The sequence below is a fragment of the Kitasatospora sp. NPDC048296 genome (assembly GCF_043201815.1).
Classification (GTDB): domain Bacteria; phylum Actinomycetota; class Actinomycetes; order Streptomycetales; family Streptomycetaceae; genus Kitasatospora.
In genome coordinates, this window is sequence record NZ_JBICZB010000068.1 from 1 (window position 1) to 45,154 (window position 45,154).

General features: G+C 72.1%; 57 protein-coding genes. 2 read left to right on the forward strand and 55 right to left on the reverse strand.

Annotated elements, in window-relative coordinates:
- Window positions 1-232 precede the first annotated feature (232 nt).
- The 22 genes from ACGF12_RS30265 to ACGF12_RS30370 all read right to left on the reverse strand — a co-directional run bounded on the left by ACGF12_RS30265 (window position 233) and on the right by ACGF12_RS30370 (window position 15,922).
- A complete protein-coding gene (locus ACGF12_RS30265) occupies window positions 233-688 on the reverse strand; it encodes a hypothetical protein (RefSeq protein ID WP_393036905.1) in 456 nt (151 codons plus the stop codon).
- Between the two features lie 148 nt (window positions 689-836).
- Complete coding sequence (locus ACGF12_RS30270; RefSeq protein ID WP_393036908.1) at window positions 837-1,364, reverse strand: hypothetical protein; 528 nt, start codon at window positions 1,362-1,364, stop codon at window positions 837-839.
- Between the two features lie 104 nt (window positions 1,365-1,468).
- Window positions 1,469-2,164: a DUF6197 family protein gene (locus tag ACGF12_RS30275; protein ID WP_393036910.1), complete on the reverse strand. Its 696-nt coding sequence runs from the start codon at window positions 2,162-2,164 to the stop codon at window positions 1,469-1,471.
- 293 nt (window positions 2,165-2,457) lie between these two features.
- Complete coding sequence (locus tag ACGF12_RS30280) at window positions 2,458-2,778, reverse strand: hypothetical protein (RefSeq protein WP_393036913.1); 321 nt, start codon at window positions 2,776-2,778, stop codon at window positions 2,458-2,460.
- A 156-nt stretch (window positions 2,779-2,934) separates the two neighbouring features.
- Window positions 2,935-3,351, reverse strand: coding sequence for a hypothetical protein (locus ACGF12_RS30285; RefSeq protein ID WP_393036916.1), 417 nt, complete (start codon window positions 3,349-3,351; stop codon window positions 2,935-2,937).
- Window positions 3,352-3,425: 74 nt separating this feature from the next.
- Entirely contained in the window at window positions 3,426-4,244 is an 819-nt protein-coding gene (locus ACGF12_RS30290; protein WP_393036919.1) for a hypothetical protein, read from the reverse strand.
- A gap of 104 nt (window positions 4,245-4,348) precedes the next feature.
- Entirely contained in the window at window positions 4,349-5,044 is a 696-nt protein-coding gene (locus tag ACGF12_RS30295; RefSeq protein WP_393036922.1) for a hypothetical protein, read from the reverse strand.
- Window positions 5,045-5,063: 19 nt separating this feature from the next.
- Window positions 5,064-5,525, reverse strand: a complete 462-nt coding sequence (locus tag ACGF12_RS30300; protein WP_393036925.1) for a DUF6197 family protein — start codon at window positions 5,523-5,525, stop codon at window positions 5,064-5,066.
- A gap of 75 nt (window positions 5,526-5,600) precedes the next feature.
- Entirely contained in the window at window positions 5,601-6,356 is a 756-nt protein-coding gene (locus ACGF12_RS30305) for a hypothetical protein (RefSeq protein ID WP_393036927.1), read from the reverse strand.
- Entirely contained in the window at window positions 6,353-6,598 is a 246-nt protein-coding gene (locus tag ACGF12_RS30310; protein WP_393036930.1) for a hypothetical protein, read from the reverse strand. The genes ACGF12_RS30305 and ACGF12_RS30310 overlap by 4 nt, the downstream gene beginning before the upstream one ends.
- A complete protein-coding gene (locus tag ACGF12_RS30315) occupies window positions 6,592-7,446 on the reverse strand; it encodes a hypothetical protein (protein WP_393036933.1) in 855 nt (284 codons plus the stop codon). Before ACGF12_RS30315 ends, ACGF12_RS30310 begins: the two co-directional genes overlap by 7 nt.
- A gap of 133 nt (window positions 7,447-7,579) precedes the next feature.
- On the reverse strand, window positions 7,580-7,939 hold the full coding sequence (locus ACGF12_RS30320; protein ID WP_393036936.1) for a GNAT family N-acetyltransferase: 360 nt from the start codon (window positions 7,937-7,939) through the stop codon (window positions 7,580-7,582).
- 115 nt (window positions 7,940-8,054) lie between these two features.
- Window positions 8,055-8,801, reverse strand: a complete 747-nt coding sequence (locus tag ACGF12_RS30325) for a hypothetical protein (RefSeq protein WP_393036939.1) — start codon at window positions 8,799-8,801, stop codon at window positions 8,055-8,057.
- Between the two features lie 87 nt (window positions 8,802-8,888).
- Entirely contained in the window at window positions 8,889-9,209 is a 321-nt protein-coding gene (locus ACGF12_RS30330) for a hypothetical protein (RefSeq protein WP_393036942.1), read from the reverse strand.
- 61 nt (window positions 9,210-9,270) lie between these two features.
- Window positions 9,271-11,016: a DNA cytosine methyltransferase gene (locus tag ACGF12_RS30335; protein WP_393036945.1), complete on the reverse strand. Its 1,746-nt coding sequence runs from the start codon at window positions 11,014-11,016 to the stop codon at window positions 9,271-9,273.
- 90 nt (window positions 11,017-11,106) lie between these two features.
- Entirely contained in the window at window positions 11,107-11,697 is a 591-nt protein-coding gene (locus tag ACGF12_RS30340) for a hypothetical protein (RefSeq protein ID WP_393036948.1), read from the reverse strand.
- A gap of 123 nt (window positions 11,698-11,820) precedes the next feature.
- Window positions 11,821-12,675 carry a methyltransferase domain-containing protein gene (locus ACGF12_RS30345; protein WP_393036951.1) on the reverse strand — a complete coding sequence of 285 codons (855 nt, stop codon included), beginning with the start codon at window positions 12,673-12,675 and terminating at the stop codon, window positions 11,821-11,823.
- Between the two features lie 160 nt (window positions 12,676-12,835).
- Window positions 12,836-13,270, reverse strand: a complete 435-nt coding sequence (locus ACGF12_RS30350) for a hypothetical protein (protein ID WP_393036954.1) — start codon at window positions 13,268-13,270, stop codon at window positions 12,836-12,838.
- Between the two features lie 106 nt (window positions 13,271-13,376).
- Window positions 13,377-14,024, reverse strand: a complete 648-nt coding sequence (locus ACGF12_RS30355; protein ID WP_393036956.1) for a hypothetical protein — start codon at window positions 14,022-14,024, stop codon at window positions 13,377-13,379.
- Between the two features lie 188 nt (window positions 14,025-14,212).
- Entirely contained in the window at window positions 14,213-14,770 is a 558-nt protein-coding gene (locus tag ACGF12_RS30360; protein WP_393036959.1) for a hypothetical protein, read from the reverse strand.
- Between the two features lie 133 nt (window positions 14,771-14,903).
- Entirely contained in the window at window positions 14,904-15,416 is a 513-nt protein-coding gene (locus ACGF12_RS30365; RefSeq protein WP_393036962.1) for a hypothetical protein, read from the reverse strand.
- A gap of 101 nt (window positions 15,417-15,517) precedes the next feature.
- Complete coding sequence (locus ACGF12_RS30370) at window positions 15,518-15,922, reverse strand: hypothetical protein (protein ID WP_393036965.1); 405 nt, start codon at window positions 15,920-15,922, stop codon at window positions 15,518-15,520.
- Window positions 15,923-16,106: 184 nt separating this feature from the next.
- Here ACGF12_RS30370 and ACGF12_RS30375 point away from each other — a divergent pair, with 184 nt between their 5' ends.
- The gene (locus ACGF12_RS30375) at window positions 16,107-16,493 is read left to right on the forward strand and encodes a hypothetical protein (protein WP_393036968.1); all 387 of its coding nucleotides are present in this window, start codon (window positions 16,107-16,109) and stop codon (window positions 16,491-16,493) included.
- A gap of 15 nt (window positions 16,494-16,508) precedes the next feature.
- Here ACGF12_RS30375 and ACGF12_RS30380 read toward each other — a convergent pair whose 3' ends face one another.
- The 22 genes from ACGF12_RS30380 to ACGF12_RS30485 all read right to left on the reverse strand — a co-directional run bounded on the left by ACGF12_RS30380 (window position 16,509) and on the right by ACGF12_RS30485 (window position 36,805).
- Window positions 16,509-17,072 carry a DUF6262 family protein gene (locus tag ACGF12_RS30380; RefSeq protein WP_393036971.1) on the reverse strand — a complete coding sequence of 188 codons (564 nt, stop codon included), beginning with the start codon at window positions 17,070-17,072 and terminating at the stop codon, window positions 16,509-16,511.
- Window positions 17,069-19,672: a tyrosine-type recombinase/integrase gene (locus tag ACGF12_RS30385; protein WP_393036974.1), complete on the reverse strand. Its 2,604-nt coding sequence runs from the start codon at window positions 19,670-19,672 to the stop codon at window positions 17,069-17,071. The genes ACGF12_RS30380 and ACGF12_RS30385 overlap by 4 nt, the downstream gene beginning before the upstream one ends.
- Entirely contained in the window at window positions 19,669-20,820 is a 1,152-nt protein-coding gene (locus ACGF12_RS30390; protein WP_393036977.1) for a tyrosine-type recombinase/integrase, read from the reverse strand. Before ACGF12_RS30390 ends, ACGF12_RS30385 begins: the two co-directional genes overlap by 4 nt.
- Before the next feature lie 111 nt (window positions 20,821-20,931).
- The gene (locus ACGF12_RS30395; protein ID WP_393036980.1) at window positions 20,932-21,402 is read right to left on the reverse strand and encodes a hypothetical protein; all 471 of its coding nucleotides are present in this window, start codon (window positions 21,400-21,402) and stop codon (window positions 20,932-20,934) included.
- A gap of 192 nt (window positions 21,403-21,594) precedes the next feature.
- The gene (locus ACGF12_RS30400) at window positions 21,595-22,197 is read right to left on the reverse strand and encodes a hypothetical protein (protein WP_393036983.1); all 603 of its coding nucleotides are present in this window, start codon (window positions 22,195-22,197) and stop codon (window positions 21,595-21,597) included.
- Between the two features lie 94 nt (window positions 22,198-22,291).
- Entirely contained in the window at window positions 22,292-23,428 is a 1,137-nt protein-coding gene (locus ACGF12_RS30405; RefSeq protein ID WP_393036986.1) for a hypothetical protein, read from the reverse strand.
- Window positions 23,425-23,592 (reverse strand): hypothetical protein, encoded by a 168-nt coding sequence (locus tag ACGF12_RS30410; protein ID WP_393036989.1) that lies wholly within the window; start codon window positions 23,590-23,592, stop codon window positions 23,425-23,427. Before ACGF12_RS30410 ends, ACGF12_RS30405 begins: the two co-directional genes overlap by 4 nt.
- A 115-nt stretch (window positions 23,593-23,707) precedes the next feature.
- Complete coding sequence (locus ACGF12_RS30415; RefSeq protein ID WP_393036991.1) at window positions 23,708-24,499, reverse strand: DUF4097 family beta strand repeat-containing protein; 792 nt, start codon at window positions 24,497-24,499, stop codon at window positions 23,708-23,710.
- Between the two features lie 204 nt (window positions 24,500-24,703).
- Window positions 24,704-24,979, reverse strand: coding sequence for a hypothetical protein (locus ACGF12_RS30420; RefSeq protein ID WP_393036994.1), 276 nt, complete (start codon window positions 24,977-24,979; stop codon window positions 24,704-24,706).
- A gap of 93 nt (window positions 24,980-25,072) precedes the next feature.
- Window positions 25,073-25,786 carry a hypothetical protein gene (locus ACGF12_RS30425; RefSeq protein ID WP_393036997.1) on the reverse strand — a complete coding sequence of 238 codons (714 nt, stop codon included), beginning with the start codon at window positions 25,784-25,786 and terminating at the stop codon, window positions 25,073-25,075.
- 55 nt (window positions 25,787-25,841) lie between these two features.
- Window positions 25,842-26,192, reverse strand: a complete 351-nt coding sequence (locus ACGF12_RS30430) for a hypothetical protein (RefSeq protein WP_393037000.1) — start codon at window positions 26,190-26,192, stop codon at window positions 25,842-25,844.
- A 73-nt stretch (window positions 26,193-26,265) separates the two neighbouring features.
- Window positions 26,266-26,655 carry a hypothetical protein gene (locus ACGF12_RS30435; protein ID WP_393037003.1) on the reverse strand — a complete coding sequence of 130 codons (390 nt, stop codon included), beginning with the start codon at window positions 26,653-26,655 and terminating at the stop codon, window positions 26,266-26,268.
- A gap of 221 nt (window positions 26,656-26,876) precedes the next feature.
- Complete coding sequence (locus ACGF12_RS30440) at window positions 26,877-27,233, reverse strand: hypothetical protein (protein ID WP_393037006.1); 357 nt, start codon at window positions 27,231-27,233, stop codon at window positions 26,877-26,879.
- 164 nt (window positions 27,234-27,397) lie between these two features.
- Complete coding sequence (locus ACGF12_RS30445; RefSeq protein ID WP_393037009.1) at window positions 27,398-29,632, reverse strand: hypothetical protein; 2,235 nt, start codon at window positions 29,630-29,632, stop codon at window positions 27,398-27,400.
- Window positions 29,633-29,953: 321 nt separating this feature from the next.
- On the reverse strand, window positions 29,954-30,355 hold the full coding sequence (locus tag ACGF12_RS30450; RefSeq protein WP_393037012.1) for a hypothetical protein: 402 nt from the start codon (window positions 30,353-30,355) through the stop codon (window positions 29,954-29,956).
- Between the two features lie 440 nt (window positions 30,356-30,795).
- Window positions 30,796-31,362 (reverse strand): hypothetical protein, encoded by a 567-nt coding sequence (locus tag ACGF12_RS30455; protein ID WP_393037015.1) that lies wholly within the window; start codon window positions 31,360-31,362, stop codon window positions 30,796-30,798.
- A gap of 82 nt (window positions 31,363-31,444) precedes the next feature.
- Window positions 31,445-32,116, reverse strand: a complete 672-nt coding sequence (locus tag ACGF12_RS30460) for a hypothetical protein (RefSeq protein ID WP_393037018.1) — start codon at window positions 32,114-32,116, stop codon at window positions 31,445-31,447.
- A gap of 88 nt (window positions 32,117-32,204) precedes the next feature.
- Complete coding sequence (locus ACGF12_RS30465) at window positions 32,205-33,113, reverse strand: PP2C family protein-serine/threonine phosphatase (protein ID WP_393037021.1); 909 nt, start codon at window positions 33,111-33,113, stop codon at window positions 32,205-32,207.
- A 176-nt stretch (window positions 33,114-33,289) separates the two neighbouring features.
- On the reverse strand, window positions 33,290-33,745 hold the full coding sequence (locus tag ACGF12_RS30470) for a hypothetical protein (RefSeq protein WP_393037024.1): 456 nt from the start codon (window positions 33,743-33,745) through the stop codon (window positions 33,290-33,292).
- A 325-nt stretch (window positions 33,746-34,070) separates the two neighbouring features.
- The gene (locus tag ACGF12_RS30475) at window positions 34,071-34,691 is read right to left on the reverse strand and encodes a hypothetical protein (protein ID WP_393037027.1); all 621 of its coding nucleotides are present in this window, start codon (window positions 34,689-34,691) and stop codon (window positions 34,071-34,073) included.
- Between the two features lie 112 nt (window positions 34,692-34,803).
- Window positions 34,804-35,844 (reverse strand): ArdC-like ssDNA-binding domain-containing protein, encoded by a 1,041-nt coding sequence (locus ACGF12_RS30480; RefSeq protein ID WP_393037030.1) that lies wholly within the window; start codon window positions 35,842-35,844, stop codon window positions 34,804-34,806.
- A gap of 262 nt (window positions 35,845-36,106) precedes the next feature.
- The gene (locus tag ACGF12_RS30485) at window positions 36,107-36,805 is read right to left on the reverse strand and encodes a hypothetical protein (RefSeq protein WP_393037033.1); all 699 of its coding nucleotides are present in this window, start codon (window positions 36,803-36,805) and stop codon (window positions 36,107-36,109) included.
- Window positions 36,806-37,051: 246 nt separating this feature from the next.
- Here ACGF12_RS30485 and ACGF12_RS30490 point away from each other — a divergent pair, with 246 nt between their 5' ends.
- On the forward strand, window positions 37,052-38,884 hold the full coding sequence (locus ACGF12_RS30490) for an IS1634 family transposase (RefSeq protein ID WP_393037036.1): 1,833 nt from the start codon (window positions 37,052-37,054) through the stop codon (window positions 38,882-38,884).
- On the opposite strand, the gene ACGF12_RS30495 is transcribed toward ACGF12_RS30490, so the two are convergent.
- The 11 genes from ACGF12_RS30495 to ACGF12_RS30545 form a co-directional block, all read right to left on the reverse strand.
- Window positions 38,881-39,108 (reverse strand): hypothetical protein, encoded by a 228-nt coding sequence (locus ACGF12_RS30495; RefSeq protein WP_393037039.1) that lies wholly within the window; start codon window positions 39,106-39,108, stop codon window positions 38,881-38,883. The two genes, ACGF12_RS30490 and ACGF12_RS30495, sit on opposite strands and share 4 nt — an antisense overlap.
- Before the next feature lie 192 nt (window positions 39,109-39,300).
- Window positions 39,301-39,687 carry a hypothetical protein gene (locus ACGF12_RS30500; protein WP_393037041.1) on the reverse strand — a complete coding sequence of 129 codons (387 nt, stop codon included), beginning with the start codon at window positions 39,685-39,687 and terminating at the stop codon, window positions 39,301-39,303.
- A gap of 114 nt (window positions 39,688-39,801) precedes the next feature.
- The gene (locus ACGF12_RS30505; RefSeq protein WP_393037044.1) at window positions 39,802-40,329 is read right to left on the reverse strand and encodes a hypothetical protein; all 528 of its coding nucleotides are present in this window, start codon (window positions 40,327-40,329) and stop codon (window positions 39,802-39,804) included.
- Window positions 40,330-40,454: 125 nt separating this feature from the next.
- A complete protein-coding gene (locus ACGF12_RS30510) occupies window positions 40,455-40,757 on the reverse strand; it encodes a hypothetical protein (protein ID WP_393037047.1) in 303 nt (100 codons plus the stop codon).
- A 236-nt stretch (window positions 40,758-40,993) separates the two neighbouring features.
- On the reverse strand, window positions 40,994-41,902 hold the full coding sequence (locus tag ACGF12_RS30515; RefSeq protein ID WP_393037050.1) for a hypothetical protein: 909 nt from the start codon (window positions 41,900-41,902) through the stop codon (window positions 40,994-40,996).
- A gap of 107 nt (window positions 41,903-42,009) precedes the next feature.
- Window positions 42,010-42,468, reverse strand: coding sequence for a hypothetical protein (locus ACGF12_RS30520; protein WP_393037053.1), 459 nt, complete (start codon window positions 42,466-42,468; stop codon window positions 42,010-42,012).
- 95 nt (window positions 42,469-42,563) lie between these two features.
- Entirely contained in the window at window positions 42,564-42,710 is a 147-nt protein-coding gene (locus ACGF12_RS30525; RefSeq protein ID WP_393037056.1) for a hypothetical protein, read from the reverse strand.
- 147 nt (window positions 42,711-42,857) lie between these two features.
- Window positions 42,858-43,316: a hypothetical protein gene (locus tag ACGF12_RS30530; protein ID WP_393037059.1), complete on the reverse strand. Its 459-nt coding sequence runs from the start codon at window positions 43,314-43,316 to the stop codon at window positions 42,858-42,860.
- Between the two features lie 201 nt (window positions 43,317-43,517).
- Window positions 43,518-43,766 carry a hypothetical protein gene (locus tag ACGF12_RS30535; protein ID WP_393037061.1) on the reverse strand — a complete coding sequence of 83 codons (249 nt, stop codon included), beginning with the start codon at window positions 43,764-43,766 and terminating at the stop codon, window positions 43,518-43,520.
- 129 nt (window positions 43,767-43,895) lie between these two features.
- A complete protein-coding gene (locus ACGF12_RS30540; protein WP_393037064.1) occupies window positions 43,896-44,258 on the reverse strand; it encodes a hypothetical protein in 363 nt (120 codons plus the stop codon).
- An 86-nt stretch (window positions 44,259-44,344) separates the two neighbouring features.
- On the reverse strand, window positions 44,345-44,704 hold the full coding sequence (locus ACGF12_RS30545) for a hypothetical protein (protein WP_393037067.1): 360 nt from the start codon (window positions 44,702-44,704) through the stop codon (window positions 44,345-44,347).
- Window positions 44,705-45,154: the final 450 nt, after the last annotated feature.

Consider the following 45,154-nt stretch of genomic DNA (forward strand, 5'->3'; position numbering starts at 1 on the left):
CGCCAGCAGCTGGCGCGACCACCCGCTCGTGACCAGCACAAACTGCCATGCTGACGTCGCGAGGAGTGTTGCATCTGATGCAATTCATCCTCTTTCCGGTACAACGCCGGATCGAACCCACCCTCGCTCGTCCGCCTCCAGGTCGCCCGACGATCGCTCCAGCGCTGACACCACTCCGGCCCGGACAGGTCCAGCCGCAGCTGCTCCCCGCCCTCGCCTTGAGTCCGGGCGATCACGCCAGGTCTCCCGACTCGGACCCGGGCTCAGCGGAAAGGGGGTAGTGCACGACGCACGAGGCTTTCCGGCAGGAACCGCCGAGGGCGGCGATGAACTGTCGGTGCGCCTCGAAAGCCTCGGTCGCCCAGTCGTCGCCCACGATGAACTCGGGGCGCTTCTCGGCCCAGTACGCGCGTGCCTCGGCAAGGTTGGGCAGGCTGTAGAACTCGTCGGCGCCGTGCTGGCGGATCAGGTCGATCCACGAGGCGCGGGCGCGACGGTACGCGCGGTGGGAGAGGTCGTAGCCGGAGGCTGGGTCGATGTCATCGATCGCAACCCCGGCAGCAAGGCAGATCGCGGTTCGTGCGTCGGCCATGGAGGTGTGGCGGTCGGCCTCGCAGACCGGGCAGTGGGAGTCCGGCCGGGCGATGGACATGAGCAAGAGGGTTGGGTTGAACCGGAAGCCGGTCACGTTCTCTCCTTGGCGCACCGGCCAGCATGCGCTGGCCGGTGCGTGGTTGTAGATCTCGGCGAGATGGGCGCGGGGCGAGGAACCCGTTCGTGGGAAGGGTGGTGAAGGTCGGTGGTGGAGGGGCGCCGACCGCCGGGCTGGTGCGCCGTTACCGGAGCTTCGTCCAGCCCATGCTGTAGGTGATGTGTCGCTCGACGGGCTGGGTGGTGCTCATCAGATGGAGCGGGTAGGTGGTGCCGCCGGTGAAGGGCTCGCCGTCCCACTGCACGGCCGCGTCGAAACGGTTGCGGATGACGATGGAGCCCTTGCGGCCGGAGGCGGGTCCGCCGGTGGCCCAGAACTCGACGCCGGTGTCAAAGGTCTCGTGCGGGGCCCGGCCCGTGTCGCGGACCTCCGCCCACAGGTCGCGGAAGGCGCGTCGCTTGTCGGGGCTGGCGAGGATGCGGTCCCGGATCTGCTCGGCGATCGAGCGCTCGGCGATGTTGTCGACACCCAGCTGCATGCTGCGGAACGTGCTCACGCCGCCGTACGCGACCCAGTACCTCGGGAACTTCACCTCCCAGGCGTCGGCGGTTGGGGCGGAGCAGGTGAGCCGGACGTACCCCAGTTCGGCGTCCGGCTCGTAGGTGTCGTCCCACCAGAACTCGGTGGCGGTCATGCGGTGGACGCGGGTCACAGCGGGTCCTCTCGGCGTCGTCGGCTTCCCAGCCGATCGGGGAGCTGGAACAGGGGGGGTGGGCGCGCCCGGGGCCGCCGGCCCGGGCGCTGTCGGACGGGCGGTCAGGCGGCGGCCAGGGCGGCGGCGCCGCGCAGGAACGCGGCGGCTCCGGCGGCGGTCCGGCGCGGGGCGATGCCCCAGTTCCAGACCGTGGCGCGGTAGTAGTCCCCGGTGGTGGCGTTCCACCACGTGGGGACCACGACCGGGCGGCCGTTGACGAAGTCGGCCAGACGCCCCAGGGCGGCGGTGCCGACCGCGTCCCGGTGGCCGTAGTCGAGTTGCCGGACGGCCAGGGTCAGGGCGTGGGGGATCGTGGCCGGCCCCCGCTGGGCGTCGCGCGCCCACTCCCAGGGGCCCGGGTGCAGCCCGACGTGCTCCAGGTGGCGGGCCGCGAACTCCAGCACCGACGAAGCGGTCGGGCGGACCTTCCGACGGGGGCGCGGGCCGGGCCCGGAAGCCTCCTCGGGTGTCGCCTGGATGCCGGCCGCCGCCACCAGCCGCCACATCGACCGCAGGTCCGCGTCCAGGTGCTCTGCCGTGGTGGTCATCTCGACGCTCTGGCCCTGGTGGTCGTTGACCCGCACGGTGAGGGCGCCGCTGGACTCATCGGCGTCGACGGCGACGCTGTGTCGGCCGGTGGTGACCCCGTAGACGATGCCGTTCGGCAGGGCCTCGGTGACGAAGCGCCGGGCGTTGTCGGCGAAGGCGTCTGCGGCAGTGAGCGGGCTGCCGGGGTCGGGCAGGGAGGACGTGGTCAAGGGGGTGCTCTCCGTGGGGGATGAGGTGTTCGGGCAACGGCGGGCCGTTCTGGCCCGGCCCCTGCTCTCACGTGCGGGTGAGGAACTGCGGGGGGCGTGAGGGCAGAAGGGCCCGGCCCCGGATCGGCGCCGGGAGCAGGGGTGGACGATGGCGGGGCGGGGGGGGGCGGCCCCGCCCGCGGAGGCGCAGGGCTCACTGCCGGGGTCGGCGGAGGCCGGGGGGGGGGGCGGGGGGGGGGGGGGGGCGCCCCCCCCCCCCCCCCCCCCCCCCCCCCCCCCCCGCTGTCCGGCGGTCAGTCGCGCGGGGGGCCGAAGACCTGGCCGGGCAGGACGTCGAGGTAGGGCGTGACGTCCCAGGTGAGGGTGGTTCCGTTCCAGAGGTCCGCGATCACCTGCACCGACACCAGGTGCTGACTGTCGGGGTGAGGGTCGTAGAGCTCCCACCGCGCCGAGACCCGGAACGGGACGGAGGTGTGGTCGCGCAGCTCGCCCCTCAGCATCTGGGCGATCTGGTCCTCGGACGCCTCCCGCAAGGGCACGTACTCGCCGACGATGCACTCCGTGCAGCCGCAGTCCGGCGGGTCGATCGCGATGGGGCGCTTCTTCTCGTCCATGGTGGGTCCTCCCGTGTTCAGTGCGGTTCGATTGCCTTCCGGGAGCCACCCGGCCTGACAAGAGAAAGACTACCATGAAAACAGCACTGATGCGAGGAGTTGTCGTCCCCGTTCGCGCCGGGACCTGGGCCCGACCGGATCGGGCGGCTGCCCGTCTCAGCGCGGCGGGACGACCAGGGTGTACACGTCCCCGGGCCCGTACGGCGGAGTGTTGCCCGCCAGGTCGCACAGGTGATCGTGGATCAGCGGCTCCAGGTCCTCAGTCAGCCGTGAGCCGTCACTGAAGACGATCACCGCCTCCACGGCGCCCCAGTGCCACCCGGCGTCCCACAGTACGGACGGCACCTCGATCGAGGTGATCCGCACCCCGGAGGCGTCCGCCTCCCCGTACAGCCAGCCGAACTCCTCACGGAGGGCTTCGTGCATGTACCGGACGGAGCGCCGGTCCTCCTCGGCAAGCAGCAGGGTCCGCAGCTGCCACAGGGTGCCGGCGCCGACTCCCTGGAGCGAGGTGGCGAACTCCTGCGAGGTCAGGAAGGCGTCGAAGTCGGAGCGGTCGGGGTCGATGGTCACGGAGCCTCCAGTGAGCGGCGTCTGAGGAAGGGGCGGGCCCGGTCCGGCAAGGCCTGCCGGACCGGGCCGTGCTGCTACAGCAGTCCGAGGACAAGGAGGACCAGGTCGAGATCCGCCTCGATGTCGAGCCCGGCCCGCGTGCCGTCGTCGTCCGGGGCTCCGTCGGCGAGATGGACGTTCACGACGGTGCGCCCCGTGCCGAGCCCGGCCAGCGTGTCGGTGCCCGGCACGTTCGGGTACGGGGTGAGTACGGGGAACGCGGCCGCCAGCCGCCTGTAAGCGCCTGGGCGGGAGTACGGCAGCTCTGCGTCGTGCGGAGGCAGGGCGCTGCGCAGCGCGCGCTCGACCGAGCCCAGCGGTGCCTGGGCCTCCAGCAGGATCCGGCCGGGCGCGTTGGAGCAGGCCGTGGCGGTGACGTCCGGCCCCTGCCGCCATTCCACGACGTCGACGCCGGCGAGCATGGTGCCCGTCGCCTGTGCCTCGCCGGGGAGACGGGCGATCAGCTCGGTCATCGTCAGCAGCCGGAGCAGCCTGCGTCGCTCGGGCGCGGCATCGGGTTCCTGGGGCGAGGCGAGGTGGCTGCGGGCGATGTCGGCCGCCAGGGTGGCCGGGGTGATGTGCCGCAGGGCGATCCGGGTCGTGGACACGGGAATCCGGTCGCCTCCCGGCTCGCCGGTGTAGGGCCGGGTGCGGACCGTGATGCCCTCGCCGACGCGGGTGATCAGGACGCGGCGCCTGCCGTCCTTGAGGACCGCCTGCGGGTTTCCGTCGCTGTCGTGGCTGGCCGGGTCGGCTCCCCAGCAGTCCCGGCGAACGGGGAGCAGATCGCCTGCGTCGGCGGCGAGCCAGGCCAGGTCCCAGGGGCGGTCAAAGGTCTTGGTGGTGGCGGTCATGGCGATCCCTTCGCAAGGGGTGCGGGGCGGTGGGCCCCGGTGGGCAAGGGGCGGGCCGATGGACCGGCCGACGGCCGCCGGAGCGGTCGTCGGCCGGGCGCGGGCTACCAGAACGAGGGCGTCAGCATCGTGGTCACGGCGGCGTCGCGGGCCTGGCGTCGGCGAAGGCGCGGCGACACGGCCAGCCCGAGCGCCTGGTACTCCTCGATCAGGAGCGCGTTGAACTGCGCGCCGTAGGCCTGGACCAGGCGCCGGACGGCGTCCAGCTCGGCCCGCTGGCGCAGTTCCGCCAGGCTCTGGCCCGCCTTCGCGTGCGCTGCGGCCTCGGCGGCCTCGGACATCCGGAGTTCGGCGGCGGCAGCGGTGCTCTCCTCCAGGCGCTGGAGCAGCGCGCTCCGGAAAGAGGCCGCCCCCCTTCGCCAGGCCTCGGCCTCGGGCGAGCGATCCTCCGCCTGCTCCTCGAACTGGGCCTCCACCAGGCTCTGGAGATGGGTCAGCACCCTGATCCAGCGCTCCACGTTGGCCGCGTCGCGCAGGGCACCCGCCTGCACCGGCGTCACCGTGGCCCGGACGTCCTGGACCACCAGGACGGCGAACTCCACGTCGCCGAGCGCCGCGACCTGCTCGGTCACCGGCAGCGACGTCGCGGGCACGATGGCCTTGCTGGTCAGGTGGTACCAGCCGCATTCGCACAGGTAGGGCGTCAGGCTGTGGACGTAGGTGGCGGCGGTCCGCGCGGCGGCGGTCGTTGTCGCGAACCGGGCCTTGGCGGGGGTCCTGCACTTCTTCGTGTGCGTCATCTCGTCTCCCGGACGGCGGTCATCGGCGGGCGGGCGCGGCGGCGCGGATGGTCCGGGCGGCCGCAACGGCCGTCAGGCCCTCGGACTCGCCCCACGACGACAGGACGGTGAGCCGGTAGTCGGTCTCCGTCAGGCCGAGGGGCCGGTACAGGTCCGGGGTGATCGCCACGTCCGACAGGTGGTCGGACAGGACCCGCAGCGCCTCGGAGAACTCCGCCGGGTGGAAGGCCCGGGGGCGCACGGTGACCTGCCCGTGGCGACGGGCACCGGCGCGGATGGTCCGACCGGCCGCCAGCCGCTGCGCACGCTCGAAGGCGTGGAGCACCGAGCAGGGCGCGTCCGGGGCGTAGGTGGCGGGCGGGTAGGACGCCCAGTCCTCGTCGTTGAGGGCCGCGCCCTGGTGGAGACCGGTGGTCTCGATGCGGCGGGCGGTCAGTTCCATGACCAGCTGGGTGCGGGACAGGCGGTGACGGGTGTTCACGGGTTCCTCCTGGTGTACGGGGTTCGATTGCCTTCCGGGAGCCACCCGGCCTGACAGTAAAAAGATTACCATGAATCAAGCATCAATAGGGGTTTTTGCTCGGCCCTGACCTCGGGCGCCCTCGGCAAGGGCGGCCAGCAGCCCCGCGAACCTCTCCGGGGTGCGGTCCGGCCATGGGGCGGCGCCGTCCAGGGCGGCGCGCACGCACGCCTCCCACTCGCGGTAGAACTCGATCAGCACGTCGCTGAGCGCCAGGGTGGCGGCCTCGTCGGCGAAGTCCACACCGGTGCCTTCCAGCCAGGCCGCCACCGTGCGGGCCCGCGCCTTGGTGCCGCACGCCGAGGCGAGCCTGACCCGCACCCGCCAGGGCACGCACACGCTCCACGGAGCCGGGGAGTGCCGCCCGGCTGGCCGGTGCAGCACCAGGACGGCCGGCTTCCCGGCTGCCGGGGCCGGCGCGGGGACGGGTGCCGGGTGACGCTTGAACAGCTTGTCGACGTCGCCAAGGGAGGCGAAGCGCCCGCCGACCCCGTTGGCGTGGGCGGCGGCAAGTACCGCCTGGGGGTCGTAGCGGCCCGGCGCCGCGAGCAGGGCGACGGTGGGGTGGGTGAGCTCGCCCACCGTGATGGTGCGGGCGTCGGGGAGGGTGAAGGCCGCGGGGGTGCCGTCCCTGCGGACCGCGGCCACGGTGACGGGCCGGTAGTCGACCCGGTCGCCTTGCGCGGCGCCGCCCGGCGCGGGGTACCGGGTCTCCAGGACGGCGAGTTGGCCGCGCACGGCCCGCCGTGACAGCGGGGCGTCGGCGCTGGAGCGGACGGTGGGGCTGGTCATGTCTCTCCTTGACGGTCGGGGTCGGCGGCGGGCCGGATCGGGGTCTGGGTGACCGAGGTGTGGCGGAGGTAGGCGAGAAGGGGGTCGGCCAGGTCCTCGTGCACCCCGGCGGCGTGCTGGTTGCACATCGCCCAGCGTTGGGTACGGCGTTCGGCGAACGTGATGACGAGCAGCGTGGTGGCAACCGAGCCGCAGCCCCCGGGTCGGTCGGTGTAGGCGGCGGAAGCGCAGGTGATCAGCATCGGGATCCTCGCGGGGGGCAGGTGTTCGCACCGATCCACGCCGCGACGGCGTCGGCGCAGGCCTCGGCGTCGCGGCGGGCGTCCAGCCCGTGGCCGGCGTAGACGTCGGTGCGCTCGCCCGGGTCGTGGTCGGGGTGGAAGGCGGCGAACCAGCCGTCGTGGTCGCCGACCTGATGGTCGGCCCGGGCGTCGTCGGTGATGTGGATCTCGCCGCCCGGGACGGTGAGCGCAACGGCGGTGCAACCGCCCCCGGTGGGGACGACGGCGGCGGCCAGGCCGCGCTCGGCCAGCGCCAGGACGAGAAGTTCGCCGGAGTTCACCTCGGGAGCGTCGGCCGCCGCAGCAGTGACGGGGGCCGGAGCGGTCGGCGTGCGCTGGAGCCAGAACCCCTCCCCGGCGTCGTCCAGGACGCGGCGGCCCACCTCCCAGTCCGTGAGGCGGGAGACCTGGTCCCACGTCCACGGCTCCCCCGCGTGCTGCGTGGCGTCGGGGCCGTCGGTCAGCCACAGCCGGTCCACGGGGGCGGCGGTGAACAACTCGCCGACGATGCGGCGCTCGATGCGGACGAAGACGCGGTTCCCGGACACCTCGACCGGCCGGCCCGGGTCGTTGCGCGCCGCGAAGACCGGGCACGCCGCGCAGTCCGGGTCCGGGCGGTCGGCGGCGCACGGGCCGTAGTTGCCCCAGGCGCACAAGCGGGTGTCGCGGCGGCTCTCGTGCAGCGTGGCCCATGTCCGGGCGCGGAGGGCGCACTGGGTGCCGTAGGTGCCCATGTGGGCGTTCAGGGACAGGCGGTTCCAGCCGCCCGGGTGACGCACCGGTGCGGGGGCGGGGAGGTACAGCGGCATGGCAGGGGGTATCCGATCGTGAGATGGGGCGGGGCTGGGTCCAGTCGCCGGACTGGTGCGCCGCTCGCCGGAGGCCGGGAGCGGCGGGCCGGGGGGCGGCTCGCGCAAGCACGAACCGCCCCCCGGGGGGTGCCTACAGGGAGTCGATCCAGGCACGTCCGTACGGGGTCAGGACGTCGCTGTGGACGGGGCGGGTCCACCCGAGGGTGTCGGCCTTGTCGACGGCCAGCCGCCACATGGCCGTGGCGATCCCGCTGCGGCGCCACTTCTCGCGGACGCCGACCCACCAGACCATGCCGTCCTCGCGGTCCCACAGCAGCGAACCCACCCTCACGCCGTCGGTGGTCACGGCACTGACGCCGTGGCAGCCCTCCGCCGCGAAGCCGTGGGTGAGCCGGTGGGGCGCGTACTCGAAGCTCTCGTAGACGATCTCCGCTGCCACGGACTCGGGCGCCTGGGCTTCGGGGTGACGTGCGGTCATGACGGTGCTCATGTGCTCTCTCCTGAGGTTCGATTGCCTTCCGGGAGCCACCCGGCCTGACAAGAGAAAGACTACCATGAATACTGCATCGATAGGGAGGTTTTCGCTCCTCACCGGCTGTGTCCGGCTACCCGGCCCGGTGGCCCCAGCGCTCGGCTGCGCTGTACAGCTTGTGCTGGATGCTGTTGGCCTTGTGGAGGTGCCGGGAAGCGGTGGCAGCGCTTTGCGCCACCTGTGCGGCCAGGCTGAGGGTGCGTTCGGTGGCCCAGCCCTCTCTGATCACGTCGAGACGGTTCGCCTCCCGGTATGCCTCGTCGGTTGCGTCGCAGGCCGCGATGAACTGGGCCTCTGTCGCCTCGGCCGCCTCCTTGGCCTGCTGGGCGTGCTTCTGGAGGGTCGCCAGCAGTTCGGCCGCCGTCTCCTCGCCCAGCGCCTTGCCCGCCCGCTCCAAGGGCCATCCGCCGCCGCGGCGGACGGCCAGATCGGCCGCCTCGCTGACCGGCCGGGTCGCTTCGTAGTCCTTCTTCGCCAGGATGAGCGCGTCGTAGGCCCGGGCGGCCGGCCGCTTGACCTTGGGCGCCGGCGCCTCGGTTGCGGTGACGGTGACCGCACAACGGACGGCATCCTCTCTCCCTCGGGCGAAGTTGTTGATGCCCCGGACGATCAACCAGGTGAGCCTGTCGAACGGCGCCAGGCCGGTCTCCTCGCCGAACTTCTCCAGCTCGTACGCGGTGAAGTTGCTGTCGCGGCCGAACTTCTCCACGCAGTAGCCCACGTTCATCGCCCGCTTGGCGTTGGCCATGGTGATGGGGTAGTTCCTGTCGTTGACGCGGTAGCCGACGATCCGGCCGTCCGCCAGGTGCAGCACGCCCATGTCTTCTTCCTCTTCGAAACGGTGTCTGGAACGGCGTGGGCCGGGTCCGGGCCGATGCTGATCGGCGCGGACCCGGCGCAGGGGTGGTCAGTCCTCGGCGGGGAGGCTGAACGGGTTGGGGCCGAAGGCGGGGTCCCTCGGGTACAGGGCGACCACCTTGACCGCGTGCTGCGGCGGGACGTGGCCGAACTCCCGCTCCTCCTGGCTCTCCTGGGTGCCCGGCAGGCTGTAGACCGTGTCGTCGGCGTACAGCACGTCGCTGAAGCCGTCCAGGGCGCCGTAGTGGTTGCCCTCCGGGTCGGAGGACAGGACCACCGGTGTGTCCGGGCTGAACCCCTCCCTGATCATCAGGTTGGCCAGGGTGACCCGCAGGTCATTGATGGTGAGGGTCTGCCTGGTCTTGCTCATGTGCGCCTCCGTGGCGGGTTCGATTGCCTCCCGGGAGCCACCCGGTCTGACATAGAAAAGACTACCATGAAAAGAGCATCTGTTGGGTGTGTGCCTGCTCCTTCACTGCCGCCACCACGGCGCCCGCCGCCCTCGGCCCGGCGAACTCCAGCTGCTCCAGCGGCCGGGCTCCGGTGTGCGGGGGCTGGATGGCGGCCCGGTGGGGGCCCGGCTCCAGGTTCGGCGTGCCCAGTCCGTAGAGCGCCCGCTGATAGTCGGAGGTCGGCTGGTACCAGTCCTCGCCCTGGACGGCGGCGGAGATGGCTGCGCCCATGAACGGGCTCACCGCGTCGGCTTCCATCTGGGCGATGTTCCGGATGCCCGCGGCGCCCTTGCGGGTGGGGATGTAGGTCCACGGGTAGTCGCGGCGGAAGCCGACCAGCATGCCGAGTTCGGGCAGGCTGATCTTGACGGTGCCCTCGCCCTGGGGGACGTCGGCCGGGCGGAACCTGATGCCGTACCAGGGGGCGGTGACGCACTGCCCGACGGTGTTGAGCGGGAACGAGCCGCCGCCCATCGGCTTGCCCGTCCTGGGGTTCACCCCGCGCTTGCCCCGGGTGTCGGCCCACCAGTCGGACGGGAGGTTCAGCGCGGCCGCGACGGTCACCGTCGGCAGGGCCGGACGCCCCTGGTAGGGCTCGATCCGCCGGCTGAGTTCCGGTGCCCACTCCGGCAGGCAGCCGGTCTGCTTGAGGATGTGCGCCCACATCTCGCGGGCCGCGGCCTCGCCGTCAACGTGGTCCGCGTAGCGGGGGTGCTCGTAGCGGGTGGCGACCATCCACGCGCGCTCGCGGTGGGTGGCGGCGTCGTAGTCGGCGGCGTCCTCGATCTGCCACGAGCACCAGGTCCAGCCGAGCCCCTCGGCGCTGGTGAGCTCGGCCTGGATGGCCTCGGCCAAGGCCGGGGTCTGCCGCAGCAGGTTCGCGCTCTGCTCCATGGTGATGGACCGCAGCGGGGCGCCGATCCGCACGAGACACATCGGCCAGATCAGCATCTCGGCCATGAGCGCGGTGCGCTCGTCGGAAACCGAGCTCGCCGCCCACTCCCGGAACTCGGCAGGGGTCATGCACGGGGGCAGGTGCCCGCCGCCGCAGAACTCTCCCCAGCCGTCGGCGTCAGGGTGGTCCTCCATGCCGTCCAGGACGTCGCCGAAATAGCTGTGCGGTCCGCCGTAGAGGCTGCACAGGTCGTCAACCTCAAGGAACCCGAAGGCTTCCGAGGCCTGCCACAGGATCGACTGGAGCTCGCCGATCTCCTCGGCGTCCCACCCGGCGCGCTTGCCCGCGCTGGAGAGCGTCTGGCACGGCGGCGAGCCGTGGAAGCGGTGCACGCTGCGCAGGACGGGATGCCGCGGGTCGAGTGTGCGGATGTCCGCCTCGACCACCCAGTGACCGGCGGCCCGGGCGGTCGCCGCAGCGTCGCGGTTGGACTCGATCAGCACCCAGTCGCCGGCGCCGTCCACCAGCCCTCGCCCGGCTGACATGCCGCCCGGCCCGCCGAACGCCTCGACGCCGCGCTCCGGCTCGCCCTCGACCCACGGCCGGGCCCAGTGTGGAGGGTAGGGGGCCGCGAAGTCGGTGCAGGCCTGGCAGTCCGCGCACGCACTGCCGGAGTTGCACGCGTTGCAGTCGAGACAGGTCCAGCCGTCCCACTCCAGCACCGCCGGGCGGAACCCGGCCGCGTAGGGGCGGCCGTACTCGTCCGTCGCCGTGTCGCGCGCGGGGATGCCCGCCGACAAGTCGGCACGGCCGTGGGGGATCTTCGACATGGTGACGTCTTTCCGTGCAGGAACGAGAGGTTCGATTGCCGCCCGGGAGCCACCCGGCCTGACATGTAAAAGACTACCATGAATAGTGCATTATTTGGGTTGGTGGCCGCCCTCCTCCACCGGCCCGCGCGCAGCGCCACCGACGGTCCCCGCAGGAAGGACCGCGCCACCGGCCGACCGCACCCACCCCACCTTCCGCAGATCGCCCGAGGCCTCGAACTCCCGGAACATCCGCGCGCACTCGCTCTCCGGCATCCCGAACACCTCGAACTCTGCCGCGGCCTCGCGCGTCTTCGCAGCCGCTCGCGCGACCTCCTCCCGGGCCCGGCGAAGGCGCTCCCAGGCCCACATCGCGTCCAGGCGCAGCGCCCGAGCATGGAGCTCGGCCAGCGGGCCCGCCAGGTCGCCGCCGGCCAGGAGCTCGGCCACCTGCGATCCCAGAACCTCCCGCGCGCGCCGCCCCGATGCGGATCCGGCCGGCGCCAGGGTTCCATCCCACTCCAGCGCCCACACTCCCGCTCGCGACCGGGTGAACAGGAACTTCAACCGCAGCGGCACCCGGTACACCACGTGCACCTCCACGCTGACGGTCATCCGCTCCCACTGCTCCAGGCTGGGCGGGACATGGATCACCGCCGTGGCGCCGCGCCATGGAAGGGGCCTGGTGATCTGGTCGTTCATGGACTTCTCGCTCTCGTTCCGGTTCCTGCTCGGGATGCTGCCGGCGCCCCGTGGGGCCGTGCGGTGAGTGCTCCAGCCGGGCGGCCGGGGGCCCGCGCTCGTGACGGGCCCCCGGAACGGCGGTCAGAACAGGGTCGGTTCGGCCTCGGCGACGACCGGCAGGGGGCGGCCCGCCGGAGTCACGCTCCCCGCCTCCCCCGCCTTCGGCGGGACGGGCAGGGCGGCGGCTCGCGGCACTCGCGCGGTGAAGTCGCAGAACACCATCTCCGTCGCGGGGGAAACGCCACGCCACTGGTCCCGCACCCCGGAGGTGTCCACGGAGATGCTCATCTCCAGCCGCAGCCCCGTGTCCCGCTCGAACCGCGCGTACTCCGCGCTGCGCGCCTCCCGGTAGCCGCCACGCTGCCCGCTGAACCGGAACGGGGCCGACTCCTGCGGGATGAGGAACACCCCCCACCGCGCCAACTCGGCGGCGATGGCAACGGCGTGGTACTCGAATCGGCGGCTGCGCACCCCCGGACCGTCCCCGGAGCGCTCGACGAACCCGTACGGCGGGTTGCTGATCACCATGTCGAACCGGCCCAGGTCCTCGGGCAGGTCGAAGATGTCGGCGCAGACCCACCGGGCCTCGGGGAGCACCCTGCGGCCGACCTTGACGTAGGCCGGGTTGCGCTCCACGCAGACCATCTCGCGCTCCGGTGCGCCCAGGTCGTTGATGCAGTGCCAGGCCAGGCGGCCGATGCCCGCGCACAAGTCCAACACCCGCTGGACCTCCGGTCCGGCCGCCTCCAGGGCGAAGGCGTCTGCCAGGTCCGGCGGGGTGAAGAACGCACCCTCCAGGCCGTTGGCCGAAGTGGACGACTCCTGCCAGTTGTCCAGTACGAACTCCCGCTCCGAGTGCGTGAGCGGCCGGTCGAGGTCGACCAGGGCCTGCGCCTTCCGGTGCAGCTTTGCCAGGTCCTTGGACAGGTGCGGCATGGTGAGGTCCTTCCGTGCGGGGGGTGAGAGGTTCGATTGCCTTCCGGGAGCCACCCGGTCTGACAAGGGAAAGACTACCACGAATAGTGCATTCATGGGGTGTGGTTGGTCGCCTTGCCTGGACTCTGGCCCACGTCGCCACCCGGGGAAGCCGTGCAGGTCAGGCCCGATCGGACATCGCCGGGACCTGTCCCCGGGCTCCCCGGGGGATCACCTGCACGGGCAGGGGCAGCCCGTAGTGCTCTGCCAGCGCCGTGACCGCTTCCAGTCCGCCGACCACGGGTTTGGGGGCCGCGCGGCGCAGGTGGTCGGTCACTTCGTAGAGCCCTTCGGGGAAGTTCCCCAGGTAGCGCAGCGTGCCCCCCAGGCCGGGGTGCTCGGGGAACTCGACCGAACTCGTGTAGGCGGCCGGCGGGCCGACCCGACGCACGACGGCGGTGGTACGGGGCCCGGTGGCGGGCTCGTCGGAAGGGTCCTGCTCCTCCGTCTCCTCGTGGCTGTCGCCGCCGGCCCGCTCTGCTGACGTCCGCGCCGTGGTGGGGAAAGGCAGCGCTTCGGCGACGTGGCTCTGAGCGGTGCGGTGGAGGGTCTGCATCGGTTGATCCTTTGTGATCGGGCGGGTTGACGATCTGTGGGCTGATGGGCCGGGCCGCGGGTGGCGGCGCGGCGCGGGCACGCGGTTGTCGTCGTGCTCGGCGGGCTCAGTCGGGGGCTTTGGCCGGGGGGAGGCGCAGCAAGGCGAGGATGGCGCGGGCCAGGGGTACGGGCACTGAGTTGATCTTGAGGTTGGCCGACTCTCCTCCGGCGTTGACGTGCACGGTCCCGGAGGCGTGGGCGCGCTCGGGGCAGTGGTAGGTCTCGGAGTGGAACGAGCCGGCGCTCTGCTCCTGGTCCCACTGGTAGGGGTGCAGGGCGGGCAGGGCGGCCACCAGCGAGCGCATCGCCTCCCTCCGCGCCACCCGCCGTCGCTGATCCGAGGCGACGTCGGCCTGCATCGCCGGCAGCGCTGCGGCGTAGTCCGGCAGCAGTCGCCGGCGGATGTCCCGGGCAAGGTCGTCCGGGGCCCGGCCGGCGGAGACGCCGATCGAGTAGACCGCGTCTCCGGTCCAGCCCTGCGGGTTGATGCCGCGGACCGTCAGCCGGCCGCGGTTCGCGTCGGTCGAGCTGCTGTGCTCCAGGCGCAGCGCCAGGCCGGTCGGGTGGTGCAGCGTGACGGCGCCGTAGACCCAGCGGTCCACCTGATGCCACCAGCCGGGCTCCATCGTCTCGGCGGTGTCGAGCGCCGCGGCGACGTCGCGGCCCAGTTCCTCGAACCGGCGGTCGAGTTCCGCCTGCTCGGCGTCGGTCATCTGGTTCTTTCTCTCTGCGCGAAGTCGGGGCGGCGGCCGGGCGGCCGGCCGCCGGCGGCGGCGGGGATTCCGGGGGTTGCCGGGCGGGGGATCCTCGAAGCTGCGGTTGAGTTCCCTGCTTCGCGGCGGTTGTCGGTGCCCGCCCTGTGTGGAGCGGTGGCCGGGCCGGGTGGGCCCGGCCACCGGGGTCAGGCGCCGGGCCTTGCCGTGGGCGGGACGGCCACGGCCTCGCCCACCGGCCGGGTGGTGCCGGCGGCCTCCAGGGCGCTCCCGTAGGCCTCCAGCCGGGCCCGGTCGCCGGCGGTCAGCCGGTTGGCGCCCAGGCGGCGCAGCGCGAACCCGCCGTCCCGGTCGGCCGCTTGGCGGACGTTGGGCAGGCGCTCGGCGGCCCGCCGGGCGTCCTCAATCCGCTCACCGACGGTGCGGCCGAGCACCTGGTCGTGCTTGTCGAGGATCAGCCAGGCGTCGGTCGGTGCGCCGTTCTCGGCGGCCTCGGCGATCCGGGGGTCCGCCTTGGTGATCTCCAGTCGCTGCGGGTCGGCGACGGTGATCTCCCAGAGCTGTCGCTCGGGGTCGACCACCAGGACGCGGGGGTGGCCGGAGGCCTCGTCCCAGCCGGTCACCAGGGCGATCGCGCGGCACTGCTCGGCGCCGTGGAGCCAGGCCAGGGCTTCGGACTCGATCGGGACGCCGTTGCGGTCCAGTACGGGCTGGTCGGGGGTGGTGCCGTTGAGGGGGGTGCTCACGGGTTCATCTCCTGTCGTGAGGTTCGATTGCCTTCCGGGTGCCACCCGACCTGACAAAGAAAAGACTACCATTAATAGTGCATCATGAGTAGTGGTGCAGCGCCTTTCGGCCCCTCTGGGGCCCGGGGCGGGATCAGTAGGCGGCGCATCCGAAGAACAGCCAACCCCGGTGCTCCGCCGGACCTCCCCGGAGGACAACGTCGAACTCACCGGATCGGACGCGACCGGTGCGCGGGCAGCGCTCGTGGACACCGCTGGTGAGGCGCGCGACCGACTCGCCCGGCAGCGGCTGGCCGTTCTCGGCGAGGACGGCGGTCACGGCCTCCAGCGACGTCGCGTAGCCCTGCGTGCTGTGCGGGATGGTGACCTTGATGCGCCGCTGGTCGGACAGCACGGGGATGGCGCCGGCGGGCCCCCATTTGTCCTGGAGCGGGTGTTCGTAGTCGCGCATGATCCGCTCGGCCAAGGCCTCGGCCTCGCCCATGGACAGAGCGGTGTCGCTGACGGCCTGGTACTCGTCCTTCTCCGCGATCGTGCCGGTGCCGCCCCGGTGCCCGTACTCGTACTGGGCGTTGTCGACGGCGTCCCGGAACGCCTGCGCGACGTCGGTTCCGTCCTGGTAGACGGTGAAGTTCTCGGCTCCCATGGGTTCTCCTTGCGGTGTGCTGCTGGTGGGTTTGGTGGGCGGAGACGCGGGGCGCCGCCGGGTGGTTTGCGAGGGGGCCGGGGCGCGGTGGCCCCGGCCCGTCAGGCGGCGGAGAGGGCAGCCCGGCGCGCGGCCCGCACGTTCTTCGCCCTCAGCTGCTCGTCGCGCTGGCGCTGGAGCTCACCGAAGGAGGCGCCGAACTTCTTGGCCGTGCCCCGGTTCGCCGGAATCCCGACCCGCTGGTCACCGAGCACCGCCAGCAGGTCGGAGGCGCTCTGGTCGCTGTACCCGGCGGACTCCAGAGCCTCGACGGTGGGAAAGACGTCGGCGTGCCGCATGCGCTCGCGGTCCACCAGGTGGTCCTCCTTGCCGCCCAGGCTCGCGCACCACAGGAAGTTCGCAGGTCGGTCCGGCTCCACCAGCCGCAGGAACCGGGAGATGGCCTTGGTGTAGCAGTAGAACCGCACGTGCGGGGCGGACCTGGCGATGCGCAGCCACGCGAGCAAGTAGCCGTCCAGTTTTCCGAGTTGAAGAGTGTCGGCGTCGTATCTGACGTGCGGAAATGTGTGGCGGTCATGTTCGCAACGTGGGTTGTGTCGGCTCCAACGCCCGCAGTTGCCAGTCAGGTCACCGAAGTTCAGCGTCGGTTCCTCTGTTCTGGGCGGCTGGGCGAGCGTAGCCTCGGCGGCGATGAAGCCCAGAGAGCATGCGGCCGCCAGGGCTGCCGTCCGACGCATTCGGGCGGCTCTGGAGGAGTACGAGGCGTTGGTGAACGGCCGTCCTCAGGGCTCGCTGTCGTTCGAGGAAGTGTGCAGGCGCGAGGATCTGGTTCGGCTGCTCTGCAAGGAGACGCGGCAACAGAACCGCAGTTCTGCGATCAAGAGGGCCCGGAAGATTGCGGCGAACCCGTCGCTGTATCGACCCAAGCGCGTCAAGCCGAAGCTCTGGGGTGCGGCGACGGTGACACGCGCCGATGTGGTGGCAGTGGCCGGGTTCAAGACCACCCCGCGCGCCTTCGATGCGGATCAGGTGCGCAAGGTCGTTCCGACTGCTGTTGAGAGCAGTCGTCGGCACTGACTGCACGATCGTCGCCTATTTCTTCTCCAGGAGTTCGGCTTCGAGGTTGGCGATGCGTTTCTCGGCGAAGCGGAGGTTGGAGCGGGCGCCCTCCAGTCGCTCCTGGAGGGTGCGGTGCTCGCGGGTGAGCTGCTGAACACGGGTCTTGAGGGTGGTGTTCTCGGTGGTCAGGGCCTGGAGGGACTCGCCCGGGACCATCTGGTCGAAGTCCCTTATCTGTCCCATGAGTTCGCCGATTCGCTGACGTTGGGCGAGGACTTCCTTCTGGGTGCGGGTGAGCTCGGCCTCGGCGTTCAGCGCGCGTTCGCGCCAGGTCGCCTCGATCTGATCGTGCTGCTGCTGGGCCTGGTGGTCGTGGCGGCTGCGGCTGTCGGTGACGGCGTTCGCGACGAGGGCGCGGGCCTCGGTGTTCTCGTAGAGGAACGTCGCGGACACGCCGGCGCGCTGGGCGACGGCCCGGACGGTGGGGCGGTGGCGTTCGCGGCGGAGCTGGCCGATCGCGGCGGCGACCTGCTCCAGCTTCTTCTTCGTCTGGTCGCGCCGGGCGGCGATGGCCGCCGTGGTGTTCTCGGGCCTCATGCGATGTCCTCCTCACTCTCGTGGCGGTGCAGGTCGCGGGCCCGGAAGGCGATGTTCCAGACCCGGCCGAAGTAGTCCTGCGGCCGGCGCAGGTCGAGCGCGAGGGCGTCGTCGAGGAGGTCGACGGCGGCCAGGGCCTTCTCCAGGCCGTCGATGGCGCGGGCGGTGGGCTCGAAGTAGTCGTGGAGGAAGTCGGCGGTGGCCGGGTCCGGGGCGCCTTCGGCGAGGGTCCGCCACTGCTCGCGCTTGCGGTGCCAGTAGACGAGGTCGGCGCCGGAGAGGACGAACTTGTCGCAGTTGTGGCAGTCCATGTTGAAGGGGCAGGCGTCGCCGTTGACGACGGGCTGGAAGGTGCAGAAGCCGCCCTCGGCGGGGGTGGAGCGGCGGGTGAGGTCGATGGCGAGGGCTTCGGCCTGCTGGCGGGTCATGGGTTCGCCGGAGGAGAGGAGGAGGCCGGGTTCGGCGGCGCCGGGTCCGGCGACCCAGACGGCGTTGAGGGCGTCGTTGAGGCGGGGGTCGGTGTTGGCGATATGGGTGTAGTGCTCGGCCATGGCGTCGGAGACGTGGCCGAGGTAGCGCTTGATGTGGGAGAGGTTGGCGCCGGCCTTGAGGAGGTTGGTGGCCAGGGTGTGGCGGGCCTGGTGGGCGACGCCGCTGAGCGCGAGGTCGGAGACCCAGGCGGAGAACAGGGTCTGGAACCAGCCGTAGCTCATGCTGCTGCGGCCGTTGCGGTTGGTGGAGCGGCGGGGGAACAGCGCGAGGGCGGCCCGCTCCTCGGGAGTGGGCGGACGTCCGTTGCGCTGGACGAAGCGGTCGATGGTCTTGGCCTGGCGGACCTCGATGCGCTGGACCAGCCGCTCGGGGATGCGGATGCCCTCGTCGAGGTTGCCGACCTTGGTCTGGTCGTGCCAGAGCAGGGGCAGGCCGTTGACGCGGCCGACGCAGTCCAGGCGCAGGCGGATCACCTCGTTGCAGCGGCGGCCAGTGAAGACCAGGGCCTCCCAGATGTCCCGAAGCCCCCGGTCCTCGGCGTCCCGCTCGGCGAGGAGTGCGAGATTGGCGTCGTCGGCCAGGGCGCGGGCGGTGTCGTCGGAGAACGGCCGGCCGCGTTTGCTGTGGCCGGCGCCGCCCGGCGGGACCGCGACGATGAACCGCTGGTCCAGCCCGATGGCGGCAGTGGTGCCCGCGTCCATCCCGGCCCGCAGGACGGTGCGGGCTCCATTGAAGATCCGCGCCACCGCTCCGGCGGTCACCCCGTTCGTCGCCGGTCGGCCTTTCCCGGTGGGGCTTTCGTGCCGGCCGAGCGGTTCCAGGCCGAACTGGGCCCGGTGGCGCTGGTCGGCGACGAAGTCGATCATGTGGGACTCGGTCAGCAGGCCGGGGTGGTGGCCGCCTTCGGGCGCCTGGATCTCCAGGTAGGCGCTGAGCTCGGCGCAGGCCCGCCGCGTGCTTTTGAACGTGTTCTGGGAGCGGGGCGGGTCGTTCCTGAGCCGGGTGGCGAAGTGGTCCCAGAGCAGGTCCCGCAGCCAGGTCTGGGAGACGGCGGTCAGGTCGATGCGGCTGCCGCAGTAGGGGAAGTGGACGCCGTAGTGGGCGGTCTCGATGAAGCCGGCCTGCTTGGTGTCCTCGCGGGTGAAGTAGACCAGCCGCAGCTCGTTGAGCATCGTCTTGGCGATCTTGCTGCTGTTGACCGGGACCTCGGCGACGTCAAGGTCGGCCAGTGAACCGGCGTCGCGGGAGCGGCAGTGCTCGGCGAGGTGCTGGACGAACCGCAGGTGCCAGCGGGCTCCCTCCATAGGCCCGTGCATGTGATTGAACAGGGTCCACTGGAGCTCCGCCTTCACCAAGGGCCGCAGGCCGAGCAGGGACAGGGTCCCGTTCATCCGGAAGACGGCCGGGGCCGTCCGGCACCAGTGCCGGAACGCGGCCTTGTCACCGTAGGTGATCTCGACCGTGCCGCTCTCGCTGACCTGAAGCCCCCATTCCCGCAGGTCGGGGACCTGGGCATCCCCGGGCCGGCCCTGGCGGTCGTAGAGGGTGCGGTGCCGTGAACACATCCGCAGCGGGGTGTAGTCGGCGAGCTCGCTGCAGGCCAGCACCTGGCACTTGCCCATGCCCGGCAGCGGGGGCTGGCCGGACATCCAGTCCTCAAGGAGGGGGGTCCGCCCGCGCTTGCGGGCCCACCGTTCCCAGTTGATCCACCGCCTGGCGTGGGCGACGCAGAGGCCCCACTGGCCGACGGCGGGCAGGTCGGGGCAGATCCGGCAGGGCCGACCGTCCGACCAGCTCCGGGCGGTGAACGGCTTCGCGGCGGCCAGGAACGAGGTGAACGTGGCGCCGCCGCCGCGGATGTCGGTCCATTCGAGCTGGTGGCGGTGGCAGAGGTCCCAGCCGCCCTCCTTGCTCCGGGCGCAGTCCTCGACCTGGCAGCGCCAGCCGTAAACGGGGTGGTCGGCGGGGATGCGGAGCACGTCGCCGCGGAAGAGCGGGTCGAAGGAAGGGGCGGCGATCAGGGCCCGGAGGATCTCCAGGCGGTCGCCGGAGGTGCGGGTGGCCGCGTGCTGGTCGGCCAGCAGCGCAAGCGGACGTGCTGTGCTCACTCGCTCTCCCCCCAGACCTCGAACAGGGCCGCGGAGAACTCCGGGGAGTGCAGGTCGGGGTGGCCGTAGACGTCCTCGACCATCGCGGCCGAGGACCAGTTGCCGGCCACCTTCGTCACCAGCGCGTCCCCGCCGGACGCCTTGAGGATGGCGGAGGTCGTCGTGTGCCGGAACTGGTGGGGCTTGATCCGACCCGGCAGCTTCGCGCGGCGCCCGGCTCGGCGGAGCATCCCGCGGACGGCGTCGGTGGTCAGCGGCTCGCCCCGGTTCGGTCCGGAGAGTTGGATCAGCAGCATGCCGTGGCCGGCGGCCAGCGGCCGGTACTCGGTGGTCATGTAGGTGAAGTAGGAGCTGACCATGGCGGGGCTGACCCGGTAGATCTCCCCGCCGCTGATCACGCCGTCGCGCAGCAGCCAGTCGGGCTTCTTCTTGGCCGCCGCCCCGTTCGGGTTGCCCCACCGGTCGCAGACGTGGACGTGCGGGCTCTGGCAGTCGCCGCAGGGCGCGTTGTCGCGCAGGTGCAGGTCCGACAGGTGCAGCCCGGCCAGGCCCCCGACCCTCAGGGTGGTGTCGGACAGCCAGTCGACGATCATCGCGTCGCGGGCGGTGTTCACCTTGTGTAGCAGTTCGGGTCGGGCGCCGTCTGGCAGCATCTTCGGGTGCCTCCGACGTGAACTCACCTTCGGGGCAAGAGGGTTGGCGGCCATCGAGGTGATGGTGTGGCCGAGCAGGGAGCGGTTGCGGTCGATCTGGGTCGGCAGCCGGCGGAGGTCCAGGTCGACCCGCAACTGATCGTTGATCCGCTGGCGGGCGCACTGGTGGATGTAGAAGCCCTTCAGCACCGCGGCGGCCGTGCCCAGGCCCGACTCGGTGTAGGGGCGCTTCGGCGGCACCCGCCATGGCTGGCCGAACGGCATCTGGACCTTCGCCCCGACGGCCCCCATGTACCGATGCAGGTCCTGCACCGTCGTCTTCGCTGTCGACAGGCCCTCGCGCACCCGCCACCGAAGGTGATCAACCAGCGTGTAGGCGTAGGTCTTCTGAGTGCCCGACCCCTCGAACGTCCTCAGGAAGCTGTCGGCCTCCTCGTCGACCGAGCCGTCCGGCCAGACGATCGTGTAGGACCGTCCGCCGTCCCCGCGCTTCATCGGCTGGACCCGAATGTCGTCCAGAACCATGCCAGTTCGCACCAACCCACCGCCTCTCACGTTACGCGACGTAGAGGCTTGCCAGGATCGGTAAAAGCGAACGTCAGGGGCTCACAGACCGCCCAAACGAGTGAGCCGGACACTCACAGCACAGTCGGTAAAGTCGCTCCAAAAGTCGCCAGCGTCATGTACACGAACCCAGACGTTTGGGCCCCGGTATCGGCGCCCGCGCAGCTCCGCCTTCATCCGGCGCTCCCACTCCTGTGGCTCGTCCAGGACGAGTTCGAGGTTGCGCACATGGGCGGCCAGGACCGAGGGGAGCCGCCGGTAGGAGCTTCCAGGGGCGACCGCGTAACAGAGCGGGCCGCCGCAGACCCCGGCCTGGGGGCAGGCGTTGAAGAACTTCCCGCTGGTCAGCTGAACGACCCATGCCGGGATCGTCCACGTGAAGACCCGGGGCTGATCGGGTTCGCCGGTGCGGCGGCAGACGTCGGTGTTGTTGTTCGACAGCAGCTTGTCGGGCCAAACCAGTTGGCTCGGCGGGTCGATGTCCAGACCGGGGATAGGCAGGGGGGTAGACACAAGGGGCTCCGGATGAGTCCTGGCGCGGGCGATGGCCCCGCCAGCGATTGGGCAGTGCGGAAAGGTGGGGTGATGCCCTCCGGGCTCCGGCGGTCGGGGCGCCGCCGGCGAGCGCCCAAGGACGCGGCGCGGCGGCGCGCTGCCCGGTGGGGCCGGGGCCGGGCAGCCGCGGTGGGCGGCCCGGCGCCCGGCTCAGTAGACGCGGAAACCGCCGCGCCCCTGGGCCTTGCCGAGCCAGGCGATCCACTCGGAGAACCAGTGGTGCTCCCCGACCGCCGCCCGGCGCTCCTGCTCGTCGGACGCTTCCCACGCGGTGAGCGCGGCCCCGATCTGGGCCGGGGTCACCAGCCAGCCGCTCTTGCTGTCCAGCTTGTGCGATGGGATCCCGGTGACAGGCTGGGGTTCGGCGTCCGTCACCGCCTCCTGGGCCAGCGCGAACCGCTCTAGTGCCTCGGTGAGTGAGTCGGCATCGGTGGCGATGAGCGTCTGCCACCTGGGCAGGCCGAAGGCCTCCGAGCCCGGCCACTGGGGGTGTTCCTGCGCGGTGAGCATCCTCAGCCGGTCCATGATCTCGCGGCACTGTGTCAGCTTCCGCTCGCTCAGGCGGAAGGAGCGCACCCGGGCCGAGCCGTACGCCTCCCAGGCGGCATCCCAGGCCTTTGCGGCGGCGTCGCGCTCCGACCCCTCCGGCAGTCCGGCCGGGTTGACGGCCTTGCTGATCGCATCCTGCGTCGCCAGCAGTGCGACCACCTCGCCGTCGGTCGGCAGGTCGGCGAAGTACATGTTGTAGTCCACGGTGCTGTTCTCTCCTTGCGTGTAGCGATTCGATTGCCTTCCGGGGGCCACCCGGACTGACAAGAAAAAGACTACCATGAAAAGTGCATCGGGACTAGCTGTGCAGCCACCTCCGGTACTCCTTCGTCAGCGCCCCGCCGCCCTCCTCGAACCGCTCCGCCGCCCGCGTCGCCCACCGAACAGCGTGCTGCGCGTTTCCACGGTCGTACCACCACGAGTCCCAGTGCCGGGACTGCGGGTCCGTCACGATCCGCAGCAGTTCCCACGCCAGGGCCGCAACCTTGCGCATGTCCGCCGCCGGATCTGCACTGCACCCGCCCTCGACCGCCCCCAGCAGCTCCAGCGCACGGCGGGCCGACTCCGAGCAGCCGTCGACGTCCGACAGCGACGACAGCTCGTCGGAGACATTCAACAGACGGCGCTCCGAGTACTCCTCCGCGTGCAGCACCCGGAACGGCGCCAGCGGCAGAGCCGCCAGCGTGGCCGGTGCCGGCCGGGCGAACCGCCGCAGGTTCTCCGCGAACAGCACGTAGCCCTCCTGCGGCCGGTCGACGTCGGCCGGCTCCAGGCAGTAGGACACCCGTCCGCCCGGGTGCTCCTCACGACGGCCCACCCGCCACGGCCGGCTCCATGCCGGGCCGTGGTCCGGACCCGGCAGCCGCACCACGTCCAGCCGCTCCAACACCTCGCCTCCGGGCGCGACGACCCACCCTGCTGGAGGCTCCTCCCGGCGCCGCTGCGCCGCGGCCGCCTCCGTGCGCGCGTCGACGGTGCACACGACAGCGTCGGCCGCCTCCCACCGGCTCGTCGTCAGGTACCGCTTGCCACCGTCCACCTGGTACCACCAGTCACGCCCGGAGCCCGCGCGCCACACCTGTCCGCGCTCGCGGCCGTCGACGGCCACCGGGTAGCGGCCCTCCTCGTTGCGCTGGCCGATCGCGGTGCGCGCCTGGCGGGCCCGCAGACGCTCGCGCTCGGCGGCGGCCTTCGCGGCGTCGCGGCGCTCGCGTTCGCGCCGGGTCCGCTCCCGATTAAGGGCACCGCGGCGGGGCGCGATCGTATCGGCCGCCAGCCGGAAGATCCCCGGGCTGTGCGCGTGTTCGCGCTGGAACTCGTCCAGGGCCTGGAGCTCGGTGGCAAGCGCCGTGTCGTCCATGCCTGCCGGCGCGGCCGAGCCGACGGGAGGATCCGGCAGGGCCGGGGCTGGCCGGCCGTCATGGGTGGGGCTCACTGGTTGCTCTCCTTCGGGGGGTAAGGGTTTGCCGTGACGTTGACCGAGACCTGGTAGCCGGCGCCCGCGAGTGCGTCCTCGACCAGGGCGGCGACGTCGTCGGCCTCGTCGGCGCTGTCCAGGTTGGACGCGAACACTTCGATGTCCGCGAAGTGGCTGTTCACACGTCCTCCTTGTTGGAAGGTCACGAGGGTCGGCGCCGTGAAGATGCCGTGGGGTGGTCCGCCCGCCGCAGGCAGGTTCGGCGGCGGGCGGACGGTTGGGCCCGGGCGGGGCGTGCTAGCGGCGGAAGATGCTGCCGTGGACGGTCGAGGCGGTGATCTGGAGGTGCTCGGCCTTCCGGGTCGTGATGGAGCCGTTCACGGTGGTCAGGTCGGCCCGGCCACTGGCCCGGTCGGTGGCAGTGAGGCTGAGACTCCCGTTGACCGACGACGCGGATAGCTCGTGACCGCTGTACTGGGCCACCTCGATGGGCCCGTTGACGGTGCTGAGACGGGCGCTGGTGAAGACCTCGTCGATGTCGATGCGCCCGCTGACGATGGTGACGACGGCGCTGCCCACGGGGCCGCACAGGATGCTGCTGTTCGTGGCCTCGACGTTCAGCTCGGCGAGCGTCCCCTCGACTTTGAGGTCGGGGCCGCCCCCGGTCAGGGTGAGGCTGGACCCCGTGGGAAGGGTCATCTCTATCTCGATCGGAGTCCCGTCCTCGGCGTCCGGACGGCCATCGGTGATCACCCCGCCGGACATGATGACCGAGCCGTTGATCGTGACGCCGGGGCCGATCACGTTGTGCACGGACGTGCTGTTCAGGCCGCTGATGGTGCGCGAGAAGTCGTGCTGAGCGGCCGGGATGCCGACTTGCAGGATGTGGCCGCATCCGTGGGTGACGGTTCGGTGGGTGGTGCTGGTGACGGCGTGCGTGCTGGGGCCGTCGGCCTCCTGGGTGTAGATGCTGACGGTGGCGCTGACGGCGTCGGGGTCGACCGTGACGTTCACCAGGCCGGTGTGGCCGTCGAGGTGGACGCGGACCGGCCCGGTCACAGCGGCACGGATCGTCTCGTGGGTGGGCATGGTGGTGCCTCTCGTGTTGCGGAGTTCGACTGTCTTCCGGGAGCCGCCCGGCCTGACAAGGGAAAGACTACCATGAATTGAGCATTCAAGGGGGATTGATGTTGCTGTGCACGGGGTCCTCGGGGTGTTGAACGGGTCTGCTGGTCGGCCGGGCCGGGCCGGGCCGGGCCGGGCGGGGCTGGGGTGGGGTGGGCGGCGCGGCCGTTACGGCTGATCGGCGCGACCGTCGGGCGCGGCGGTGTCCGCCAGGCTCTGGCTGTCCGCGCGCTGCGCCGCTTCGTAGGCCGCGATGATCGCGGGCAGGGCGATGGCGAAGGCGTTGGTGTCCCAGGCACCGGGGAAGTAGTCGCGGGACGAAGCGCAGGATGCGGGCCACTGGCGGCAGCTGCACAGCTCGTCGTGGTAGTGGTCGTTCAGGGCCTTGTTGCCGCTGTCGATCAGGATGTCGAGCAGCGCGGCGGGAATCGGGGCGGCGGTCACGGGCGGTCCTTGCTGGGAGTGGGTGTCTGGTGTCGGCCGGTGGGGGTTCGCCACCGGGCTGGTGCCCGCCCGGGGGCGGGCACCGGTGGCGCCTCATCGGCCCTGCTGCTCCTGGAGGGCACGCTGGATCCGCTGCACCGCAAGGATGTCGCTGCGCATCCGGGGGCCGCCCAGTGCACGCCGTGAGGGGCTGTACGGGTAGACGCGGACCGTGGCACCGAAATGGCGGGCCAGGGCGCGGCTGGTCTTCATGAGGTCGACCTCGTTGGGCAGGTCGGCCCAGCCGGGCTTACAGCTGAGCAGCAGGTACCGGCGTTCGGCGGTGCCCGGGACGCTGGTCGGCGTGAACCCCCACTGGTGCTCGAAGGCCTCCCAGTAGGCTTCGACGGCGGCCTGCGGGTGGGTGGCGTAGGGCTCGCGGCTGATGGCGGCCCCGGGCTCGTCGGCCATCCAGCTGATCCGGTGCGGCTTGTCCCACAGGCTGGAGATGCTGAGGAGCAGTTCCTTGCCGGCGGTGACGGTCCACACCTCCGGCTCGGTCCACGGGCCGCCGTCGTGGGCGGGGCGCTCCTTGGGGCCGACCCCGGTGACCACGGCGGTCGCGGTTCCGTCGGCGTTGGAACGCAGCCAGCTGCCTTCGAGACAGCTGGTGAAGCCCTGGCCGGGGTGCCAGGTGGGGGCGTCGGCGAACGCCCCGCGCGGGAAGACCACCAGGGCGGCGGCCGCGCCGTTCCCGTACTTGAAGCTGCGGGGATTCCAGGTGCGGCGCACGGCGTGCTGGACGTGACGACGAAGGCTGCGCTTCAACAGGGGTCTCCTCAGGGTGTCGGGTGGGTTAGGCGGTTGGGGCGGTGCGGCGCCGCTACCAGTTGACTTCGATGAGGTACGTGCCGGCCGGTACCAGTTCGCGGCAGGCCAGGTCGCTCAGCAGGACGTGCGGCTTCGGGGCGTCGCCGTCCCCGGTGAGCCACGTGGTCAGCTCCTCCTGGTCCCAGGGGTCGAGCCCGGGACGGCCGACTCGCGGGGAGGTCGGGTCGGACGGGTCCTCGCGCTCCTGGTGCTCGGTGGCCGCCTTGGCGACACAGTGGTCTCCGTTGCTGGCCTCCAGCGCCACGTGGGCGCAGTAGGGCAGGCCGTACTGCGCCTCGACGAACCGGTCGAGGTCGCTCGCGTTGACGACGTGGAAGGTCTCGGTGGTGGTGTTCGGGATCATGGTTGCGTCCTTGTTCGGTGGCTGGTGGTGCAGGGGCGGGCGCCGCCGCGCCGGGCGGCGGCGCCCGGCGGGGTCAGGCCGGGCCCCCGGTGACCCGCCACGCGTCGCGCAGGGCCCGCTTGACGAAGTTCACCGCTTCGCGCCAGGCCTCCTGGCTCCCGGCCCACACGGCCTGGCACAGCAGGCTCACCAGGCGTTCGGCGGCCTGGAGTTCCGCACGGGGCTGCCCGAATCCGAGGTCGATGAGGGCGCGCAGGTCGCGGTACAGCCGGATCCACTGCCCTGCCGGGGACTGCGGGTCCGGCGCCTGACCGTGCGGCCACGGTGCCGGGGAGGCCTCGATACCGGCGTCGTGCAGCCGGTGTCCCCAGCCCCGTACGGCGGTCTCCACGATGTCCGACACGGTGTGGACCGCTGCGGGCAGCAGCAGGCGGTATTCGGTCTCGTGGTGGGTGCTCGTCATCGCGCGTCCTTCTTTCGTTGGGGTTCGATTGCCTTCCGGGTGCCACCCGGCCTGACATGGAAAAGACTACCATGAAAAGTGCATTGAAGTGGCTCGTTGCGAACCTGGCCTTCTCGGCCGCTGCTCCGGCCTGGCCGGTGCGCCGCCCGCGCTGGCCGGGGTGCTGCTGCTGCGGAAGGCGTGGCGGGGCCGCGGTCGGGCCGCGGCCCCGCCCTGGGCGGTCACGCCCGGGTGAACACCTTCCCTTCGGCGTCGATCCCGTGGGAGTCGCCCTCGTCGTCGTGCTCCGCGTGGTCGAGCAGCAGTCCGTCGGCGGTCGACGGCCGCCCGTAGGCCCGGAGGAAGCCGCAGAACACCTCGGCCTCCGAGCAGGTCAGTCCCGCCGAGCTCCCGCTCACGTCGTAGAGCAGGTAGCCGTCGCCGATGGCGTCGGCGAGCTCCTGGGCGGCGCCGACCTGGGCGGCGGTGATGATGGTGTGGTCGGTGCCCCCGCAGTGGGGGCAGTGGAAGGGCTCGGTCGGGCCGTCGACGGCGACGACGGCGCAGCACTGGGTGCAGTAGGCGGCAGCGGCAGCCACGGGCGCGCACCTTTCATGGTGTTCGGAGGGTGTTTCGGCAGGGGTCCGCAAGGCCTGAGCCTTCCGGAAGCAAACCGCCTGCCATGAAAAAGAATACCATGAAAAGTGCATCGCATGGGTGGGGGTGCACTCCCGCACCCCCACCCCCGGTCACCGCCGCCCGGTCAGACCCGCGCCGGTGCGGACGACTCGGGCCGCCCGGGCCCCCCGACCAGTTCCCCCAGTTGCGCCTCGGCCCCCTCCCGGGTCTCCTGCGCGATGACGGCCAGGACGTCGCCCACGGTCGGCCTGATCCGCCCGCCGCGCGGACCGGACCGCCCGTCGGCCCACCGCGCCTTCCCGTGCTGCTTCTTGACGGCGTACTGACCTCGCTCGGGAAGCCAGATCAGTTCGAACACCCACCGCCCGGCCCCGGTCGTTCCGGCGATCCGCACCACCAGCATCCGCCCGCCCGTGGCGGTGCGACAGGTCATCTGCCACCCGCCCTCGGCCGCCGCCGACCAGAGCTCGCCGACCGACCGCGGAACCGCGTGCACCGGGCTCCACTGCCCGTGCTCGGCGACCGGAGCAGCCGTGCCAGCGGCAGCCCGCCGACGGGCCAGGCGCCGGGCCAAAGCGGCGTCCGCCTCGGCCTGGGCCCGCTCCCGGCGCTCCTGCTCCTCGGCCTCACGGGCCGCCCGCTCCTCGCGCCGCCGGGTGTCCTCGCCCGCCTGCCGCCCCCGGTCGTGCTGCGCCTCGTCGGCGTCGGCCGGGGACAGCCGCTCGGCCGCGACCTCGCGCGCGACCAGCCCCACCGGGCCGCTCACCCGGAAACGGCCCCTGCCGAGGTAGGCCACGACGCTCCCCGCGTACCGGACCGCGCCGTCCTCGCCGGGCGCCGGCCGGACCCACACCTGGTCATCCCGGGAGAACCGGCTGCGCCCGTCCTCCGCGCGACCGTCCGCCTCGGCGGCCAGCCGCGCCAGGAAGTCCCGCCGCGCCCAGTCCGCCGACTCCTCGTCCTGCCCGGCCTGCCGCGCCGCCCGGTAGACCTCCTCCCCGGCTCGGTGGCGGGCGATGCGCTCGGCCTCCAGCTGCTCGTGGACAGCGGCGTGCCGGGCCTGGCGCTCCCTCAGCGCGTGGTCGACCAGCAGCAGCCGCCGCACCCGCCGCACCTCCTCCACCACCCCGGCCGCCGCCCACCGGTCCAGGACCACGAAGTCCCGCAGCACGTCCAGCGACAGCCACGCGTCCCATCCGCGCCCGACCAGCGCCGACCACACCCGCACCGCCACCTGGTAACCCTCACCGCTGCGCCGCCGGGCGCCGGGCGCGTACAGCTCCTCGCCGCGCCGCGACTCCTCCGCCAGCGTCAGCGCCCGTTCCTGCTGCGCCTGGTCGCCGCCGGCCCGCAGCAGTGCGCCGGCCGCCGCGCCCAGCGCGTACACCGCCCGGTTGATGTCCTCCTCCAGCGCGCCGTACGCGCCCAGCTCGGCGCGCGGGTTCCCGCCCGGCCGGAAGGCGTCCCAGCCCTGGAGGTAGGTCATGCCGGGGCGCCCGTTCTCCTCCCACCACTCGGCGAACCGGCGGGCGGGTACCTCGTAGGCCTGGATGACGGACAGCGCGAACTCCTCGGCGGTCCCCGCCGGGTGCTCCGACCGCCAGGCGGCCTCCTCGGCCTCGTCGGCGGCCAGCTGCGCGGCGACATAGGGGGCGCACTGCGCCTCCGCCTCCGCGCCGAGTGCGGTGTTCACGGCCTGCCGGGCGGCTTCCTCGCACACCTCGGCCAGGGTCCGGGCGTCCTCGGCCAGGTCGAACGCGCGGCGGGCCCGTCCGGCGCCGGCCTGCTCGGCCCGCCCGGCCAGGAACCGGGCGGCCTCCTCTGCCTCAGCGGCGCGGTCGGCCAGCGCCGCGACGGACGCGAGGGCGGCGTTCGCCCAGGCCTCGCCGGCGGCCTGCGCCTCCTGGAGCCGGCGGTGGACGTCCCGCACCTCGTCCGCGTGCCGGGCCGCGCCCTGGTGCTGCGCGGTGGCGTCGGCGCCCCACTGGGCGGCGCTGCGCCCGTGGTGGGTGAGGCCGTCCGCCTCCTTGTCGGCGTCGACCAGGGCCGGGGCGTAGCGGGCGAGCAGATCGCCGACCTCCGACCAGGCGGACCGGACAGGGACCGGGTTGCCGTCGCGGGTCTCGGCGGCGTGGGACCAGCGGAAGGCGCCCGAGCGGTCCGCGGTCCAGTGGCAGGTGAGTTCGACGGACATGGTGCCGCGGCCGCTGACGACGCGGGCGGCCAGGTGGACCGTGACCTGCTCGGCGCCGGGTTCGGTGCTGACCGCCCAGCCGGCGGCGGAGGCGCGCTCGGCCAGGCGGACGGCGTTGCGGGGAAGGCCGGCCGTGCCGGTGGGGACAGGGTTCGGGATGCTCACGGTGGGGGCCTCTCTGGTGGGGCGGTGGTCTGTGGTTCGGCGGCCGGGCGGCATGACCGCGACCTCCTGGGCGGTCAGGGGAGCGGGACGGGAGGACCGGCCGGGGCGCGGAAGCGAGTCGGCGGGCGGTGGCCCGGGTCGCGTATCCGGCCCGGCCGGTCCGGGCCCCGCAGCGATCCCCGGGGGCCTCAGCCTTCGGCGGGCGAAGGAAGGGACCGGTTTCCCGGTCCTGGCGGTATCCGGCGGTGCTGCGGGGCAGTCTGGAATGCGGCCTTACGGCCAGTCACCGGGGCGGCCGGGAACAGCCGCCCCGGGGCTTGGTCAGCCCTCGTGGGAGAAAGCGACGACGACCACCGGGCTGCCGTCGTCGTGACCGAACGAGACGGTCAGCTGCTCCTCGGTCTCGAAGACCGGAAGCTGCCCCGGCATGAAAGTGAAGTTGAAGGCCGCCGGGGCGCCGTTGCTGGAGCGCGCGGCAGCGAGGTAGGCCGCCCGCAGCAGGGTGGCCAGTCGGCGCGCCTCCTGGTGCCCGTCCGGCCATTCCACGCACTGCTCGTGCACGTCCGCCGTCAGCGCCACCGGCCACTGGAATCGGGCCTTGTGCTGCGCCTCCTCGGGCACCCGGACCACCTTGCCGCCGGTGATGGCGTCGGCCACGGCGGTGGTGTCGATCGGGTCGCCGAAGGCTGCGACCAGGTGCGCGAAGGTGATCTTGTCGGTCACGGGTTACCTCTTTCGATGCGGTTCGATTGCCTTCCGGGAGCCACCCGGCCTGACATGAAAAAGGCTACCATGGATACTGCATCCATGGGGCTGATGGCCCGGCTTTCTGGTGCGTCGTCAGCCTTGGGTTGCTGCTGTCGGCTTGGCCTGGCGTGCCAGAGGGTCCATTCGGCCGTGGCGGACCGGCCGGGGCGCGGAAGCGAGTCGGCGGGCGATTGCCCGGGTCGCGAATCCGGCCCGGCCGGTCCTGGCCCCGCAACGGTCCCCGGGCGCCTCAGCCTTCGGCGGGCGAAGGATGGAGACCGGTTGCCCGGTCCTGGCGGAATCCGGCGGTGCTGCGGGGCGGTCTGGGAAGGGCTTGCCGTTCGGTCGCCCGGGGCGGCTGCGAACAGCCGCCCCGGCGCTACGTGGGGCCCGCGTCGGGCCCCTCCGCGGCGCGGTCAGACCTCGGGGGCCCGCCACGCCTGGGTGAGCTGTCGGCGCAGCCATCCTTCGTGCTCGTCGGCCTGGGGTCCGTGGACGCTCTCGTAGGAGGCCAGTTCGAGGGCGGTCCCGGCGGTCTTGTGGAACTCGGCGGGCAGGGCTCGGGCGAAGATCCGCAGGTAAAGGCAGGTAGCGGCAGAGGTGAGCGGGGCTTGTAGGCTGCTCTCAAGAAGCCCGATCATCATCTCGGCGTCGGTCGCGGGCCGGGTGTCCCGGCCTGTGTCCACCCGCTCCAGCAGCTCCCGCACGTGGATGCGGTACAGCCTCTCGTTCTTCAGCCGGTCGAGGGTCGGCGTCATCAGGCTGAACGAGTGCCAGATCGGGCCACGGGCGGTCTCCTGGTGGCGCTGGCGGGCCGCCTCGATCTCCTCCTCCGCCCACTCCATCGCCTCGAAGAGCGGCTCCAGCTCGCCGGTCACCTCCTGGAACATGCCGACGAGCGCGGCGGCCGGGCTGTCCGGGGTGACATCGGCCGGGGAGGCGGTGCGGGGCGCCTCGATCGGTGTTTCGGTCGTGATGGTCACTGTGTGGTCCTCGCTTCAGCGGTTCGATTGCCTTCCGGGAGCCACCCGGCCTGGCATGAGAAAGACTACCATGAGTTCTGCATCATGGCTCCGTGTACAGCCGTACGGCCGCGCTCTCCAGGATCCGCCACACCGCCAAGGGGTCGCCGGCCTCGTCGTAGGGCCGGACTGCGGCCTTGCCGCCGAACTCCCGGACTACCACCGCCGCGGCGTCGACCAGTTCGCGCTCGTTCGGCCCGTCCGGGCGTGCGGGCAGGCAGGGCAGCAACAGCGACCACCGGCCGTCGGCCTTGCGCTCGGGCCGGAACCCCCACTGCTCGGCGAACGCCTCCCAGAAGGCCGCGGCCGCGGCCGCGGGGTGGCCGGCCAGCGGCTCCCGATCGACGCGGGTCCCCGGCTCCCGGCGCAGCTCGGTGACCCGGGCCGGCTGCTCCCACAGGAACGCGGGCCGCTCCGCGCCCGGCGGGCCGTTGACGGTCCACACCTCCGGACCGCCCGGTACCCCCGCCACGCGCAGCGGCAGCTGCGCACCGGCTACCACCATGGTGGTGGCCTCCGGAGTGCGGCGTATCCAGGCCTGGCCGGCCCGGCAGGCCTCGAAGCGATCGCCCGGGCTCCACGCCGGCGCCTGCGGGAAGGCGTCCGCGGGGAAGGTGATGCGGACCGCGACGGCTCCGGCGTTCTCGTGGTGGCGGGCGGGGTTCCAGGTGGCCAGTACGGCGGACATGACGGACTTCTCAAGGGTGCGCTTCACGGCGGCTTCTCCTCGGTGCTGATCGGGGGTTGGCGGGCGGCTGAGTACCTCGGAGGGTGCCCGTGCGGGCCGGGCACCCGGGCGGCACTCAGGCGCCGGTGTGGATGCGGCGGGCGGGCGGCTGGGCGCAGGTCCGGCAGCGCTTCACCATGCGGGAGGTCCAGGGCGAGCGCACGGTGACCGGGTCGGCGGGGTGCGGGGTGTCCTCGGCGGCGTCGCAGCCGGAGCAGCCGTCCTGGAGGAGCACGCAGCCGTGGGCGCACAGGATGCGGCCGGTGTTGGCCTCCGGTGTCTGCGGGGCGTCCGGGAAGTCGACGACCATGCACGTGGCGTTGTCCTGGTGCTCTCCGCCGAGGCTGATCGCCAGGTTCACCAGGTGCTCGGCGCGCTCGGCCGGGTCCAGGCCGACGAGCTCCGCGCCCAGGGCGCGGGCGGCGTCCTCGATCGGCTCGTAGCAGCCATCGGAGGCGAGCAGCAGCCGCGTACCGGCGCGGTCGTGTACGGCCGTCCACTCCGGCTCCAGCGCGGTCCCGGCGTCCGGGTGCCCAAGACAGCGGGTGACGTGGTTGCGGTACCACCACGACGCCTTCTCTCCGGTGGCCTCGACCTCGGCTCGGAGGTTGTGATCCGTGGTCAGCCGCTGAAAGTGGCCGTCCTGGTGGAGGAGGTAGGCGCGGCAGTCGCCGATCCAGGCGACGCGCAGCAGCTGGTCCGGCGCCGTGACGGCGGCGACGGCGCACGCTCCCGGCGCCCACTCGGCCCGCGCGGCGATCTCGTTCTGAAGCTGGGTGATGGCCTCGTGCGGTTGCAGGGTGCGGGCGGTCAGGTCGGCCAGGCGGCGGGCTTCGGAGCGGGTCCAGGAACGGACGTCGTCGCTGGAGCCGATCCCGTCCAGCAGGACGAACGCGCGGCCGCCGTCGCCGGTGGATCGGGTGGCGGTGGCGTCGCACTGGTGGGAACGGGTGCCGATGTGCTGAGCGGTGGCGTGGGTGGGCATGGTGGTTCTCCAGGGTGGTGATGGCGGGTGTGGAAGGCGCGCGGGTATGACCGCAAGCGGCCCGGGCGCGGGGCTGTGGGCCCGGCCTGTTTCTGCTTCCGCGTCGGGTTCCGGCAGGACGGCCGGGGCGGATCCCGGCCGGGGCGCTGCGGTGGCGCCCCGGCCGGGCTGGGGGCCTAGAAGCAGACGTCGCCGTGAGGGGGCGTCAGCGTGATCTCGCGCCGCCGGCCGTGCTTGTTCACCTGCTCCTGGACCACGCTGTTGTCCGCGTAGTGGATGACCTGGGTGTTCCGCCACTGCGGCTCGGTCTCAGTGAAGTAGTGGTGGAGCTCGCGCATGCGGTCCTGGGCCCGCTTCATCGCGTCCCGGTCCTCGTTCGTGATGGCGTGGGTGCCCATCGAAGCGACGCAGCCGCTACCCCGGTGCTGGTCCCGGTCGCTGCCCAGGTAGATCGACATGGGGTCGCGGCGCTCCGATCCGTTGAAGGTTCGGATAAGGCCGGAGTGGGTCGCCCAGTGGAGCATCTCCATCGCCGACCCGAACTTCTTGGCGGGGTAGGTGTAGCCGTACTGGGCCCCGTTCTCGTCGACGCGGTTCACCGTGCGGCCGTGCAGGGTGTAGGTGGCGGACATGGTCTCTCCTCTGCTCGAAGCGGTCCGATTGCCTTCCGGGAGCCACCCGGCCTGACAAGAGAAAGATTACCATGAATAGTGCATTCATGGGGTGGGTGTGCTGCTGCATTTCCGCGCGCGGGTTCACGAAAGGGTCCGGGAAGTCGGGGGCGGGCCGCACCCGTGGTCCCGGCCGGCCGCGGCTCGGCGGAGACTTGCGGCCGCGGCAAGCGGGCGACCGGAGGTTCGCCCGCCCGGCGGTCGACGGGGCCGGCCTGGCGGCGGGGTGTGTCGGTCGCCGGCGGGCCCAGCCCGGGGCATCGCACGCCCGGACCGGGCCCGGGGCTCACCGCGTGGGCACGGTGCCGAAGTAGAACGAGGGCAGGACGGTCAGCAGCGGCACGGCGTCGGGGTGGGCGTCACTGGGGCGCTGGTCCTCACGGGGCATCCCGGCGTTGGTGAGCAGGCAGTCCGCGCCCATGAACTTCCCCCCGATCCACTGGGAGGCGAACACGGTCTGCGGCACGTGCGACTTCTCGGCGTCGCGCCGGGCCTGGGCCAGCATGGCGTCGGTCAGCTCGTCCACGCTGGGCGGCAGGGCGTCCGCCTCGCGCCAGCGCCACACCGGGTCGGCGCCCGCGATCGGGACCGGGTTGTTGCGCACTGCCCAGTGGATGAATTCCAGGGTCGGGGCGTCGCACCACTCGCCCGGGGCGCGGCCCTCGGAGTAGTGGCGCTCAAACTTCAGGTTCTTGCCCCGGTAGCGCCACACCATCCGGAACTCGCCCCGCCCGCGCGCGGCGTCCGCGCCCAGCGTCGCCACCCATCCGTCGCCGGTGTTGGTCTCGTGCGCCGGGGACCATTCCGCCTCGGCCGTCCAGCCGTGCCGACGGGCATAGGTGAGAACGGCGGCGACCTTGGCGGGGACCTTCGGGGCGGCCGGGAGGGCGGTTGCGGTGTCCTGCATCGTGGCTCCTTGGAATGAGGCGTCGTGGTGTCGGCGGTGGACGCCGGCGTGGTGGTTGCCCAGCAGTGCGAGGGGCCGGGGCGGGGGTACTCCCCCCGCCCCGGCGGGACCGCTACACGGTGGCCAGGGCGGGCGCCTGGACGGCTTCCATGGCGGCGGCGGCCTCGGGGCTCTCCCGGAACTCCAGGAACGCCCGGAAGGCCTGGCGGACGGTCTCAGCGGTCGCCGTGAGCGTCTCGCGGACCTCCTTCGGCTCGCGGCCCGCCCAACCGGCGATGTAGTCGGCGGACTTCACCGTGGCGTCCACGCCGTAGAACGCGGCCACCATGTGCGCCACCGACTCGGCTTCGGTCTCCATCCGCCCCCGGTGGCTGAAGTACCCGGCCATGTCCTCGGTGTGACCGCACGCCACGTGCCCGGCAACCTCGTGCGCCAGCGTCACGGACGCCTGGGCGGGCGTCACCTTGTCGCTGATCATCACCGTCTTCGTGGCGGGCCGCGCAAATCCGCGCGCGGCCCCGGTGTCGCCGGTCTTCACGGTGTAGCCGTGGTGGACGGCGTAGGCGTTCAGGGCCTGCCACATCTCGGCGGGGGCCTCGCCCGGGGTATCCGCGCCGAACCGCTTCAGCGCGCCCGGAAGGGCGGGCGTGATGAAGTACAGGCCGTCCTTGGGGTTGTGCTGCCACATCGGCTCGGTCTGGCTGGCATCGAAGCGGGGAACCAGCATGAACCCCTTCGGCCGGTGCTCGCCGCCGTCCTCCTCGATGGCGAAGTCCTCCGACTCCTTGCCCCTCTTGTCGCTCTTCTTGCTGGTGATCGGGGCCCAGATCCGGATGGACTTCTCACCCTTGACGACCTGGCGGCCGCGCTCCTGCCACTGCTTGTAGGTGCACACGGCCGTTGCCTGCGGGCACTGCATGAGCACCAGGATCATGTTGTTGGCCGAGAAGCGGCCGATCTCGGTCCCGGCCGCTCGGGCCATCTGGGTCAGCATGGCGGTCCAGCCCTCGGAAGTGACCAGGCTCATCACGGCGGCGTCCAGGTTCTGGCGCAGCCGCTCCGTCAGCTGCTCGGTTTCGGCGGCCTTGGCGGCCCTCTCGGCAGCGGTGAGGGAGGAACGGCGGGCCGTGCGCTTCGTGGTGGTGCGGGCCATGATCGGTCTCCTTACGACGTGACAGCGGTTCGATTGCCTTCCGGGAGCCACCCGGCCTGACAAGAGAAAGACTACCATGGAAAGTGCATCGAAAGGGTGGGGGCGCCTTCCCTTCGTCGACCACCGGCCAGCCCCCTGCCGTCTTCCGGGCGCCGGCGGACGGGGGACCGACGGGCGGTCTCGGAGTGGCGCGGCGTGCGACCTCTCCGGGCCCGGGCCGGGCGACCACCGGGGCGCGCCGTCCGGCGCGCCCCGGTGAGTCTCAGGCCAGGGCCTCGGCCTTGCGGGGCCGCTTGGCGAACCCGTATGAAGCGTCCTTGGGGGACGGCTCCACGTCGGCCGTGAACCGCACCCGCTTTCCGTGCAGATCGCGCACGGTGGTGCTGCTGATCCTGGGAGTGAGCGCAACCGGGACGGTGCTCCACACCCGCCACCCGTCGTCACCGCGAACGAGCATCTTGAATTGCCCTCGACGACCGTAGTCGCCTTCCTCGTAGCGGGCGTGAACGATCTCCCCCGTAATCTCCAGGGCCTTGCCGGTGGGCACCGGGACGGCCGCAACGGCATCCTGGGCGCGTCGCTGCTCGGCTTCGGCGCGGCGGCGGGCGTACTCCATACACCGCCCCACCGCCGCCTCCTGGCGCTCGGTCAGGGTCCGCAGCTGCGCCACCTGGTCCGCCATGTCCGCCACGAACTCGTTGTCATGCGGCCCCTCGGAGAGGTAGGCCAGAAGCTCGGCGCGGCCCGGCGCGGCGGTGCTCCACGCCTCGAACTCCCGCTCAGCGCGCCTGCGAGCGGCGGCGGCCGCCTTCGCGCGCTTGTCTTCCTCCTTGGCGACGCGGGCCCGGTAGGCGGCAACCGCCTGCTCCGTCTCCTCCTGGGTGGACTGCGCCCCGAACGCTCCGCCGTGGTTGGCCCCGCCGCACGAGCACGAGCAGACGGCCCGGACGCGCTCATGCAACGGCCGTTGCAGGACTCGTCGCGGGTCACAGCGAACAGCCGCTCACCGCGCAGCGTGCGCCCGCACTCCGGGCATGGCGGGTTCGGCACCTCGGCCCGCACGGGGCGGACGCACTCGGCGCAGAGCGCGAGGAAATAGTGGGTGGGGCGCGCGTCAATGATCATGCCGGTCACGTGGGGATTCCTTCCGCGAGAGGGGTTCGATTGCCTTCCGGGAGCCACCCGGCCCGACAAGAAAAAGAATACCATGAACAGTGCATTATTGGGGCGGCGTCTGGCCCGGTCCCGGGTGCTGGGGCCTAGTCCTGTCTTTCGCAGGTGCTTCGTTGAGGTGATTCGGCACGGGGGCGGTGTCCGGAGCGGGTCGTGGAGCGTTGACCGTGACGTGCCTGTCTTCTCCGGTCCGACCCGCTCTCGGGTCCACCGTCCCCGTGCTGAGCTTCTGATCACCTCTGTGGTGGAGAAGCGGCTGGGCTCTCTGCCCGCGTCCGCGCAGTTCCTGCGTCGTCTGGACGTCGCCGGGATCATTGATGGGCTGTGTCCGATGCGGACCGAGGTCGCCCACATCACTCACGGACAGGTCGTCGAGGCGTTGATCGCCAACCGGCTTTCCTCGCCGATGCCGATGTTCAAGGTGAACAAGTGGGCCGAGCAGTGGGCGGTGGACGAGGTCTTCGGCATCACGCCGGACTTCCTCAACGACGACCGGATCGGCCGCGCTCTGGACGCGATCGCCCCGCACCTGGCCCAGATCAACGGCTCGGTGGGCGCCAAGGCGATCACCGAGTTCGGCATCGACACCACCCAGTGGCACTGGGACATGACCAGCATCTCCCTGCACGGCGCCTACGAGGACCCGGACACCGGCTACCCGATGGTCCGCTTCGGCCACCCCAAGGACCGCCGCACCGACCTGAAGCAGATCCAGACCGGGCTGGCGGTCACCGCGGATGGCGGCATCCCCGTCCTGCACCGCGCGATCAGCGGAGGGGCCGGCGAGGTCTCCCAGGTCGTGGACACCATGCACGCTCTGCAAGAGATCGCCGAGCGGCCCGACTTCCTGCTGCTGGGCGACTCCAAGCTGCTGTCCTACGACAACGTCGCCGCCATGAACGTGGCCGGGGTGCGCTTCATCGCCCCGGCCGCGGCCGCCTCCGTCGATCCCGCTCTCTACGCGGCCCAGGACCTTCAGACCGCGACCGTCGTGGACTACGTCGCCGAGCGTGACGCCGCCAAGAGCGCCGAACAGCGCGGCAGCTACCGCGTGGTGGAGGACCAGGCCTTCGTCTGGAAGGGTCGGCGCAAGAGCGATCCGCCGCAGGAACTGCGGCGGATCCTGGTGCACTCCAGCGCGAACGCGGCCGGGCAGCGGGCCGCCCGGGAGCGGAAGCTGGCCAAGGCCCGCGAGGACCTCGAACGCCTCCAACGCGCCCTGGGCAGCCACCACTACCCCGACCGGGCCAAGGTCGACGCCCGCCTGGCGGCCATCGCCCGAGCCCGCCGCGTCGGCGCCTACCTGCAAGCGGCCACCGGCACCGCACCGGACGGCAAACCGACCCTCACCTGGTCCTTCGACCAGACCGCCATCGACGCCGAAGCGGCCATCGACGGCTGGTACGCGCTGCTGACCAACCTGCCCACCGACCAAGCCGACGCCACCCAGGTTCTGCTGCACTACAAGGGCCAGCCGGTCATCGAGCGCCGCTACGGCGAGTTCAAGGGCCCGCTCGCCGTCGCGCCGATGTTCCTGCGCAGCAACAAGCGCATCGCCGCCCTGATCACCGTGATCTGCCTGGCCCTGCTGGTGTTCTGCCTGATCGAACGCCAGGTCCGCCGGGCCCTGGGCCCCCAGCGCACCATGCGCGGCTTCTACCTTGAACCCCGCTCGGTCCGACCGACGGGCGAGCTGATCCTCACCGCCCTGTCCGAACTACGGATCAGACCCGGCACCGCCACCAGCCCACCCACCATCGTGATCAGCGCCGGCATCCAGGCCCAACTCCTGGAACTACTCGACGTCGATCCAACCCGACCACGCTGGCTGGACACTCGTTTCCCCACCTGCGAAAGACAGGCCTAGTCGCCGGCGTCGACCCGGAAGGCGTAGCCGCTGGCGTGCTCCACCCACTCGCCCCGGGCGGCCGCGCCCAACTTCACGGAGAACCGCTGCGCCTCGGCCTTGCTGGCGGCGCGATTGTCGTGCAGCACATAGGCGGCAGCCACGGTGGCGGCCCTGAGGGTCGTGAACGGAGTGCCGTGAGTCTTCTCGGTGCCGTCCGGCAGACGGCGGGTCAGGATGAACATGCGGCCTCCTGGCGGCCTTCACGGACCGCCTTGCGGGGGCGGCCCTGGGGGGACGGATGGTGGACGGCTCTGGCCTGCCTGCCGCCGTCGGCCCGCAGGGTGCTCGGAGGGCTCCACGGCCGGTTTCTTCCTGCCGCGGGGAGGATCGCCGGGCCCCCTGCGGGCCGCCCCGAACGGGCGGCCTGCGGCTGGCTACCAGGGGGCCTCGTCGTACTCCTGGGACTGGTCCTTGGGGTAGGTCCAACCTTCGGAAGCGATGGCGACGCGTACCGGGCGGCGCCTGCCGTCCGGCCACCCTGCTCGGGCGTTGAGCCAGTTCTCGTAGCCCTCCGCCTGGCGGACGGCGGCGGCGAGCGACCGGGCCGACACGTGGTAGGTCTGCGCGGGCATGTGCGGCTCGTCGGGGTAGTGGAATACGACGGTGTAGGGCCGTACGGACAATGACGGGGCCATGGATGCGGCAAACCCCGCCAGTTCCCGGCGGAAGGCGTGGGCCGCCCTCGCCAGCTGGCGGAACGGGCGGCCGTGGCGCATGGCCTGGAGCCGTCGGCGGTGGGCGTGGGTGAGGCGAGCGATCATCGGTCGGACTCCTTGGGGATCGAAGGGGTGGCGGCCGGCCCGGAGGTGCCCGGCGGCGGGCCCTCGGTGGGGCCGGGCGGCGGCTTGGCCGCCGCCCGGCGATGGGCCGGTGACTCAGAGGGCGAGGGAGACCGACGCGCGGCGGGCGCAGCGCACGGCCACGTCGTCGGTGGCCCGGTCGCGCAGCAGGTACCGGGGCCCGTCGGGCACCCTGGCGCAGCGCGGGCAACCGCACGGCTCGGAGCGGTACAGACCGTGCTGGTGCGTCAGGCTGCCGTGGTACCGAACCAGGGTGCCGCGCGGGATGGGGGCGGTGCCCGCGTACGTCCCGGGGACCTCGTCCGGCTCCTCCTGGCCCCGGTCCTCGTCCTCGCTGCTGCCGGGCTCGGGCTCGGCGGACCGGTCGGGGACGGGCCCCGCATCCGCCCAGCCGATCGACCACTGGGACTCCTGGAAGGCGACCGACGACCAGCGGCCCGGCCCGCCGAGCGGGCCCGCGAACCCGAACGCCCGAAGGTCTCCGTGCTGCCGGTGTGGGGCGACCGCAACACAGTCGAACACCATGCGGAGCTCCGGGGGTAGGAACGGGTCCGCCACGACGTACGTGCGGCCCGACTCGAAGAACTCCGGCTTGCTTCCCATGATCATGATCCCATCTCGTGGTGTGCGGTTCGATGCCGGGGCGGTAGCCACCCGCCCCGGGCTTGGTTGTGCTGGGCTCGATTCCCGGGAGGTTGGGGCGGGCCTTCCGGCCCGCCCCGGTGCTGTCAGGTGCAGTCCAGACCGCAGCTGAGGCACACGAGAACCGCGTCGTCCGCGATCCACACACCCTGGCCGGTCGTGTCCAGGCACTCCTCCGGCCGCGCGGTCGCCCACGGGCTCTGACCGTCGATCAGGACGACGTACCGGCCGGGGTGCACGAACTCCCGGTAGGGGCCGTGGCCGGTGACAGGCTCCATCCGGTAGGAGAGTCCGGCGGGAAGCTCCTGGAGAGGGGCGGGCAGTACCCGGGGCTCCGGCAGGGGGGCGGCCATCGGCTTGGGCGCGTACAGCCCGGTCTTCGTCGCCATGATCAGCATTCCTCTCGTCGTACGGGTCCGATTGCCTTCCGGGAGCCACCCGGCCTGACAAGGAAAAGACTACCATGGAATGTGCATCCATGGGGTTGTTGTTGCGCCCTCGGCGGGGATTCGGGGGTGGGGCGCCGCGCGCCGCGGGGGCTTTCGGCGCCGGTTCCGCGGGGCCGGTCTCTGGCGCGGCCGGAGGGGCGCCCCGCCCTGTCCTCGGGCGGGGCGCTGGCGGTAGGTCAGCTGGTCCGCACCTGGCGCTGCGGTCCGGCGGCCCGGTAGTCGGCGGCCTTGCCCGCCAGATCGAGCAGCGTTTCCATCTCGTCCCGGTCGACGGGTTCCCAGCCGTACCCCTTAACGGCGGCCGACGCGCCGTCCAGCTCCTTGGCGATGAAGTTCGGGATGTTGACGTCCCGCGCCCCGGGGTTGAAGCCGTAGAACACGGCGGCCTTGTCCCTGATCGACGCGTTCCTGACGGGCCCGTACATGACCAGGGTCCGCCGGGCCCGACGGCGCCGCTCGGCCTGCTCGGTGGCAATCAGCGTGGCTCGCGCGGCCAGTGCACGTTCCTGGGTCTTCTTCGCCCCGCTCACCTCGGCCCGCGTCGCCGACCCGTCCTCGACGCAGCACATGTTCAGGAAGGCGTTCGCATACTCGGTGAGGACGCTCATGGTTCGCTCGTCGCCCTCGACCACCAGCGTCCGCGACCGGCCGCGCTGGACCCACCGGCCGCCCTCGACGGCCAGGCGCAGCGCGAGCGACCTCGGGTCGTGGTCGTCGTCCCCGGTCATCGCGTTGGTGCCCTCAAGCCACTCGGCGAACGAACCGGGCACGTTCACCGTGGCCACGGGGCGCGGGGCATCGGCCGGGGCCGAAGCCGGCTGCTCCGCCGGGGCCGCCGCCGCCCGCTCCGCAATCATCTGCTGCGCCCACAGGTCCACGTTGGTGACGTCGGCGGGCAGCTCGTAGGGCTCCCCGCAGATGCCCCCGATGAACAGGTAGGCGGTGCGCCCGGCGTCGCCCTCGACGACGACCGTGACGCGCTTGCCGTCCACGGTCAGCGGGCGGGCCTCGCGCCAGGTGCGGGCGCCGGGGGCGGCCGGCTCGTAGTTCCCGGCGAGGCTGGCGGGGGTCTGGGTGCTGGTCATGGTCTCTGTCCTCCGTGGTCTAGCGGTCCGATTGCCTTCCGGGAGCCACCCGGCCTGACAAGAGAAAGACTACCATGGAAAATGCATCCAGGGGTGTGATCCACGCCTCATGTCACCGGATTCGCCCCGATCACCTCCCGGATCCGCCGCACCGACGGCGCGTCATGAGCCCTCGGGGCCTCGGGCGTCTGCGCCGTTCCCGACCCGAACAACCGCACCCGGCCGGGCGCAGCCCCCCACGAATGCCACGTCCGTTGGAACTTCCAACGCAGCCCGATCCGCCGTCCCTCCTCGTCCCCGGCCGCCCGCCCGACCTGGACCGTGTAGTACGGCGCGCCGTCGCTCGCCTGCGCCCACTGCTCCAACGCCAGCCACCCATGGGCACGGGCGTGCTCCACCAGCCTCCGGCCGGCCTCGGGGGCCTCGTACCCGGCGGGCGGCACCGCCAGCAACTCCACCAGCCGTGCCCGGACCTCCACCAGCCGCGCCGACTCCTCCGCGCTCCGCTCGCTGCGCCGCTGCAGCTCCCGGAACTCCGCCTGCACTGCCTCAAGCTCGTTGCCCATGGGGGCTCCTCGCTGCTGAGCGGCGGGGCGCAGCACGCCCCACCGCTGTCGGGACCAACCGGGCCTGGAGTCGGTCCGGGCCCCGGTGCTGGCTCTCAGCCGCGCGGGGGCCGGGTCTTGCCGGTCTCGACGCTGTAACTGCCCCCAAAGGTGATCAGCCGTCGGATGTACGCGGAAGCGGCTTGCTCCCCCTCGGCGACGTGGACGGTCCGGCCCTGGTCGGAAGTGATGATGTAGAACATGGCTGCTCCTGGATGCGTTCTGATGACCGGTGGGGCGCTGCACGCGCCCCACGCCTGCCCTGCTCACCGGGGCAGTGCCCGGCCCTGCTCTCCGGCCTTCTCCGGCTGCGCCGCGCCCCCGATCCGACTCGGGGGCGCGGCCGCCCGCTACCCGACCGGGTGCGCCTCGATGACCGCCATGACTTCGCCCAACGACGGCGCCTCGTGTACCTCCGGCGCTTCCGGCGTCCATGCGGCGCCCGGACCGCACAACACCAACTCCTGCCCGTGCGGGACGAACAGGGACGACCACATCCGGCGGTACTCCCAGCGCAGCCCGATCCGGCGCCCCTCGCTGTCCTCGGCGGGCCGACCAACCGTCACCACGTAGAGCGGCCAACCGTCCTGCACGGTCCACACCTCCAGCGCGAACCACCCGTGGGCACGGGCATGCTCCACCAACCGACGGCCGACCGTGGGCACCTCGTACCCGGCCGGGGGCTCCGGGACCATCCCCAGGTACTGGGCGCGCTGCGCCTCGACCCGCGCCACCTCGGCGGCGCGCTGCGCCCGCGTGCTCAACCACGTCCGCGCCCATGCCCGGACGGCCCTGATCATCGAACCCATCTGCCTTGCCTTTCTCGATCGCTGGGGCGCAGTGCTGCTCTGCGCCTTTCACTTCTTGGGGCGGGGGCTACGCCCTCGGCCTCGGCCTGGCGGCCGAGGGCGGCCCCTGTCCCCACGCGGGGCGGCTGGCGCCGCCAACCTGGCCCGGCGCTGCGCGCCGATGTGTTGCCGGGCCCTGCATGTCGGGGCCCGGCGGTGGACTCAAGCCGGGTACACGCCGGTCCGGTTGTAGGTGCGCCAGTTGGTGTCCGCCTGCTCGCGGAGCGACTGTGCGGCGGCCGGACTGGCGGCTAGGCGGGCCCGGCCGCGCAGCTCGTAGTCAAGGGCGTTTGCTCGCATGGCTTCGGCTACGACTGCCTCGCGGCCGACCGGCCGGGCCGGGGTGACAGCGCGGCGCAGAATGCGTCGGGTGGTGCCCTTGGCCGTGGTGGCGGCGGTGATGTAGGCCATCGGTGGGTCTCCTCTGCTGAATTGATCGGGCCGGTCGCCGTTTTCCGGCCGTCCGGCGCTGCGTGCCGTCTTGGGGCCCTCTGGCGGCGGGCCCCGGGGGGCGGGGACCCCCGCCCCCCGGGCGCTCGGTCAGCCGCTGAAGGCCATAACGGGGGCCTCCTGGACCGGGAACAGCGCGGGGGCGTCGGTCTCGACCTCGACCACCTCGGCCACGGTCGCGGTGGCGGCCTTCTTCTTCCGGGCGAACACCGCGTCGGGGGCGGTGAGCATGACCGCCCGGCCCGGGACGAACGTCCACCCGGCGGCCCGGAAGGCGTTCATCACGTGGGCGAGAGCCTGGGTCCGGCGCTTGGTGGTGAGGTTCTCGCGGGTGACGACGGTGACCCCGTCGGTGGTGTACGAGAACTCGACGGCGGCCGCGTGGGTCTCCGGGATGTTGTTCTCGATGATGGCAGCGGAGGCGGCGACAACGGCGGTGATGTTCTTCTTCATGGGAATTCTCCGATTCTCGGATCTGGATTTCAGGGGTTTTGGAGAATGCCGGGGGGCGGGCCCGCCCGCCCCCCGGCGGGGGCCTGTCAGGCGGCGGTCAGGGCCAGGAGCGAGGCGCGGACAGCGCGGTACGCGGGCTTGCGCGGCGCGTACTTCTCGGCGATCGCGCGGACCTCGGCCTTGGTGTAGCGGGTGGTGGGCCGCTCCCCCTCGGCCGGGCCCTCGATGGTCCGGGTCGTGGTGCCGGGGGTGCCCGCGATGTTCAGGCTCTTGGCCACCGTGCGCATGCTGTTCGCGCAGCCCTCGGCGGTCCGGCGGTTCATGCCGCTCGCGGCCAGGGTGTAGGTGGCCAGCGAGCGGGGGCGGTGACCGAAGGTCTTCGCCAGTTGACCGGCGCGTCGGCGGTTGCGCTTGATTTCTGCGGCCTTGCGAGCACTGCGGTTCATGCTGTCCTCCGTGGTCTAGCGGTCCGATTGCCTTCCGGGAGCCACCCGGCCTGACAAGAGAAAGACTACCATGAAGAGTGCATCGATGTGAAGTGGGGTCCGCTCGGAGTGTCGGCGGCGGCCCGGCCCGGCCCGGCCCGGGACTCCTGATGCAGCTCCTGATGTGGCTCCCGATGCGACTCCTGATGTAGCTCCTGATGCCAGCACCCCAGCTCCGGACGTGAGGGGGCATCTGTGCAGCTCAGGGGGCCAACCAAGGTTCCCGGTAATTCCGACAACCCTCTCTATGCGCCCCTCTCTCTTCTCCCTGTTGGTGTGGTGGGTGGTTGGTGTGGTGGTGGCGGTTGGTGGCGTCGTGCGGGTTGGGTGGTGCTGCGCTGGCTGTTGGTGGGCCTTCGGCGGGGGCCTGGCGGCCTGGTTGGGGTTGGGGCGGGGCGGCCCGGTGGTGGG

Coding starts and splice junctions, on each gene's coding strand:
- ACGF12_RS30280 (WP_393036913.1), bottom strand. CDS start 2,778: ATGGACGAGAAGAAGCGCCCCATCGCGATCGACCCGCCGGACTGCGGC.
- ACGF12_RS30290 (WP_393036919.1), bottom strand. CDS start 4,244: ATGACCGCCACCACCAAGACCTTTGACCGCCCCTGGGACCTGGCCTGG.
- ACGF12_RS30295 (WP_393036922.1), bottom strand. CDS start 5,044: ATGACGCACACGAAGAAGTGCAGGACCCCCGCCAAGGCCCGGTTCGCG.
- ACGF12_RS30305 (WP_393036927.1), bottom strand. CDS start 6,356: ATGACCAGCCCCACCGTCCGCTCCAGCGCCGACGCCCCGCTGTCACGG.
- ACGF12_RS30310 (WP_393036930.1), bottom strand. CDS start 6,598: ATGCTGATCACCTGCGCTTCCGCCGCCTACACCGACCGACCCGGGGGC.
- ACGF12_RS30315 (WP_393036933.1), bottom strand. CDS start 7,446: ATGCCGCTGTACCTCCCCGCCCCCGCACCGGTGCGTCACCCGGGCGGC.
- ACGF12_RS30320 (WP_393036936.1), bottom strand. CDS start 7,939: ATGAGCACCGTCATGACCGCACGTCACCCCGAAGCCCAGGCGCCCGAG.
- ACGF12_RS30325 (WP_393036939.1), bottom strand. CDS start 8,801: ATGGGCGTGCTGCACCTGGCGGACGGCCGGATCGTCGGCTACCGCGTC.
- ACGF12_RS30330 (WP_393036942.1), bottom strand. CDS start 9,209: ATGAGCAAGACCAGGCAGACCCTCACCATCAATGACCTGCGGGTCACC.
- ACGF12_RS30335 (WP_393036945.1), bottom strand. CDS start 11,016: ATGTCGAAGATCCCCCACGGCCGTGCCGACTTGTCGGCGGGCATCCCC.
- ACGF12_RS30340 (WP_393036948.1), bottom strand. CDS start 11,697: ATGAACGACCAGATCACCAGGCCCCTTCCATGGCGCGGCGCCACGGCG.
- ACGF12_RS30345 (WP_393036951.1), bottom strand. CDS start 12,675: ATGCCGCACCTGTCCAAGGACCTGGCAAAGCTGCACCGGAAGGCGCAG.
- ACGF12_RS30350 (WP_393036954.1), bottom strand. CDS start 13,270: ATGCAGACCCTCCACCGCACCGCTCAGAGCCACGTCGCCGAAGCGCTG.
- ACGF12_RS30355 (WP_393036956.1), bottom strand. CDS start 14,024: ATGACCGACGCCGAGCAGGCGGAACTCGACCGCCGGTTCGAGGAACTG.
- ACGF12_RS30365 (WP_393036962.1), bottom strand. CDS start 15,416: ATGGGAGCCGAGAACTTCACCGTCTACCAGGACGGAACCGACGTCGCG.
- ACGF12_RS30375 (WP_393036968.1), top strand. CDS start 16,107: ATGAAGCCCAGAGAGCATGCGGCCGCCAGGGCTGCCGTCCGACGCATT.
- ACGF12_RS30380 (WP_393036971.1), bottom strand. CDS start 17,072: ATGAGGCCCGAGAACACCACGGCGGCCATCGCCGCCCGGCGCGACCAG.
- ACGF12_RS30390 (WP_393036977.1), bottom strand. CDS start 20,820: ATGAAGCGCGGGGACGGCGGACGGTCCTACACGATCGTCTGGCCGGAC.
- ACGF12_RS30415 (WP_393036991.1), bottom strand. CDS start 24,499: ATGCCCACCCACGAGACGATCCGTGCCGCTGTGACCGGGCCGGTCCGC.
- ACGF12_RS30430 (WP_393037000.1), bottom strand. CDS start 26,192: ATGATCCCGAACACCACCACCGAGACCTTCCACGTCGTCAACGCGAGC.
- ACGF12_RS30435 (WP_393037003.1), bottom strand. CDS start 26,655: ATGACGAGCACCCACCACGAGACCGAATACCGCCTGCTGCTGCCCGCA.
- ACGF12_RS30465 (WP_393037021.1), bottom strand. CDS start 33,113: ATGCCCACCCACGCCACCGCTCAGCACATCGGCACCCGTTCCCACCAG.
- ACGF12_RS30470 (WP_393037024.1), bottom strand. CDS start 33,745: ATGTCCGCCACCTACACCCTGCACGGCCGCACGGTGAACCGCGTCGAC.
- ACGF12_RS30475 (WP_393037027.1), bottom strand. CDS start 34,691: ATGCAGGACACCGCAACCGCCCTCCCGGCCGCCCCGAAGGTCCCCGCC.
- ACGF12_RS30480 (WP_393037030.1), bottom strand. CDS start 35,844: ATGGCCCGCACCACCACGAAGCGCACGGCCCGCCGTTCCTCCCTCACC.
- ACGF12_RS30490 (WP_393037036.1), top strand. CDS start 37,052: ATGAACAGTGCATTATTGGGGCGGCGTCTGGCCCGGTCCCGGGTGCTG.
- ACGF12_RS30495 (WP_393037039.1), bottom strand. CDS start 39,108: ATGTTCATCCTGACCCGCCGTCTGCCGGACGGCACCGAGAAGACTCAC.
- ACGF12_RS30500 (WP_393037041.1), bottom strand. CDS start 39,687: ATGATCGCTCGCCTCACCCACGCCCACCGCCGACGGCTCCAGGCCATG.
- ACGF12_RS30505 (WP_393037044.1), bottom strand. CDS start 40,329: ATGGGAAGCAAGCCGGAGTTCTTCGAGTCGGGCCGCACGTACGTCGTG.
- ACGF12_RS30510 (WP_393037047.1), bottom strand. CDS start 40,757: ATGGCGACGAAGACCGGGCTGTACGCGCCCAAGCCGATGGCCGCCCCC.
- ACGF12_RS30515 (WP_393037050.1), bottom strand. CDS start 41,902: ATGACCAGCACCCAGACCCCCGCCAGCCTCGCCGGGAACTACGAGCCG.
- ACGF12_RS30520 (WP_393037053.1), bottom strand. CDS start 42,468: ATGGGCAACGAGCTTGAGGCAGTGCAGGCGGAGTTCCGGGAGCTGCAG.
- ACGF12_RS30525 (WP_393037056.1), bottom strand. CDS start 42,710: ATGTTCTACATCATCACTTCCGACCAGGGCCGGACCGTCCACGTCGCC.
- ACGF12_RS30530 (WP_393037059.1), bottom strand. CDS start 43,316: ATGGGTTCGATGATCAGGGCCGTCCGGGCATGGGCGCGGACGTGGTTG.
- ACGF12_RS30535 (WP_393037061.1), bottom strand. CDS start 43,766: ATGGCCTACATCACCGCCGCCACCACGGCCAAGGGCACCACCCGACGC.
- ACGF12_RS30540 (WP_393037064.1), bottom strand. CDS start 44,258: ATGAAGAAGAACATCACCGCCGTTGTCGCCGCCTCCGCTGCCATCATC.
- ACGF12_RS30545 (WP_393037067.1), bottom strand. CDS start 44,704: ATGAACCGCAGTGCTCGCAAGGCCGCAGAAATCAAGCGCAACCGCCGA.